This is a genomic window from Polyangiaceae bacterium, from assembly GCA_015075635.1.
Taxonomy (GTDB): domain Bacteria; phylum Myxococcota_A; class Polyangia; order Polyangiales; family Polyangiaceae; genus JADJKB01.
In genome coordinates this window covers 2,576,019-2,633,689 of the sequence record JABTUA010000002.1, presented here as the reverse complement: position 1 = coordinate 2,633,689, position 57,671 = coordinate 2,576,019, and the positions used below count along the sequence as shown (strand labels likewise).

45 protein-coding genes and 1 tRNA gene (2 of these 46 cut by a window edge) are annotated in these 57,671 nt (G+C 70.5%); 20 read left to right on the top strand and 26 right to left on the bottom strand.

Translation table 11 applies throughout. The annotated features are described in order from the left end of the window. Positions 1-88, bottom strand: partial view of an MBL fold metallo-hydrolase gene (locus HS104_28015; GenBank protein MBE7483797.1) — the 5' portion only. It extends 761 nt beyond the left edge of the window; 88 of the gene's 849 nt are visible here — the first part of the coding sequence; the start codon lies at positions 86-88; its stop codon lies off the left edge, out of view. Positions 89-195: 107 nt separating this feature from the next. Between HS104_28015 and amrB the strand changes: the two genes are divergently transcribed. Next, positions 196-1,020 carry an AmmeMemoRadiSam system protein B gene (gene amrB / locus HS104_28010; protein MBE7483796.1) on the top strand — a complete coding sequence of 275 codons (825 nt, stop codon included), beginning with the start codon at positions 196-198 and terminating at the stop codon, positions 1,018-1,020. Positions 1,021-1,035: 15 nt separating this feature from the next. Further along, entirely contained in the window at positions 1,036-1,599 is a 564-nt protein-coding gene (locus HS104_28005) for a YqgE/AlgH family protein (GenBank protein MBE7483795.1), read from the top strand. 3 nt (positions 1,600-1,602) lie between these two features. On the opposite strand, the gene HS104_28000 is transcribed toward HS104_28005, so the two are convergent. Beyond that, a complete protein-coding gene (locus HS104_28000) occupies positions 1,603-2,205 on the bottom strand; it encodes a protein-L-isoaspartate(D-aspartate) O-methyltransferase (GenBank protein MBE7483794.1) in 603 nt (200 codons plus the stop codon). Between the two features lie 117 nt (positions 2,206-2,322). Between HS104_28000 and HS104_27995 the strand changes: the two genes are divergently transcribed. Further along, entirely contained in the window at positions 2,323-3,180 is an 858-nt protein-coding gene (locus tag HS104_27995) for an SUMF1/EgtB/PvdO family nonheme iron enzyme (protein MBE7483793.1), read from the top strand. A 7-nt stretch (positions 3,181-3,187) separates the two neighbouring features. Here the strand turns inward: HS104_27995 and HS104_27990 are convergent, their stop codons facing one another. Next, entirely contained in the window at positions 3,188-3,964 is a 777-nt protein-coding gene (locus tag HS104_27990) for an SRPBCC domain-containing protein (protein ID MBE7483792.1), read from the bottom strand. Between the two features lie 213 nt (positions 3,965-4,177). Between HS104_27990 and HS104_27985 the strand changes: the two genes are divergently transcribed. Further along, positions 4,178-5,356 (top strand): S1 family peptidase, encoded by a 1,179-nt coding sequence (locus HS104_27985; protein ID MBE7483791.1) that lies wholly within the window; start codon positions 4,178-4,180, stop codon positions 5,354-5,356. Positions 5,357-5,403: 47 nt separating this feature from the next. On the opposite strand, the gene HS104_27980 is transcribed toward HS104_27985, so the two are convergent. Further along, positions 5,404-5,476 (bottom strand) — tRNA-Ala (locus HS104_27980). A gap of 221 nt (positions 5,477-5,697) precedes the next feature. Between HS104_27980 and dnaK the strand changes: the two genes are divergently transcribed. From dnaK to HS104_27960, 4 genes are all read left to right on the top strand, one after another. After that, positions 5,698-7,620: a molecular chaperone DnaK gene (gene dnaK, locus HS104_27975; GenBank protein ID MBE7483790.1), complete on the top strand. Its 1,923-nt coding sequence runs from the start codon at positions 5,698-5,700 to the stop codon at positions 7,618-7,620. Positions 7,621-7,998: 378 nt separating this feature from the next. Next, entirely contained in the window at positions 7,999-9,228 is a 1,230-nt protein-coding gene (locus tag HS104_27970; GenBank protein ID MBE7483789.1) for an NAD(P)/FAD-dependent oxidoreductase, read from the top strand. Positions 9,229-9,387: 159 nt separating this feature from the next. Continuing rightward, entirely contained in the window at positions 9,388-11,376 is a 1,989-nt protein-coding gene (locus HS104_27965) for a hypothetical protein (protein ID MBE7483788.1), read from the top strand. Positions 11,377-11,464: 88 nt separating this feature from the next. Further along, a complete protein-coding gene (locus tag HS104_27960) occupies positions 11,465-13,261 on the top strand; it encodes a hypothetical protein (GenBank protein ID MBE7483787.1) in 1,797 nt (598 codons plus the stop codon). Here the strand turns inward: HS104_27960 and HS104_27955 are convergent. From HS104_27955 to HS104_27905, 11 genes are all read right to left on the bottom strand, one after another. Next, positions 13,171-14,091, bottom strand: coding sequence for an RluA family pseudouridine synthase (locus HS104_27955; GenBank protein MBE7483786.1), 921 nt, complete (start codon positions 14,089-14,091; stop codon positions 13,171-13,173). The genes HS104_27960 and HS104_27955 overlap by 91 nt on opposite strands. Beyond that, positions 14,088-15,488: a hypothetical protein gene (locus HS104_27950; protein ID MBE7483785.1), complete on the bottom strand. Its 1,401-nt coding sequence runs from the start codon at positions 15,486-15,488 to the stop codon at positions 14,088-14,090. Before HS104_27950 ends, HS104_27955 begins: the two co-directional genes overlap by 4 nt. A gap of 8 nt (positions 15,489-15,496) precedes the next feature. Beyond that, complete coding sequence (locus tag HS104_27945) at positions 15,497-17,035, bottom strand: hypothetical protein (protein MBE7483784.1); 1,539 nt, start codon at positions 17,033-17,035, stop codon at positions 15,497-15,499. An 85-nt stretch (positions 17,036-17,120) separates the two neighbouring features. Next, positions 17,121-18,062: a hypothetical protein gene (locus HS104_27940; GenBank protein ID MBE7483783.1), complete on the bottom strand. Its 942-nt coding sequence runs from the start codon at positions 18,060-18,062 to the stop codon at positions 17,121-17,123. Continuing rightward, positions 18,059-19,432 (bottom strand): cyclic nucleotide-binding domain-containing protein, encoded by a 1,374-nt coding sequence (locus tag HS104_27935; protein MBE7483782.1) that lies wholly within the window; start codon positions 19,430-19,432, stop codon positions 18,059-18,061. Before HS104_27935 ends, HS104_27940 begins: the two co-directional genes overlap by 4 nt. A gap of 48 nt (positions 19,433-19,480) precedes the next feature. Then, the gene (locus HS104_27930) at positions 19,481-20,152 is read right to left on the bottom strand and encodes a DNA repair protein (protein MBE7483781.1); all 672 of its coding nucleotides are present in this window, start codon (positions 20,150-20,152) and stop codon (positions 19,481-19,483) included. Between the two features lie 160 nt (positions 20,153-20,312). Continuing rightward, positions 20,313-21,044, bottom strand: coding sequence for a competence/damage-inducible protein A (locus HS104_27925; GenBank protein ID MBE7483780.1), 732 nt, complete (start codon positions 21,042-21,044; stop codon positions 20,313-20,315). Positions 21,045-21,064: 20 nt separating this feature from the next. Beyond that, on the bottom strand, positions 21,065-21,289 hold the full coding sequence (gene xseB, locus HS104_27920; protein MBE7483779.1) for an exodeoxyribonuclease VII small subunit: 225 nt from the start codon (positions 21,287-21,289) through the stop codon (positions 21,065-21,067). A 178-nt stretch (positions 21,290-21,467) separates the two neighbouring features. After that, on the bottom strand, positions 21,468-23,558 hold the full coding sequence (locus HS104_27915) for a HEAT repeat domain-containing protein (GenBank protein ID MBE7483778.1): 2,091 nt from the start codon (positions 23,556-23,558) through the stop codon (positions 21,468-21,470). Further along, positions 23,555-25,618: a hypothetical protein gene (locus HS104_27910; GenBank protein ID MBE7483777.1), complete on the bottom strand. Its 2,064-nt coding sequence runs from the start codon at positions 25,616-25,618 to the stop codon at positions 23,555-23,557. Before HS104_27910 ends, HS104_27915 begins: the two co-directional genes overlap by 4 nt. 47 nt (positions 25,619-25,665) lie before the next feature. Then, positions 25,666-28,023, bottom strand: coding sequence for a protein kinase (locus tag HS104_27905; GenBank protein MBE7483776.1), 2,358 nt, complete (start codon positions 28,021-28,023; stop codon positions 25,666-25,668). A 108-nt stretch (positions 28,024-28,131) separates the two neighbouring features. Between HS104_27905 and murA the strand changes: the two genes are divergently transcribed. Beyond that, positions 28,132-29,400 (top strand): UDP-N-acetylglucosamine 1-carboxyvinyltransferase, encoded by a 1,269-nt coding sequence (murA, locus tag HS104_27900; GenBank protein ID MBE7483775.1) that lies wholly within the window; start codon positions 28,132-28,134, stop codon positions 29,398-29,400. 35 nt (positions 29,401-29,435) lie between these two features. Next, positions 29,436-30,017: an ATP phosphoribosyltransferase gene (locus HS104_27895; GenBank protein MBE7483774.1), complete on the top strand. Its 582-nt coding sequence runs from the start codon at positions 29,436-29,438 to the stop codon at positions 30,015-30,017. A gap of 15 nt (positions 30,018-30,032) precedes the next feature. Here HS104_27895 and HS104_27890 read toward each other — a convergent pair whose 3' ends face one another. From HS104_27890 to HS104_27880, 3 genes are read right to left on the bottom strand one after another with little or no spacing between them, the layout of a single operon-like run. Then, the gene (locus tag HS104_27890; protein ID MBE7483773.1) at positions 30,033-31,160 is read right to left on the bottom strand and encodes a PAS domain-containing protein; all 1,128 of its coding nucleotides are present in this window, start codon (positions 31,158-31,160) and stop codon (positions 30,033-30,035) included. A gap of 28 nt (positions 31,161-31,188) precedes the next feature. Continuing rightward, a complete protein-coding gene (locus tag HS104_27885; protein ID MBE7483772.1) occupies positions 31,189-33,399 on the bottom strand; it encodes a hypothetical protein in 2,211 nt (736 codons plus the stop codon). Between the two features lie 43 nt (positions 33,400-33,442). Then, positions 33,443-34,486 (bottom strand): class I SAM-dependent methyltransferase, encoded by a 1,044-nt coding sequence (locus tag HS104_27880; GenBank protein MBE7483771.1) that lies wholly within the window; start codon positions 34,484-34,486, stop codon positions 33,443-33,445. A 157-nt stretch (positions 34,487-34,643) separates the two neighbouring features. Between HS104_27880 and HS104_27875 the strand changes: the two genes are divergently transcribed. Beyond that, positions 34,644-35,492 (top strand): hypothetical protein, encoded by an 849-nt coding sequence (locus HS104_27875; protein ID MBE7483770.1) that lies wholly within the window; start codon positions 34,644-34,646, stop codon positions 35,490-35,492. 9 nt (positions 35,493-35,501) lie between these two features. Here the strand turns inward: HS104_27875 and HS104_27870 are convergent, their stop codons facing one another. Then, positions 35,502-36,845, bottom strand: coding sequence for a phosphoenolpyruvate kinase (locus HS104_27870; GenBank protein ID MBE7483769.1), 1,344 nt, complete (start codon positions 36,843-36,845; stop codon positions 35,502-35,504). 412 nt (positions 36,846-37,257) lie between these two features. Between HS104_27870 and HS104_27865 the strand changes: the two genes are divergently transcribed. Both HS104_27865 and HS104_27860 read left to right on the top strand, forming a co-directional pair. Beyond that, positions 37,258-42,255, top strand: a complete 4,998-nt coding sequence (locus tag HS104_27865; protein MBE7483768.1) for a VWA domain-containing protein — start codon at positions 37,258-37,260, stop codon at positions 42,253-42,255. Between the two features lie 116 nt (positions 42,256-42,371). Further along, positions 42,372-43,565, top strand: coding sequence for a hypothetical protein (locus tag HS104_27860; protein MBE7483767.1), 1,194 nt, complete (start codon positions 42,372-42,374; stop codon positions 43,563-43,565). 77 nt (positions 43,566-43,642) lie between these two features. Here HS104_27860 and HS104_27855 read toward each other — a convergent pair whose 3' ends face one another. The 3 genes from HS104_27855 to HS104_27845 are packed head-to-tail and all read right to left on the bottom strand — an operon-like array spanning position 43,643 to position 45,313. Further along, positions 43,643-44,521, bottom strand: a complete 879-nt coding sequence (locus HS104_27855; GenBank protein MBE7483766.1) for an SUMF1/EgtB/PvdO family nonheme iron enzyme — start codon at positions 44,519-44,521, stop codon at positions 43,643-43,645. 10 nt (positions 44,522-44,531) lie between these two features. Beyond that, positions 44,532-45,068 (bottom strand): helix-hairpin-helix domain-containing protein, encoded by a 537-nt coding sequence (locus HS104_27850; GenBank protein ID MBE7483765.1) that lies wholly within the window; start codon positions 45,066-45,068, stop codon positions 44,532-44,534. Between the two features lie 5 nt (positions 45,069-45,073). Further along, positions 45,074-45,313: a hypothetical protein gene (locus HS104_27845; protein ID MBE7483764.1), complete on the bottom strand. Its 240-nt coding sequence runs from the start codon at positions 45,311-45,313 to the stop codon at positions 45,074-45,076. A gap of 168 nt (positions 45,314-45,481) precedes the next feature. Between HS104_27845 and HS104_27840 the strand changes: the two genes are divergently transcribed. The 4 genes from HS104_27840 to HS104_27825 are packed head-to-tail and all read left to right on the top strand — an operon-like array spanning position 45,482 to position 49,285. Then, the gene (locus tag HS104_27840; protein MBE7483763.1) at positions 45,482-46,981 is read left to right on the top strand and encodes a hypothetical protein; all 1,500 of its coding nucleotides are present in this window, start codon (positions 45,482-45,484) and stop codon (positions 46,979-46,981) included. Positions 46,982-47,018: 37 nt separating this feature from the next. After that, complete coding sequence (locus HS104_27835; GenBank protein MBE7483762.1) at positions 47,019-48,083, top strand: DUF362 domain-containing protein; 1,065 nt, start codon at positions 47,019-47,021, stop codon at positions 48,081-48,083. A 43-nt stretch (positions 48,084-48,126) separates the two neighbouring features. Continuing rightward, the gene (locus HS104_27830) at positions 48,127-48,537 is read left to right on the top strand and encodes a hypothetical protein (protein ID MBE7483761.1); all 411 of its coding nucleotides are present in this window, start codon (positions 48,127-48,129) and stop codon (positions 48,535-48,537) included. Between the two features lie 55 nt (positions 48,538-48,592). After that, positions 48,593-49,285, top strand: a complete 693-nt coding sequence (locus HS104_27825) for a hypothetical protein (GenBank protein ID MBE7483760.1) — start codon at positions 48,593-48,595, stop codon at positions 49,283-49,285. Positions 49,286-49,504: 219 nt separating this feature from the next. On the opposite strand, the gene HS104_27820 is transcribed toward HS104_27825, so the two are convergent. The 4 genes from HS104_27820 to HS104_27805 form a co-directional block, all read right to left on the bottom strand. Beyond that, positions 49,505-49,744 carry a hypothetical protein gene (locus HS104_27820; protein ID MBE7483759.1) on the bottom strand — a complete coding sequence of 80 codons (240 nt, stop codon included), beginning with the start codon at positions 49,742-49,744 and terminating at the stop codon, positions 49,505-49,507. 115 nt (positions 49,745-49,859) lie between these two features. Continuing rightward, positions 49,860-52,364 carry an SUMF1/EgtB/PvdO family nonheme iron enzyme gene (locus tag HS104_27815; GenBank protein MBE7483758.1) on the bottom strand — a complete coding sequence of 835 codons (2,505 nt, stop codon included), beginning with the start codon at positions 52,362-52,364 and terminating at the stop codon, positions 49,860-49,862. A gap of 58 nt (positions 52,365-52,422) precedes the next feature. Then, the gene (locus HS104_27810) at positions 52,423-53,010 is read right to left on the bottom strand and encodes a PilZ domain-containing protein (GenBank protein MBE7483757.1); all 588 of its coding nucleotides are present in this window, start codon (positions 53,008-53,010) and stop codon (positions 52,423-52,425) included. Then, entirely contained in the window at positions 53,010-53,246 is a 237-nt protein-coding gene (locus HS104_27805) for a hypothetical protein (protein MBE7483756.1), read from the bottom strand. The genes HS104_27810 and HS104_27805 overlap by 1 nt, the downstream gene beginning before the upstream one ends. 108 nt (positions 53,247-53,354) lie before the next feature. Between HS104_27805 and HS104_27800 the strand changes: the two genes are divergently transcribed. The 3 genes from HS104_27800 to HS104_27790 form a co-directional block, all read left to right on the top strand. Then, the gene (locus HS104_27800; GenBank protein ID MBE7483755.1) at positions 53,355-55,229 is read left to right on the top strand and encodes a hypothetical protein; all 1,875 of its coding nucleotides are present in this window, start codon (positions 53,355-53,357) and stop codon (positions 55,227-55,229) included. A 51-nt stretch (positions 55,230-55,280) separates the two neighbouring features. Next, positions 55,281-57,350: a fibronectin type III domain-containing protein gene (locus tag HS104_27795; protein ID MBE7483754.1), complete on the top strand. Its 2,070-nt coding sequence runs from the start codon at positions 55,281-55,283 to the stop codon at positions 57,348-57,350. A 130-nt stretch (positions 57,351-57,480) separates the two neighbouring features. After that, positions 57,481-57,671 carry the 5' portion of a hypothetical protein gene (locus HS104_27790; protein ID MBE7483753.1) on the top strand. 748 nt of this gene lie beyond the right edge of the window, so the window shows 191 of its 939 coding nt (coding positions 1-191); its start codon is at positions 57,481-57,483; its stop codon lies beyond the right edge, outside the window.

Genomic DNA, 57,671 nt, shown 5'->3' with positions numbered 1-57,671 from the left:
CGACACACGAGGTGTTGCCACCGTAGCGTGCCGTGGTCGGTCCTGGCGCAGGGACCGAGCCCCGAACCCCGTAGAAGGTCACCCGCATCGCTCGGGACTCTAGCCGCAGATTTCGCGCGCCGCCATCGCTACTTGGTAACGTCCGCGCGGCCTTCGCGGCGCTCGCGCGCGGCTGGGTGCTATCCTGAACCGGACATGCTGACGAGGGCGCGAGAGCCAGCTGTCGCTGGCAGATTCTACCCCGGGGACCCGCGTCGTCTCGACGCCGAGGTCCGCGGCTTCCTCGCCGACCGACCGGGGGAGCCGCGCGTCGCCCGGATGCTCATGGCACCGCACGCTGGCTACGTGTACAGCGGTGCCATCGCGGGCGAGACGTACGCTCGGGTCACGGTCCCTGCCGCCGCCGTCGTGCTCTGCCCGAATCACACCGGCTTCGGCGACCGGCGTTCGCTGTGGAACGGCGGCAGCTGGTCGTTCCCCGGCTTCACGCTCGACATCGACGCCGAGCTCCGGCGCCGCCTGCTCTGCTCGGGCTCGCTGCACCCGGACGAGCTCGCTCACGTGCGCGAGCACGCGGCCGAGGTGCAGATGCCGTTCTTGCACGCGCTTCGGAGCGACGTGCGCGTCGTGCCCATCTGTCTCGGGGGCCTCGGCCTGTCCGAGTGCCGCGAGATCGGGCTCGACATCGCGAGCGCCATCCGCGAGCACGAGCGCGAGCAGGACGAGCGCGTGCTCTTGGTCGCGAGCACGGACATGTCCCACTACGTTCCCGCCGACACGGCCCGCCACTTCGACCAGCACGCCATCGACCGCGTGCTCGCGTTGGACCCCGAGGGCCTGTTCGAGGTGTGCGAGCGCGAGGACATCTCCATGTGCGGGTACCTCCCCACGACCGTGAGCCTGTTCGCCGCCCGCGAGCTCGGCGCCACGCGAGCCGAGCTCGTCCGCTACGGCAGCTCCGGCGAGGTCTCCGGGGACTTCTCCCAAGTCGTGGGGTACGCAGGCGTGATCGTGTACTGAAGGGAGAGCATCGAGATGTCCGTACTCGCGCCTGGGTTGTTGGTGGCGGCGCCGCCCTTGGGGGATCCCAACTTCGATCGTTCGGTGGTGCTCCTGGCGGCTCACGGCCCGGACGGCGCCTTCGGATGGGTCGTGAACGGGCGCGAGGTGATGAGCATCCCGGAGCTCTTGGTGCGCGCCGACGTCACCGAGCGGGCGATCTCCGTACCGGGATTGGTGCGGGTGGGCGGGCCGGTGGCGCAGGAGCAGGTCTGGCTCATCTACCGGAGCGAGGAGCGCTTCGCCGACGTGGAGGGCCAGTTCGACGTCGGCACGGGCATCACCGCTTGCGCCTCGCGCAAGGCGCTGGAGGAGGTCGCGAAGGGACACGCACCGGAGAGCCTGCTGGGGCTCGTGGGCTACGCCGGCTGGGCGCCGGATCAGCTCGAGAACGAGATCCGCGCCGGCGCCTGGCTGCCGGTGGATCTCGATCCGACGGTGGTCTTCGACGTGGCGAACGCCGAGGTGTGGACTCAGGCCTACCACCGAGCGGGGACCACCCCCATCGCGTTCACCACGCGCACCGTGGGCAGCGCCTGAGGGTCAGGTCTCCACCAAAGGCACGAACACGCAGGGGACGTCCCGCCGGAACGACACGCTGCCGTCCGGCGCGCGATCACCGACCAACAGCACCTGGTGGTAGGCCTCGCCCACCGGAATGGCTATGCGGCCGCCTGGGGCGAGCTGCTCGAGGAGCGCGCGGGGCACGGAGTGCGGTGCCGCCGAGACCAGGATGCGATCGAAGGGAGCGAGCTCTGCCCAGCCCTTGCTGCCGTCGCCGACGTGGACGAACACGTTGTCGATGCCGAGGCTCGCCAATGTGGCCCGAGCGCGCAGCGCCAGGCTCGGCCGGATTTCGACGGCGTCCACTCGCGCGACCAGGCACGAGAGCAACGCGGCGGCGTAGCCGGAGCCCGCGCCGACCTCCAGGACGCGAGAGCTCGGCTCGCACTCCAGGGCGTCGAGCATCATCGCGATCATCGACGGCTGGCTGATGGTCTGCTCCTCGCCGATGGGCAGCGCCCGGTCGTCGTAGGCCGCCAGCCGACTCGCCTCCGGCACGAACAGGTGGCGCGGAATGCGGCGGAAGGCGTCGAGCACGCGCGGGTCGCGGGGCGCAGCCTCCCGCTCGACCGACCGCACCATCCGCTCCCGGAGCGCGCTCCACTCGTCGTCGCGACTCACCCCCGGACCCTGCCCTGGGGCGACCGCGCCGGCAAACGGTTGCCGCGCTCCGCTCGCTCGTGTCAGGGTGCCGGCGGCATGCGCAGAGCTTGCGCCTCCCTGATCGCGATGCTGGGCCTAGGAGCCCTGGTGCCCGCCGCCAGCGCCAAGCCAGCGCCAGTCGGCGCCACGACGCGGCGTGCCTGCCCCGCGGAGATGGCGGCAGTCCGCGGCTTCTGCATCGATCGCTGGGAAGCGTCGCTGATCGATCGCAAGTCTCGACGCCCGCTGTCGCCGTATTACCCGCCGCAGCCGAAGGCGCTCGGGCGGGTGCGCGAGGTCTGGCTCGTCGAGCGCGAGCGCGCCGGGGACCCCGGGGCTCGTCGCATGCCGTTGCCGGAGCCGCCTTCGGTCCAGCTCGAGGGCAGCTACGAGCCCGTGGCGGTCTCGCGCCCCGGCGCCGTGCCCCACGGCTACCTCACCTACCACGCAGCTCGCAACGCTTGCCAAGCCGCCGGCAAGCGTCTGTGCAGCGAAGCGGAGTGGGTCACCGCGTGTCGCGGGCGCGCCGACACCAAGTTCCCGTACGGCGCACACTACGTGGCAGGTCGCTGCAACGTGTTCCGGGCGCTGCACCCCGCCGCCGTGCTCCACGGTAACGCCTCCATGGGGCTCACCGATCCCCGGCTGAACTTGGTGGTCGAGGCCGGCAAAGACCCGCTGCTGCGTGCGACCGGCGCGAGCACGGGTTGTACCAGCGCGTGGGACGACGGCGTCGTGTACGACATGGTCGGCAACCTCGACGAGTGGATCGACGATCCGAGCGGGGTGTTCGTCGGCGGTTTCTACGCGCGCATGACCACCAAAGGCTGCGAGGCCAAGGTGAGCGGGCACGCGCCGAGCTACTACGACTACTCCACGGGTACGCGCTGCTGCGCCGACCCCACACCGCGCTGAGCCTCGCTCAGGCGCTGGTCTTCGAGTCCAGCAGGCGGACCAAGCGGTGGTGCGCTGCTTCGAGCAGGTCGAGGCGACTCTGCGGGGGCGGGCGCCGGGCCCAGCGGGAGTAGGAGAGCACGATCAGCCGCACGCCCGGCTCGAGCGGGCGTGGCAGCGTCCGGAGCACCAGCGCGGAGTCGTCGTCCTCCTCCCAGCTCAGAGCCAGATCCCGCCCCGGCGTGTTGGCGAGGACGCGTCCGCTCATGCGCTCACCGCCGCCCAAGTCGAGCGCGTAGCGCGTGCCGGTTGGGCCGATCCTGCTTCCCGAGCCGAGCCAGGTGCCGAGCGCAGCTCGGTCGCTGAAGAAGACGTGGGCGGCGTCGGTGGTCGTGCGGGCGGGCCGGATCAACCATCGCACGGTGCGCGACGAGTCGGGGTGAGCTTCGCAATAGTGAGCGAGCAAGCCCAGGCTCAGCTGCCACGAAGACTCGACTCCGTCGCGCTCGTCACCGTCCCCCACGCCCGTGTGCGTGAGCTCGACGCCACCGTTCCGGAGCTCGAGCGCGACGCGCGTCGCGCCTTTCGCCAGCACGATGCGCGCGCCGGCCACGAGCTCGACCACGTCGAGCTCGAGCGCGACCCCGAGCGCGGGCCAGGCGAGCGAGAGCGTCGAGCCGAGCACGACGTCGCCCTCCACCTGGTCGGCCTGCCAGCCCATCAATCCTCGGGGCGTGCTGCAGGCCCGCCACACGCGCTCCTCCGGCGCCGAGATGGTCTGCGTCAAGTGGATTTCAGGGGTCACGGGAGCTCCAGCTTTTCTAGCTACGCTGTTCCATTCCACCTTGGGCGTAGGGAGCCCGTCTGTAAAGGCAGAATCTGCATGCCTTTTCTGTGGCGGAGGCCGGGGCTCCACCGTAAGAGAACTGCGCCTCCCGTCGCGGCGCTCGGCACGCGCGTGTCCCACGCGAACGCCGAGGGTGACGCTCGCGTGCGCGGACCTCCAGGAAGGATCGACATGAAACGCCCCCTCATCGTGTCCTGCCTCGCCCTCGCCCTCGCCGGTTGCTCGAGCGCACCGGAGCCGGATCCCGTCGCGCAGCGCACCAACGCCATCAAGGGGGGTGAGCAGGACTTCGCCGACGTGAACGTCGTCGGGATGTTCGCGATGTCGGGCGGCATGTGCAGCGGCACGCTGATCGCCCCGAACCTGGTGCTGACCGCCCGGCACTGCGTCGCGCCGCTGATCAACGACTACAACGGCGCGGTGGCCTGCGGCGTCACGCAGTTCGGAGAGGCCTACTCCGGGACCAAGCTCTACGTCTCGACCGACCAGCAGCTCTCCCAGAACGGGACGTGGTTCAAGGGTGCCGAGGTTCGCGTTCCCGCGGACGGGCAGGGGGCGTGCGGCTACGACGTGGCGCTCTTGATCCTGGCGCAGCCCGTCACTGGAGTGGAGCCGCGCATCCCGCGCATCGACGTCCCGGCGACTGCGGGCGAGCCATACACCGCCGTCGGCTACGGGCAGCAAGGCGACAGCGGCTGGAGCGCCGGCGAGCGCATGGTGCTGAGCGGGCTCACCGTGCAGTGCACGGCGGGTGAGTGCCCGCAGCAGGGCATCGAATTCACCGAGTTCCTGGGCGACACCGGCATCTGCCAGGGGGACTCGGGCGGACCGGCCATCGACGCCGCGGGGAAGGTCATCGGGGTGGTCTCCCGGGGAGGCCAGGGTTGCACGACGCCGATCTACGGCTCGGTCTACTCGTGGAGCGAGTTCATCGTCGCCACCGCCAAGGACGCGGCCGAAAAGGGCGGGTACGCGCCGCCGTTCTGGGTCACCAGCGGAAAGAGCGATCCGGAAGAGCAGCCGCCGACGGGGACGGGGGGCTCGAGCGGTGGCAGCGCGCAAGGCGCGCCCTGCAGCCCCACCCAGGCCTGCCCCGGCGGGTACGAGTGCTTCGGCACGACGGAGTCGGCGTCCTGCCTGGCCCAGTGCGACGCGGCCACGCCCTGCGGCGCCGGCCTCGAGTGCACCGACCAAGGAGTGTGCGTGGGCGCGGCGCCACCCGCCGGCAACGCCGAGTCGGACAGCTCCGGCGGCTGCTCTCTGGGCGGCGACCGAGGCCCCGTGAAGCCGGTACCGTGGGTGTTCGCGACCCTCGGCCTCGTCGTGGGCCTGCGGCGGCGGAAGCGCTGACTCCACTTCGCAGGCACGACCGTCCAGCGGACGAGGAATCGTCTCGGTGGAGCTGAGGGGGATCGAACCCCTGACCTCCGCATTGCGAACGCGGCGCTCTCCCAGCTGAGCTACAGCCCCGGGAAGGGACCGCGAGGGTATCCGCGGCGCCCGACCTGTCAACCAAATCCTTCGCCCTCCGGCATCTCTGCACCGTTGACCCCCGGAGCCCGGTGGTTATCTTCCGCGGCATCCCACGGCAGAAATCTCGGTCCGCCGCGGGACCGCGAGGGCTCGCTGTTCGCGGTCGTACCTCCGACCGCCCTCCGGCCTTCGCTGCAGCATGAGGAGAATAGAGCGTCATGGGCAAGATCATCGGCATCGATCTCGGTACGACGAACAGCGTCGTCGCGGTGATGGAGGGCAAGGAGCCCAAGGTCATCGTCAACGAAGAGGGGTCGCGCCTCACCCCGTCGGTAGTGGCTTGGGACGAGAAGGGCGAGATCCTCGTCGGCACCATCGCCAAGCGGCAGGCCGTGACGAATCCGGAGCACACGGTCTATTCGTCCAAGCGCTTCATCGGTCGGCGCTTCGACGAGGTCGAGCAGGAGCGCAAGCGCGTCCCGTTCAAGGTCGTGAGCGGCAACAACGGCGCCGTCGGCATCGAGGTGCGCGGCAAGGTCCTGGCCCCGCCGGAGGTCGCCGCCAAGGTCCTGATGAAGCTGAAGAAGGCCGCCGAGGACTACCTGGGCGAGAAGGTCACCGAAGCGGTGATCACCGTGCCTGCCTACTTCAACGACTCGCAGCGCCAGGCCACCAAGGACGCCGGCAAGATCGCCGGTCTCGAGGTGCGCCGCATCATCAACGAGCCCACGGCGGCCGCCCTGGCCTACGGCCTCGACCGCAAGACCAACGAGGTCATCGCGGTCTACGACTTCGGCGGAGGCACCTTCGACATCTCGATCCTCGAGGTCGGTGACAACGTCGTGCAGGTCATCGCCACCAACGGCGACACCCACCTCGGTGGCGACGACATCGACCACCTGATCATGGAGTGGCTGATGGCCGAGTTCCGCAAGGACACGGGCATCGACATCTCCAGCGACAAGATGGTGATCCAGCGGCTGAAGGACGCGGCGGAGCAGGCCAAGATCGAGCTGTCCAGCAAGGTCGAGACCACCATCAACCTGCCGTTCCTCACCGCCGACGCGAGCGGCCCGAAGCACCTGCAGAAGCAGCTGACCCGCGCGCGCCTGGAGCAGATGATCGCGCCGCTCGTGGATCGCTCGATGGAGCCGGTGAAGAAGGCGCTCGACGACGCCAAGAAGAAGGCCGGCGACATCGACGAGGTGGTGCTGGTCGGTGGCTCGACGCGCATCCCGTTGGTGCAGGAGACCGTCAAGAAGTTCTTCGGCAAGGAGCCGCACAAGGGCGTGAACCCGGACGAGGTCGTCGCCGTCGGCGCCGCCGTTCAGGGCGGCGTGCTGGGCGGCGAGGTCCAGGACGTGGTGCTCCTCGACGTCACGCCGCTCAGCCTGGGCGTCGAGACGCTCGGCGGTGTGATGACGGTGATGATCCCGCGCAACACCACCATCCCCACGCAGAAGAAGGAGATCTACTCGACGGCCAGCGACGGCCAGACCAGCGTGGAGATCCACGTGCTCCAGGGTGAGCGCGCCGAAGCCCGCTACAACAGGACGTTGGGCAAGTTCCACCTCGAGGGTCTGCCGCCCGCGCCGCGCGGCATCCCCAAGGTCGAGGTCACCTTCGACATCGACGCGAACGGCATCCTGGCGGTCACCGCCAAGGACATGGCCACTGGCAAGGATCAGCGCATCACCATCACCGCCAACAGCGGCATCAGCGACGACGACATCAACCGCATGGTGAAGGAAGCGGGCGAGCACGAGGCCGAGGACAAGCGGCGCCGAGAGGAGATCGAGCGGCGCAACAAGCTCGACAACCTGTGCTACACGCTGGAAAAGCAGATCAGCGAGAACCGCGAGAAGCTCCAGGGCGCCGACGTCTCGAGCCTGGAGTCCTTGATCAAGGAAGGGCGCGCGGCCATCGAGAAGCAGGACGACGAGAAGGTGCAGGACGTGCTCGGGCGCCTCGAGAAGGAGGCGTACGCCATGGCCAGCAAGCTCTACGAGTCTGCCGGAGGTGCGCCGGGCGCTGCTCCGGGCGCTGCTCCGGGCGCCGGAGCCTCGGAGCCGGGACCCGCGCCGGGCGGCGAGAAGAAGAAGGGCGACGTCATCGACGCCGAGTTCGAAGAGACCAATTGACGGTCCCGCCCACCCAGCTCCGCCGAAGTCCCCGGGGGTGAACCCCCGGACCCCCTGCACGCCTCGCTTCGTTCGCCGTGGGCTCGCCTCCGGCTGGCGCAGCATTGTAGGAGGTGAGCTGACGAGGGATCTGGTATCTAGGGGATGTCCCCAATATCGAGCTCCGCTGGCGGCAGCACACGCCACGCGACGCTTCCGCTCGGTCGAAACGGCCGGCGCCGGTCCCGGCCGGTTTTCACACACAGGCATCAGTGGCGGATCGAGATCTGATCATGACCAGACGGCACAGGGCATTCCAGGGCTCGGCTGACCGCCGAGCGGCGCGAATCGAGCCGCTTGGTCGCCACCCAAACTAGGGACACCCCCTAGGACCCTTCCGTGACCCTCCCGCGCAGCGTCGAAGTCCTGATCATCGGCGGTGGCCCCGCCGGCTCGGCGACGGCGCTGTTTCTGGCCCATCACGCGCCGGCGCTCACCGACCGCGTCTTGGTGGTCGAGAAGGAGCGCTTCCCGCGCGAGAAGTTCTGCGCGGGTGGAGTCGGGGCGCGGGCCGACAAGCTGCTCGGGAGCATCGGCGTCACGGTGGACGTCCCGAGCGTGTGGCTGAACGGCATCGCGTTCCGGGCCATGGGGCGCACCACCACGGTGCGCGAGCAGGGGATCGGGCGTGTCGTGCGTCGCGTGGAGTTCGATCACGAGCTCGCGCGCATCGCCCAGAGTCGCGGCGTGCCGTTCGCCGAAGGCGTCCGGGTGCTCGGCCTCACCCGCTGCGCCGACGGCTACGAGGTAGAGACCAGCGCGGGGCCCGTTCGCGCGCGCGTCGTCGTCGGGGCCGACGGAGTGCAGAGCGTGGTGAGGCGGGCTCTGGGCTTCGAGTCGGCCAAGTACCGTGCTCAGGCCATCGAGGTGGACACGGAGCCGGTCGAGAGCGACCTGCCGCGCGACGTGATCCTGTTCGACGCGAGCCACCGCGAGTTGCCCGGGTACTACTGGGATTTCCCGACCCTGGTGAACGGGCGCGAGATGGTCGTGCGGGGCGTGTACCTGCTCAGGCCGACGGACTCGCCGGCGGTCGTCGAAATCCAAGACCTGCTCGCGGCGGAGCTCGAGCAACGCGGGCTCGATCTCGGGAAGCTCAAGAAGAAGCGCTACGCGGAGCTGGCCTTCGATCCCCACGTTCCCGTGTCGAGGCCCCACGTGCTCTTGGTGGGAGAGTCAGCCGGCATCGACCCGGTGACCGGCGAAGGCATCGCTCAGGCCATCTACTACGGCTCGTCCGCGGCCAAGTACCTGGCGCGGAAGTTGGCAGCGCGCGATCTCGGTTTCGAGGACTGGCCGTCGGAGATCCGCCGCAGCTCCATCGGCCGCGACCTGATGGTGCGAACGCTCGGTGTGCCGCTGTTCTACGGTGCGCCCCGCGCCAATGTGGAGGCGTTCTTGCACGCTGCCCCGGAGTTCATCCGGCTCGGCTGCCAGCACTTCGGCGGTAAGCCCTGGTCCAAGGCGGCGCTGGCAAGGGCAGGCGCCAGAGTCCTCGCGCACACGGCGCGCTACCTCGTCGGGAGCGCGCCGAAGCTGCCGGACGAGCCGCCGACATCGGCAGGCTGAAGGCGTTCGGAGTGACCGGTGAACGCCGGCGAAGCCGGCCCACCTCGCCGGGTGTCACGAAGCGCGTCGCGTGGGTTGGCGAGCCGACCGCCCGAATATCCTCGGCATCTTCGCCGAGTGTTCCCGCGCACGGAAGAGCGTGTATAGATCGCGCCCGTCATGACTCGACATCGAAGCGCGCTGCTCGTCCTCTGCTCCCTCGGCCTGTTCGCCTGCGGGGGCCCGCAGGCGCCAGCCAAACAGCCCGGAGCCAGGCCGACCGAACCCGGACCCGCGGTGGCGACGGGGCCCGCGCCGGACTTGAGCCCGGTCGCCGCGCCACAGAGCCTGGTGGCGGTGGGGCGCATCGGCAATCCCATCAACGTGATCGACACGCTCGCGGGCTGGGCGAAGTTCCCCATCGACGTGCGGGCGCTGGTCGCCAAGAACGAGCCGGAAATGGCGCAGCTCTTGGTGTTCGACGCGCCGCTGGAGTTCGCCGTGGCGCTCGACGACAAGGGCCTCGGCAACTTCCCGCAGCCGTTCGCGGTGGTCTCCGTCGGCGTGAGCTCCGTGGACGGGACGGTCGCCTTCGCAAAGCGCCAGGGCCAGTCGGTGCGGATGCTGCGACCGGGTGTGTACCAGATCGTGAAGGGCGAGAGCCCCGTGTGTGCGGTCGCAGCGGCTGCCGGCAAGGCGCCGGCGCGGCTGGTGTGTGGCGACCGACAAGAAGACGTCGACGCGCTCCTGCCCTACGCGACCCGCGGGTTGCCCACGGAGAGCCTGAGCCGTGCGGATCTGCACATCGAGCTCGTCGCGGAGCCACTACGCCGGCGCTATTCCCGGGAGCTCCGGCAGCTCAAGACCATGGCGACGCCGTTCGTCTTGAGCGAGCTGTCCCTCGACAGCCCGCGCTTCGATCGGGCCTTGGCCGATGCCGTGCATGGTCTCGCGGACGAGGTCTTGGCGGTCTCGGAGGACGTCGAGAAGATCCGCATCGAGGCCACCGTGGATCGCGGCGCCGGCATGCTAGACGCGGTCACCAGCCTCAAGTTCAAGGGTCAGAGCTCCTGGATCGTGCAGACCATGCTGGACGCCGGAAAGCGCGGGCGCGGCGTGCCGGAGATGTTCTGGAAGCTGCCGAAGGACAGCGAGATGGCCACCTTCGGCGTCGGCGCCAACGCCAAGCGCTACGAGACCATCCGGAAGACGCTGGCGGAGCTGATCGACGGCGCTCTGGAGAAGGAGAAGGTCCCGCGCAAGGTTCGGGACCAGATCACCGAGCTCCTGCTCGAGAGCTGGACCACCGAGGGCGACGTCGTCTACGCGCACAGCGAGGTGGCGGCGCCGGCGACCCCGCCGACCCCGGGCACCGCCGCGGCGACGCGCGAGCGCGTGCGTGCGCAGCTCGGCTGGTACGTGGTCGGCTTCGAGGAGAAGCCAGCCAAGTACAAGGGCTACCTCGACAAGATCGTCAAGCTCTACAACGACGCGCAGCTCCGACAGGTGATGGACAGGCGTCTGAAGGTCAAGCCCGCGGATCTGCCCAAGCTCTCGTCGCGCGCGTCCCGCGCCGCCGGCATGCCGCCGGGCACCACCGTGTACGAGCTGCTCCTGCCTGGCGCGTTCTGGGAGAAGATGGACCCGCCCGAGCCCGGCGCGAAGAAGACGCCGGTGGCGGCGCTCTCGATCGTGATGGTGCTGGTTCCCGATGGCGACCGCAGCTGGGTGGGCCTGTCCGCCGACGAGAAGGCGCTCAGCGCCAAGCTCGTGGAGGTGAAGAAGGGCGAGAGCACGCTCGCCTCGCGCGAGGGCATCGCGCCGCTCAAGACCTCGAAGGGCGTGTCGGGCGGCTACTTCACCATCGGTAACCTGGTCAGAGGCGTGATGACCGGCATGGGCCAGGCCGGGCTCGGGGACGTCAGCCGTGCGCTGACCCGGATGCCCAACCACGGAGAGACCCCGATGCTGATGTGGACCACGGTCAGCTCCGACGGCCCGAACTTGGTCTGGACGCTGCGAGTGCCGAAGGCGGTGGTCGAGGACATCGCCGCGGTGGCTCCGGCGCTCGCCGCCGGCAAGAAGGAGATGGCCGTTGGCGGCCCTGCCGCCGTGGCTCCTGCTCCCTTGCCCCCCAAGCCGCTGACCAAGCCGGCCAAGAAGAAGTAGCGATTTCAGCTGGTTGAGCTCTGGCGTCCGAAACGACGCCCGCGAAACTTGGCCGATCCCCGGCCGCCATGTGAGCTGAGGTCGTACCATGTACGCCTTTCGCCGACATGTAAGTGCCGCTGTTTGCTTTCTGGCAGCGACGCTCCTCCCCGCCTGGGCGGCGGCTTGGGTCGAGACCGCGACCCAGTCCCACGCGGTGACCCTGGATGTGGCGCGCGACGGCAGCGCGACCGTCTCCCACGAGATCGTGATCCGGGTGAAAGGAGGTCCGCTTTTGGCCATCGAGCTCGATGGCATCGACGCCGACGCCACGCCGCTCTCCGACGCGACGGTGACCGTGGCGGAGGGTGGCCCGTCGGGGGCGGCGCCGCTGCCGCTGTTGCTCGAGAAGCGCGACGACGGGACGCTGCGCGCGGAGGTGGACCACCCGAAGGGGGTGAGCCGCGGGAAGTTCGTCTTCAAGCTCGGCTATCGCACGCGACTCACGGAGCGCGGACTGATCCGCCAGCAGGGCTCGATGGTGCTGGTGCGCTGGGTCGCGCCGCGCGCCTCGGACGGAGTGGACTCCGCGCGGGTGACCTTCCGCTTGCCACCGGGCGCAGCTCCGCCGCGCCTGCCCGAGAGCGACGACGAGTCGGGTGGGACTTTCCTGTCGAACCTACGCCGCACGGAGGACAAGGACGAGCTCGAGCTGGTGCGGCCACACGTCGCGAAAGGCGAGCCGGTGGTGTGGCGCGTGCTCGCGAGCCCGAAGGCCTTCGACGCCTTCGGCCACGACGAGCCCGCGACTGCGACGCCCGTCGCGCTCCGCTCCGAGCTGCCCGAGCTTCCCGAGCAACGCTTGTTCGGATTGCTCGCGCTGTGCGGGATCGCCCTCGTCCACGCGCTGGTCGTGTTCGCCAAGTGGCGGCTGGTCAGTCGCGCCTGCCGGGCCAAGAACGCCGAGCCGCAGGCGCTCGTGCCGCTGCCGGCGGCGCCGCGCGCCGTGGCCGCGGGCGCTTGCTTGGCGGGCGCCACGGCGCTCGTGGTCCGGACCGATCTGGCGACGCTGGCGGGGGTGCTGCTGCTCGGCGCGATCTTGCTCTCCGCGCACGTGAGCCCGCGCTCGCTGCCCGTGCCGCGCCGCCCGGGTCGCTGGCTTCCGCTGAGCGACGAAGACGCGTTCCAAGCGAGCGAAGAGGTGCTCCCCGGGCGCTGGTTGGACGCGGGGACCCTGCCGGGTTTCGCCACCTTCTCGGCGGCGCTCTTGGCGTTCGGCGCCGGCAGCGTGTTCTTGTTCCTGCGCTCGCCTTACCAGGGGATTTCGCTCGCGCTCGCCTCGGCGGTCCTGCTCCCGATCTTCTGCACGGGGCGGGCGGGTGAGCTCCCGCCGCACCCTGCCCGGCGGCCGGCGCCGCTGTTCGCTTGGCTGGCCGAGCGCCTGCGTCAGGACGCCCAGCTGAAGGTCGTGGCCTGGGCGCGCATTCCCGAGGGAGAGAGCGACCCCGACGAGCTTCGCTTGCTGGTGATGCCGCGGCGCGCGCAGGCTGGGCTCGGGGCCATCGAGCTCGGCATCGAATACCAGACCGCGCTCGGGGGCAGCGTAGCGCTGCCCTGGGTGATGGTGCGGGCCAGCGAAGGCTCGCCGGCGCACCGCGCGCTGCCCCGCAGCGTCACTTGGTCCCGCGGTCGCAAGGCGGAGGAGCGCAGCGCGGTCCTGCGGCCGAAGCTGCCGACCCGCGCGATGTGCCTGTCGCTGGTGCGCTCGGTCGCACACGCGCTGAGCGATCGCGGGGGCACGGCGCAGAAGCCGGGTCAGTCGGCCATCAAGCTGGCCATGTCCCCGGGCAGGGGCTCTTCGAGGGCAAAACCCTCGATGGTGTCGTCGCCCGCCCAGGCGATGTAGCTCGCGTGCAGCGCGTGCCGCTCGCCGAGCGCCGGGGCGACTGGACCGCCGTACACCGCGTCGCCGGCGATGGGGTGTCCGATCGACGCCAGGTGCGCGCGGATCTGGTGGCGCAGCGCCCGGGAGACGGTCACCTCGACCAGCGCGAAGGGGCCGGCGCGACGGAGCAGCTTCCAGCGCGTGACCGCCGGACGCGCGCGGTTCTTGCCGGTGCGCTGCGCGGTGGTGTCCGCGACCAAGACGCGTTTGGGGTTCTTGCGGTCCGGCGCGATGGGAGCGTCGATGGTGCCGGAATCATCCAGACCCTCCGCCCCGACGACGGCCAGGTAGCGCTTGGTCATCGCGCCGTCGCGAAGCGCCGCGTGCAAGCGATTGAAGGCGTCCGCGCTCCGCGCGGCGACGAGCAGGCCGGACGTCTGCGTATCCAGGCGGTGCAAGAGGCCAGGCTCTCGCGGCGAGTGACCCACGCTGGCCATCTCCGGATAGCGGCCGAGCAGCGCCCCGGCGAGCGTCCCGCTCTCGCCTCGGAGCGGCGCGCTGGGCTGCCCGGCGGGCTTGGCGACGACGACCAAGTGGGGAGTCTCGAGGCGCACGCTGAGTCGCGCTTCCGGCTCCGGCGACGGACGGTCGTCGAAGTCCAGGCTCACCACGACCTCGTCTCCTTCCCGCGCCGGCTCGCCCTTCGGCACGCGCCGGCCCCCCACCACCACCTGACCCTGCTGAAAGAGCTCCGCCACCCGGCGGCGGCCGAGCTCCGAACGCGCCACGACGAGCTTGTCGAGTCGTTGCCCCGCCTCGCTCGGGGACACAGTGAACGTGAGGGTTCTCACCAGATGCCCTGAACGCCGCCACCGTAGACCGGTTCGCGGCGGCCGTCACGGCCGAGGCTCTCGGCGACCACGCCGAGGTACGGTGCGACCCGCGGTCCGTGGCTCCGAGTGGGCTCGCGTTCGGACGGTTCAGTCATGAAATAGGCGACGAGGCCGCCGGCGACGAACCCCGCGGTGACGCTGCTCAGCCACGCGCGGTCTTTGCCTTCCGTCTGCTCTTCGCCGAAGACCAGCGGGCTCGCAGCGGCGGCGCCAGTCAGCCCGCCGAGCACGACTCCGAGGTCGATGAGCAGCACGCGGTTCGAGGAAACGGAGACTTGCGTCGCGAGCGCGCCGGCGACCAAGACGCCTGCGCCCGCGCCGTAACCCATGCCGCGGGTGGGGGTCTTGTCGGTGCGACCTTCGAAGGCCAGCTGGGCCATCCCGCCCAAGGTCATCCCGAACGCGCCGCCGGAGTGCGCCAGCGTCGCGCCCCCTTCGCTCATGCCCCGGAAGGTGAGCGCCGTGGTCGCCAGGGTCATGCCGGCGGCGGCACCCACCAGCCCGTACACGAAGCGGTCGTCTTCGGGCGAAACGTCGTAGCCGTCTGCGATCAAGAAGCCGGAGGCGAGCGGCCACCACGCCCCCGCAGAGAGGAACCAAGCGTCGCCGAGCCCCACGTCCCACTCGTCCGCGACGATCATGGAGGCACCGAGGCCGATGCCCGTGCCCAGGGCGATGAGCGGATAGGTGAGGCGCTCGTCGTCGGAGCCGCTCGCGCGCTGCAGAGACAGGCCCACGTAACCGCCGAAGGCGGCGGAGTTCAGCGCCAGCACCGCGCGCCCGGCCGAGCGCGCCGGCATGATCAGCTTGCCGGGCCGTCCCGCGTCCGGATCTTGCTCCTTCGGGGAGTCGTCCGCGACGCCCCGTCCCGCCTGGACGACGTCCCGGGTCATCACCAGCGCGCGCACCGCGACCTCCCGGGGAGCGACCTCCTGGGTCCTGACCAGCAGCACCTTCGAGCCGGGCGCGACCGCGACGATGTGCAGCCGCAGCTTGTCGCCGTCCAGCGCCAGGCGCGGGGAGATGACCCAGCTCGACTCGGCTCGCGCCACCAAGGCGTCTTCCGTCAGCGTTCGGGGTGTGGGTGTGCTGCGGTCGGACACGTCGAGCCGGAGGCCGAGATCCTGGATGGCCTCGGTCACGATGGCGTCGAGCTGCCTGGCCCAACGCGCCAGCGCGGAGGCGTCCTCGGCGTCCGGCCGGCGCAGCTCGGGCAGCTCCGTCGGCGACGACGCCACCGGGATGACCGTGGGCAAGAGGACGACGTCGTCGTTCTCCGCGCGGGCCGTCCCCACCCAGCTCGCCAGCGAGAGGCAGAGGGCCAGGGTCCGAAGGGCCGGTCGCGCGCGGGCCATGGCGGCCCTCAGAACATGACGGTCGCGTTGAGCCAGGCGTCGAAGGCGTGGGAGTCGTCGACCTTGAAGCGGCGCCCGGGCGTGTTGATGACGGGCCGGTAGTTCGGGTTCGGGATGCCGGTGGCGGAGTAACCGGTCGCGGTCGTGCTCTTGCAGGGCCCGGACTTGCGGATGTCGTCCGAGAAGTCGGGGTTGCAGGCTTGGTCGAAGGTCAAGAGGTGGCTCTGCACCAAGGTGTAGCCGCCGCCGAGGCTGAACTTCACGTACTCCCCGGCCTGCCACGTCAGCTCGGTGCTGAAGGTGTAGATGCCGTGCTGCTGCACGTCGGTCAGGCCGGTGGTGTAGACCTTCTGGGAGTTCGGATCGACGACGGAGCGCGGGTTACCCGGGCCGTCGGGGGCGGTGGGATCGAAGGCCGGGTTCTCGCGGTACGAAGCGTAGGTGGGCCTGCGCAGGCTGGGGGCGTCGCTCGAGCCGAGGGCGTCGTAGAGCTCCGAGTAGTCGCGCCCCTCCGACTTGTAGGTGCCGGTGAAGCGGAAGTCGATGGTGACCCGCTGGTACTGATCGCGGATCTCCCAAGGGATCACGTTCAGGCCCATGATGATCGAGCCTGCCAGCGGCGGGTGGTTGACCAGCGAGCCCTTGAGGTCCGTGGAGCCGTAGTCGCTGTCCTCGTTCTGGAACTCGAACAGCGCTTTGAAGCCGCCGTAGGGCTCGATGTACTTGATGCGCTTCGACAGGTAGGTGTGGAGCTCGAGCCCAGTGGTCCCGCGGCTGACGCCGGGTTTGCGCTCCGACAGGTCCTCGCCCTCGAGCTGGTCTCCCGTCACCGGATCCGCGTTGTCGCGGATACCGTTGCGGTTGATGTCCGACGGCGCCGCGCACTTCTTCTGCGGCCCGGGCTGGTTCAGTCCGGCGGTGGAGCTGCTGCACGCGTGCATCGGCTCCGACACGCTGAAGCGACCCTCGAAGCCGATGACCCAGGTGGGCTTGGTGAGGTCGCGGAACTGGTTCATCAGCGCGAAGTCGAGCCCGACCGCCAGGTACTCGATGCCGCTGCGGGTCGGTGACTCGAAGGGCAGGGAGAAGAGCTGCTCGCCCGGCGCACCGGCGAGCACCACACGCTGCTGGGCCTCGCTGCCTTCGAGCCCCTCGAGCTTGCGCTTGTTGCTCAGGATGATGGGCAGACGGAAGACGAGCTGGATGTCCTTGTAGACCCCGATGGCGGCGCGCGTGTTCAGGCGGCTGGTCGTCTCGGAGTACTCCGCGACGTTCATGTCGTCGGAGGCGTACCCGCCCGTGGTCAGCCCGGCCTGGATGACCGAGCTCTCGCGGCGAATCTTCGCGCTCTTCCAGGTGTGCTGGTAGCCGAGAGACAGGTGCAGGTCGAACGGGTCGTCGTCGTCGAAGGCGTCGACCACCTGCGTGACCTCGGCCGGCTCGCGCAGGACCGAGGGTTCCGTGACCTTGCGCGGCTCGTCCGCCCGGGCCGGATCGGCTGCACCCACCAGGTAGACCGCGATGGCGAGCCCCGTTCCCAGCCGCATCGCGTCGAGACTATCCCTACGAAGACTCATCGACGTCGCCCGTAGCGGACGCTAGCGGTGTGGGGCCGAAACTGTCAACGACGCATCATTCTGCGGAGCTTTTTGCTGCCGGCTCGCCCGGGACCCCGAGCGACCGCCAGCGGCGGCTGGCCTCCTGCACCCTCCGCTCGAATCCGCTCCGTTTGTCGGTGTCCGGCTCGGTTCGCGCTCCGGCGCGCGCCGCGCCGCAGGCCCGTCGCGCCGCCTTCCGGGCCCCGAGGTGCGCCGCCGCGCGCTCCCCCAGCGTACCCCCGTCGCCGGTGGCGGGGCCGAGCACGGCGCGAGCGAGGCCTTCGGCTTGCTCGGCGGCCCGCTCGCACTCCTTGACCAGGGGCTCGATCGTGCCCGGACCGGTCAGGACGGGCTTGTCGTTCGGCCCACCAGCCTTCTCCGGCCCCTTCCGGGTCGCGCCTTGGGCGGGCAACACCCACGCCTCGCCCTTCGTCGAACTGACGTCCACCTTGGTCTTGGACGCCCGAACGGTGATTTGGGCGTCTCCGTAGCTGACCGTCCCGAGCGGTGTGAACACGACGACCTCGGCGCCGGGTCTCGCTCCCGGGCCGGCGGTGCTCACGAAAGTGCCCGCCGCCAGCAGCACGTCCTCTTCACCGTCCAGGCAGGGCAGCGCCGCTCCGGGCCCCTTCAACGTCACCTCGCGGGTGCTGACCGTGTGACGCAGCGTGAGCGAGGCGTCCTTGCCCAGCTCGAGCCAGGCCGTCCCGTAGACCACCGCGCCGTTCGCCAGCGGCTCGCCGCCCTGCTTCACCTCGCCGCTGAGCCCCAGGATGCGGCAGCCCGAGCTCGTCGCTGCCGGCACGCGCGGGCGGACCGGTGGAGCGCTCGCCGAGGGCAGAACGCTCGCGGTGCTGCTCGCGGTGCTGCTCGCGGTGCTCGAGCCGAGCTGGGGCCCGGGCGTGGGCGGTGGGTCGCAGGCGGCGACGGCCAGGGCCAGGCCCAGCCAGTGGCAGCCTCCGCCGCCGGCTCTCACGAAGCGCCGCCCGGGTTTCTGAGCGAGCGCGGGGGCGGCGGGATGACCAGCGTCTTCCGGTTGTCGTCTTCGTCGTCGTCGAAGATCTCGGAGGTGATGTCCTCGGCCATCTCTTCGCGCGCTTGATCGAGCTCCCGGCTCGTGTCGGCGAGGCGATCGGCGAGCACGCCCAGGAACTGCCAGAGCAGCTTGACCGCGAGCTGGTGCTCCTTGCGCAGGATGTCGAAGAAGTCCACGCGCCGGATCATCATCAGCTCGCTGTCGCCCTCGCTCACCACGGTTGCCGAGCGCGGCTGGGCGCGGATCAGCGCCATCTCGCCGAAGTGCTCGCCCTGCTTGAGCGTCGCGAGCTGGGTCCCGCCGCGCAAGACCTTGACCTGGCCGTTCAGTACGATGAACAGCTCCTCGCCGCGATCGCCCTCCTTGATCACGCGGTCGCCGTTCTTGTAGGCGACCACGTCGGTCACCTCCTGCACGCGCAGGAGCTCGCGTTCACCGAGCATGCGGAACAGCGGCATGCGCGCCAAAATGTCGCGCTTGAGCTGCAGCTTCTGGGCGCGCGCGTCGTCGCGCGCCTCGACGTCGCCCACCGTGACGATGATGGCGGTGATGTTGTCGCCGCCGCCTCGGGTGTTGGCCGCGTCGATCAGCGACTTGACCGCGGCCTCGGCGTCGCGGTTGCTGAGCAGCTTGCCCAGCTCGGCGACCTCGTCGCCCTCGAAATACATGCTGAGGCCGTCGCTGCACAAGAGGAAGCGATCGCCGGCGACCACGTCGATCACGATGGTGTCGGGCTCGCAGTGCTCGTAGACGCCCACCGCGCGCGTCACGGCGTTCTTCTGCGACAGGAGCTTGTCCGCCTTCTCCTTCGGCAGCTTCTTCTTCTTGATCAGCTCGTTGTAGACGTTGTGGTCTTCGGTGATCTGCTGGATGGAGCCGTTGCGCAACAGGTAGCAGCGGCTGTCGCCGACGTAGGTGACGAAGGCTTGGTTGCCCGCCATCAAGATGGAGACCAGCGTGGTCCCCATGCCGCGCTTGCTGGGGTCCTTCACCGCTTCGGCGTGGACCCGGCCCGAGGCGCGGTTGACGGCGAACTCGAGCATGTTGATCACGTCGCGCTTGCTGACGCGGTCGGCGCCCGTCTTGCCGGCGATGTAGTCGGTGACCAGTTCCAGCTCGCGCTTCACCTCTTCGTGCACGGTGCGGACCGCCACCGCGCTGGCCACCTCGCCCGCGGCGTGGCCGCCCATACCGTCGCAGACCACGTACAGCGCGAGCTTCTTGTCGACGAGGAAGTTGTCCTCGTTGTGGTCGCGCTGACGTCCGACGTCGGTCAACGCGGCGAATTGGGCAACGCCGCTCTCGGTCACGGCGGCGACTCTAAATCAAAGCGAACGATTCGTCAGCGGCATAGCGGGTCACGGCTCCAGGGCTTCGAAAACGCTGGATGCGCCGCCCTTGGCCACCACGACGTGGTCCAGCAGTGGCACCCCGACGACCTCGCAAGCGCCGGCCACGGCACGGGTCATGTGTACGTCCTCGGGGCTGGGCGTCGGGTCGCCGCTCGGGTGGTTGTGGACGAGCACGATGGCGCTCGCGGCCTCGCGCAGCGCCGGAGTCAAGACGTCACGCGGCGTCAGCGCACAGCCGTGTGCGCCGCCCTGCGCCACGCGACGCGCCGATTTGAGCGTGTTGCGACCGTCCAGGCACAAGAGCCAGACCTCCTCGTGCTCGAGGTGGACGAGTCGCGGAGCCGCCCAACGCTCGACCTCGCGGAAGGATCCGATGGTCTCTCCTCGCGGCTCGACGAGGGCGGCGTGGACGCGCCGGCCGAGCTCGATGGCGGCGCTGACCCGCAACGCCCGGTCGGTGCGGACTCGCGCCGAGACGGCGATGTCCCGCGCGCCCATGCGCGCGATGCCGGCGAGGCCGCCGGCGTGGTCGAGCAGGCGGGCTGCGGGGGTGCGGGCGCCTCGGCGCCTGGCGGGTCCGACCAGCAGCGACAAGAGCTCCACGTCGCCGAGCTCGTTCGGGCCGGCTGCGGCGTGCTCGGAGGACGGGTCGGCGGACGTCGAAGCGGGGTGTTGCATGGACGGTCCCGACAGCACGCCGCGTGCCAGCGGCGGAAGCCAGAAGAATTCCCCGCGTCGAGCGCGAGGCCGGCGGCGCTTCGCCACCGGCCTGCCCATGACTCGGCGTCATTCGGGCGCCTTCTCGGGTGGCGAGGCTTCGCCACCCTTGGCCGCTCCGTCACTCGACGGCGAAGACGTCGGCCTCGGCGAGCTCGGCCACGAACGCCGCGAGCGCCGCCTCCACAGCCGCCGCGTCCCGCGAGTCGAAGGTGATCTTGGTCTTGTAGCTCGCGTCGAACCACTTGGGGTACGAGCCGACGTCCACGCCGGGGTGGGCCTCGACGACTCGGTCCAAGAGCGGCTTCAGGCTGCCCTCGTCGAGGCGCGTGAGGACCGCCTTGGAATGGAACGGCACCGGTCCGCGCACCCACTCGCGCACGACGGAGAGCTTGCTGCGGAAGATCTGCGGCACCCCGGGCAAGACCCAGACGTTGCCCATGACCACGGTCGGCCAGCGTTCGGCGCTGGTGGTGGCGAGGAACGCCCCCTCCGGCACCCGGGCCATGCGCAGGTGATGTTCCGTGCAGCGTTCGCCATACGCCGCGCGGAGCATCTCTGCCATGGACTCGTCGACGCGAGCCTCGACCCCGAAGGCCCTCGCGACGGCGTCGAGGGTCAGGTCGTCGTGGGTCGGTCCCACGCCCCCGCTCGTGAACACCACGTCATGGGAGCGACTGTAAGCGGCGACCTCGCTCGCGATCAGATCCATCTCGTCGGGGATCATCACCACGCGGCGGAGCGCGATGCCCAGCGCGCGCAAGGTCCGGGCCAGCTCGACCAGGTTCGCCTCGTGGACCTTGCCGCTCAGGAGCTCGTTTCCGATCAGGACGGCCGCGGCGCTCTCGGCGATCAGACTCTTCACGGGGCCCCTCACTCCGTCGGAAGCTCGCGCACCACCGGGTTGCCGGCCTCGTCGATGGACAAGAGCTCCTCGACGCGGCGTTCGGCCTGGTCGAGCTTGGCCTGGGACGCGCGCGACAAGCGCACGCCTTCTTCGAACAGCTCGAGGGAGCGCTCGAGCGGCAGCTCGCCGGACTCCAGCTGCTCGACGATCTCGCCCAGGCGCGCGAGGGAGACCTCGAAGCTCGGCTCGATCTCGGCGGATGCACGCGGCCGCTTCTTGTTGTCGGGGCTCTTCGGTTCCACGCGGCCATCCCGGGGCAGAAGGTCGCCGAGCTCCAGGCTCGACTTCGGCAGTCTTGCCACGACCGGATCACGATCACCAGGCGTGGCGAAAACCCGTGGAAACTGCCAGCGAACGCGCTTCGCGACGCTAGGGTTTGCCCCCACCCGCGTCGGCGGCGAGCCGCAGCGTCAGGGGTCCCTCCGGAAGCCCGGTCATCACGATCGCGCCGTCCGGATCCGCGACGACGGGCAGCGAGGCGCCGCTGGAGGTGCCGATTCGGGCCTCGGGTGGGGCTCCGCTCTTGGCGCCGCCGTCGACCAGCGACAGCCACAGCGTGGAGCGACCGCGCGGAAGCGCCGAGAGGCGAGTGCCCCGGAGGGCGAGGCGCGCTGCGCTTCGTGCGCGCTCGTCACCGTCGAGCTCGGCCGCGAGTCGCAACGTGGCCTGGCGCGTGCGATCCGTACGACGACTGAGCGCCACGACCACCGCGTGGCGAACGTCGGCGTCTTGCTCGAAGCGGTACATCTCTCCGAGCAAGCCCACCGCCGAGGGTTCCTTGCTCTCACCCAGGCCCAGGGCGACGTGCGCGCGGATCAGCGGATCGCCGCTCTGGGCCAGGCGCTCGATCTGGGGGCGCTCGCTCTCGCCATCGCGGGTCGCCAGCGCCTTGGCCGCGATGGCCGCGGCGCCTCCACCGCCTTCGACGAGCTCGATCACCACGCTCGTCGGAACCCGGCGCGCGCTCGACTCCCTGACCAAGCTGATCGCCAGCGCCACGCGGACCAGCGGATCAGTCTCGTTCGCCAGCCGCTCGGCGGCCACGTTCGCCGAGCGCTCGTCCAACGCCGCGCGGGCCGCCGCCCGCACCACCACTGGATCCGCACGCCCGAGCAGCGCGCGGGCGTCGTCGGCGTTGCGCGTGGCGATGCCCCAGGCGCCGGCGGCACGGTCAGCGGCGTCGCCCGCGACGATCAGCGCCCTGAGCGCCGCGTCGAGATCGGGCACGCGCTCGCCGAGCACGGCCTCGCGGACGACCGCGGCGCGCGCGGCGTTGCGGCGCGTCGTGGTCTTGCCGAGCGCGCGCGCCAACAGAGCCCGCGCGTCGCTGCCGGGGCAGGTGGCGAGCGCATAGGCGGCTGCGGCGCCGTGCCGAGGGCTCCCGAGCTCCTGGAACAAGCGCTCCGCCGCCCGCGGGGTGCCCACGCGGCCGATCGCACCGAGGAGCAGCGGCGCCCCGGTGTCGTCCGCCTTCGCCAGGCGTTCGGTCAGCAGCGGCAGGAGCTCGGCGTTGCGACTCTGTCGCGACAGCTCGAGGCCCGCATCCGACGTCTCTTCGTTCTTCAGGAGCGCGCTCAGGGCGCGACCGGCATCCGACGTGCCCGCCGACAGGAGGATGCTCGTCGCGGCGACCGCCAGCGGAGCCTCTTTCGCGTGCTTCGCCAGCCAGAGCCGCGCGAGCTCCACCGTCTCGTAGTCGCCCAGGCGGGTCAACGCGACCGCCGCCCGGCCCTTGAGCTCCGGTGAGCCGTGCTTGACCCAGCTCCGGAGCGTGGCGAACGCGCGCTGATCGCCCAAGGCGTCGAGCACCTCCACGAGCGTTCTCGTGGGAGCGCCGCGCGCCGTCAGGACCGGGCCCAGGTTCTTCGGCGGGTGAGCCAGGATCGCCCGCGCGGCGGCGGCGGCGATCGGACCCTCCTGCCGCAGCGCCTTGCCAAGGATCTCCAGCGCTCGCTCGTCCCCGGTGCGCGCCAGCGCGAGCGCCGCCGTGTCGCGGACCAGCACCTCACCGGGGTCGTCGGCTCGCCCGGTGCTCGAGCTCGCCATCGCGCGTGCGAGCGCCTGGCGCGGGCCGTCCTGGCTGGCCCGCATCGCCAGGGCTCGCACGACCGTCAGCCGTTCCTCGAAGCGCTTCGCGGCGCCGCCCGGCTCGAGGCTCTTGCCGAGCAGCTCCATCGCCGCCGGCGTCCCCACGTCGCCCAGGCGCTCGAAGCCACGCACGCGCTCCGCCGGTGCGATCGAGCGAATCAGTCGGGCCGCCGTGGTGTAGCCCTGCCGCGCCTTGAGGCTGCTCGGCGCGACGTTCGGCGAGCCCGGGGGGCGCGCCGGCTTGACCGATCTCTTCGGGACGACGCGGGGCGGAGGGGGCGGGCGGCGCGGGCTGATCTGTGCCTCGGCGACCGACGGTGCGCTCAGGCAGAGCGCCAGCAAGAGCCAAACGCCGCGGCGCTGGATCGTCACGGTGCTTTCTTGGGAGCAGGTGGCGGCGGAGCCTTCGGCGGCGCCGCCGGCGTGGTGGGTTTGGGCGCGGTCGGCTTCGCCGCGGGCGCGACGGCCTTCGCCGGGATGGCCAGCCTCGGCGCGGGGGCCGTTGCGGGCTTGGCCGCGCCGGGTGCGCCCGAGCCCAGGATCAAGATGCCGTAGCCCTGCGCCGCTGCGCCCGGCTGAGCCTTCACGGCGCTCCAGCCGATGCTCTCGGCGGCGTCGTCCCGGTGAGTCAGCGCGCGCAGCGTGTTGACCAGGGCGAAGGACTTGTTCAGCGCCTCCTGCTCGGCCTCCTGAGTGCCGCCGGCGGGCTTCACGCCGACCAGCGCGACCCACGCGCGGTTCTTGTTCAGCTCGGTTGCCAGCGCTCGAACGCTAGGCAAGGTCTTCGGGTCGATCTGAACCGCGTCCGCCTTTCCGGTGAGCTTCGGCGCCACGCGCCAGCGCAGCGTGCGCTGGTCGCCCTTCTCCTCGACGACCAGGAGGGGCTTGGCGCGCTGAGCCGCCGGCTTGTCGGCGTCGTCGTCGGGGCAGCCGTCGTCGTCGTCCACGCCGTCGAAGTCCTCCGCGGCGTCCGGGCACTTGTCCGACGCGTCGTCGAAGGTGTCGCCGTCGCGGTCGGGGCTCGGGCAGCCGTTCAGCTTGGGATCGGAGCGGGCCTCGCCCTTCAGCAGCGGGCAGGCGTCCTCCTCGTCGAGCACCCCATCGCCGTCGTTGTCGGGGTCGGGGCAGCCGTCGTCGTCCTGGAAGCCGTCCTTGTCTTCGGGTTGATCGGGGCACTTGTCTGCGGCGTCGTCCACGCCGTCGTCGTCGGCGTCCTTGGCGGGGCAGCCCGGACCGCGCTTGGAACCTTCGGGCGGGCCGGCTTCGTTCGGGCAGGCGTCCTGGGCGTCCGGCGTGCCGTCGGCGTCGTTGTCGGGATCGGGGCAGCCGTCGTCGTCCTGGAACTCGTCCTCGTCTTCCTTCTCGAGGGGACACTTGTCCTCTTCGTCCGGGACGCCGTCGTCGTCGTTGTCGAAGTCGGGGCAGCCGTCGCGGTCCTCGAAGCCGTCCTTGTCTTCCGCCAGCTCCGGGCACTCGTCCAGGTCGTCCGCGATGCCGTCGCCGTCTTGGTCGTAGAAGCGCGGTGCCCAGGAGATGCCGAGCACGCCGCGGACCTGGGGGCTGCCGACCGCGCCGTTGAGCGGCAGCTCCGCGCCAGCGATCAGCGAGACGTCACCCAGGCCGTACCGAGCCGAGACTCCCGCGAGGACGGGGGACCCGGCTCCGCTGCCGAATTTGGGCGAGAGCGCGACCTGACCGCGCGCCTCGGCCGTCCAGGTCCAGCGCCCGTGCTTGTCGAGGCCGAGCGCCTGCGGGCGCAGCCCGATGGCGACGCCCCACGGCAGCTCGTGTCCGAAGTCTTCTCCGACGTAGGTCCGCTGCTCGCCGCGGATCTTGGCGCCCGCGGTGCCCTGCACCGTCAGCGCGATCAGCCGGAGCTCACCGAGCAGGCGGAGCTCACCGGTCACCTCGCCGTCCGACACGTAGCTGCGGCTGTCGCCGGTCGGCGCCGTCACGCGGGCGAGCGCCGCCAGCCCGAAGCCGCCCATGCTGCTGGTGGGCACGAGCGTGGCCTTGAGCCCGAAGGCCGCGTCGCCCACCGCCGTCTGCGGCAGGCGGCCATCGCCGAGCTCGGCGCTCACATCGTCCCCGTTCTGGTAGAGCACCGTCGGCAAGGTCAGGCTGACGGCCAGCCGGTCGAGGATGCCGAGCGCCGCGACGTAGTCGAGCGAGAGCTGGTTCTTCAGCGGGATGGCGACGCGCGTGCCGGAGGAGTCCTCCAAGGTCACGGGCCGATGCGTGTAGGAGAGCCACGCGCCCACGTTCCAGTCGCCCGCGCTCGGCGTGGACGAGGGTTCCAGGTAGAGTGAGCCCTGCGGATCGGCGGGCGGGTGGAAGTTGCGCAGATCGAGGGACGGCTGCGGATCGGCAGCCGCCACACTCGAGAGGACGAGAACGCCCGCGGAGAGGGCGAGCCTCTGGCTCGGTCGCATGGCCGCCAAGAGTAGTCTCGGCACTCGCCGAAGACCGAAGGAAAAAATCACGCCTTGCGGACGTGTTCCGCGCGCTCGCGAACCACGGCCGAAAGCCGCTCGAATTCGCCAAGCTGCCTGAGCGGGCCGAGGACCGGGCAGCGCTCGATCCAGTTCTGGTCAGAGAGGCCGGCGGCCACCGCGGACTCGAGCTGCCGGACCGCGTGGGGCAGGTCGCCGGCGAAGCAGGTGATCTCGGTCGCCAGCATGTGCTTGAAAGCGGCGAAGCGCGGCGCCTGATCGCGCTGCATGAACTGCGAGCTCATGAACTCGAGCACCTGCTCGGAGAGCGTGCCCGACTCGATGACCGAGAGGCAGGCGCGCGTGTAGAGCACCGGCAGCAGGTCCTCGGCGGACTCGGGGGCCACGAGCCCGCGTACGCGCTGTTTGGCGTCCGGGCTCCAGAGCGCGAGGCGCGCGCGCGACGCCGCCTTCAAGCTGTGCGTCTGCTCGTCCTCCGCCGGTACGCGCTCGAGGGCGTCGACCTCGTCCCAGCTTCCCGCGTAGGCGTGGATGCGCGCCATGTGGAAGCGGCACCTGAGCTCCGGGTCGAGGGCCAGCGCGGCGCGGTAACGCTCGAGCGCGAGCTCCAGATCGTGCACCTCGAGGGAGATCTCCGCGCCGAGCTCGTGGGCCTCGGCGAGCTGGGGCGCACGCGCGAGCGCTTGGGCGAGCAGGCGGGAGGCGGCCGCCAAGTCCTGCTCCACGAACCGGACCGAGGCCAGGGCGAGCCAGCTCTCGCCGCGCTCCGGAGCCACACCGAGCGCGCGCTCCGCCAGCTCCCGCGCGCCGTGCGCCTCGGCGGCGCCGCCGTCGTAGTACCAGAGCCGGGCCCGGGCCCGCGCGTAGGCGGCCAGCAGCGTGGCGTCTCCCGGCGCGCGCTGGTGAGCCTCGGCGAACAGCTCGACCGCACGCCGCACCGGCTCGCGCCAGATCTTGCGCAGCTCGCCCTTGCCCCGCAGATACAGGTCGATGGCGCTCGGGTCGCTGGGCGCGGCCCGGAGCGGAGCCGCGGGATCGACGCTCAGCGCCTCGGCGATGGCGTGGGCGGCTTCGTCGCTCACCACCAGGGCGTCCGCTTGCGGCCGATCGAAGCGCTTGGCCCAGAGCTGAAAGCCGTCCGAGACGCCGATCAGGCGCGTGCTCACGCGCAGCGCGGCGCCGGCGCGCCGCACCGACCCGTCCACCACGACCTGGACGCCCAAGCGCTGGCCCACCTCGCGCGGGTCGGTCTCGGCGTTCCTGTAGGGCAGCACGCTGGCGCGGGGCCGAACCTTGAGGCCGGGAGTCATGCTCAGCGTGTCGATCAGATCCTCGGTCAGGCCGTCGGCCAGGTAGTCGTCCTCCGTCGGGCCCGCGTTGCGGAACGGCAGCACCGCCAGGGTCTTCTCCCCCGGCCTGGTCTGCGTGCTCGGGTTCGGTGGCTGCCACGCGCCGGAGGAACGCGAGACGCTGAGCTCGTCGATCTGCGTGGGCGCGGCGGAGCTCAGCTCCGCCGTCAGCTGAGCGACGTTCCCGTAACGGTCGTCCCGCTGCCGGGCCATGCAGCGCCGCACGACGCGGCACAGGGCCTCGGGCAGATCGGCGCGCTCGCGCCGCGGATCGGGACCGTCGCTCGTGAGCCGCGCGGAGGCCACGGCGTAGGCGGAGTTGCCGCTGAACGGCATCGCTCCCGTCAGCATCTCGAAGAGGAGCACGCCCAGGGCGTAGATGTCGGCCCGCGCGTCCACGTCCGGCAGCGCTTCGACCTGTTCGGGGGCCATGTACGCGGGAGTGCCGACCACGCCGCCCAAGGTCTTCTGCGTGTCGGTCTCGTCCTCGCGGGCGCACGCGATGCCGAAGTCGGTGAGCACGACCCGCCCCTTCTTGTCGAGGAGCACGTTCTCCGGCTTGAGATCACGGTGCACCACCCCGACGGCGTGGGCCGCCGCGAGCCCGGCACACACCTCGAGCGCGATGCTGGTGACCCGCGCCGGCGCCAGGCGTCCCTCCCGACCGAGCAACGCCGAGAGGGACTCGCCCTCGACGTACTCCATGGTCAGAAACCTCTCGCTGCCGTGCTCGCCGATGTCGAAGGTCCGCGCCACGTTGGGGTGAGTGACCCGGCGAGCGAGCTTCACCTCGCGACGGAAGCGCTCGAGCAGGCGCGGCGAGGCGACCACGTCCGAGCGCAGCGTCTTCAGCGCCACCGTCTCCTCGAGCTCCCGGTCGAACGCGCGGTACACGCTGCCCATCCCGCCCGCGCCGAGCAACCCCAGGATCTCGTAGCGTCCACCGAGCACCACGCGCTCGCCCGACTCGGACGCGGCCGACCAGGGCGTCATGCCGACGGTGGCATCGGGGTCGCGCGGCTCGTCTTGGCTCATGGCGAGAGGCAGCGGAGCGTAGCGCGGATCGGGGCCGCTGACCCGTCGATCGGACGCGGGATTTTCTTCCTTGCCCCGTAGCGCGGCCGAGCGTAGGCGAGCCGCTCGATGGACGCGATTCGAGTTCGAGGCAACGGGCCGCTCTCCGGCCGCATCGTCGTGGGCGGCGCCAAGAACGCCGCGCTGCCGATCCTGTGCGCGACGCTGCTCTCGGACGGCCCGTCGCTCTTGCGCAACGTACCCGGGCTCCGCGACATCGAGACCACTTCGGCGCTGCTCCGATTCCTGGGCCGGGACGTGACCGTGGCGACGCCGGAGGTGCGAGTTGCGGCGGCCTCGGGATCGGTGCGGCCGGAGGCGCCCTACGAGCTCGTGCGGCAGATGCGCGCCAGCGTGCTGGTGCTCGGGCCGCTCGTGGCGCGCTACGGCCGCGCCAAGGTGTCGCTGCCGGGCGGCTGCGCCATCGGCGCCCGCCCCATCGATCAGCACCTGAAGGGGCTCGAAGCGCTGGGCGCGACCATCCACACCGAGCACGGCTACGTGGTGGCGGAGGCGCCCCGGCTGCGCGGCGCCGAGATCGTCTTCGACCTGCCCACGGTGACCGGGACGGAGAACCTGATGATGGCCGCGGCCCTCGCCAAGGGCCAGACCACCCTGGTCAACTGCGCGCGCGAGCCGGAGGTCGAGGAGCTCGGGCGCGTGCTGAACAAGATGGGCGCGCGGGTGGAGGGCGCCGGCACCGACATCATCCACATCCACGGCGCCGACGCGCTCGACCCCTTCGACCACGCCATCATCAGCGACCGCATCGAGGCGGGCACCTTCATGGCCGCGGTGGGTGCCGCCGGCGGCGACGTGCTCTTGGAGCACGCCCCCATCGATCAGCTGGAGCCCGTCATCGTCAAGATGCGCCAGGCCGGGCTCGAGATCGAGCGCGAGGGAGAGCACATGCGAGTGCGGCGCCAGCGGCCGCTCCGCGCCGTGGACGTCACGACCGCGCCGCACCCCGGCTTCCCCACCGACATGCAGGCGCAGTTCATGGCGATGATGTGCGTCGCCGAGGGGCAGAGCGTGCTCACGGAGACGATCTTCGAGAACCGCTTCATGCACGTGCCGGAGCTGTGTCGCATGGGCGCGGACATCGAGACCCGGGGGCACACCGCGTTCGTGACCGGAGTCAAAGGCCTGTCCGGCGCCAGCGTGATGGCCACGGATCTGCGCGCCAGCGCCTCCCTGGTCATCGCCGGGCTGGTCGCCGAGGGCGACACCATCGTGCGGCGCGTCTACCACCTGGATCGCGGCTACGAGCACATCGAGAAGAAGCTGGCCGGAGCCGGCGCCAACATCGAGCGCGTGCTCCTCGAAGGCACGCCGTGAGCCCGCTCACCCTGGCCATCCCCAAGGGTCGGGTCATGAAGCAGCTGGCGGGCCTGTTCGAGCGCGCCGGCGTCGATGCCAGCTGCCTGCTCGCCGACGACCGGCGCTTGGTTCGGGAGAGCGCCGACGGCTCCTTGCGCTTCCTCTTGCTCAAGCCCGACGACGTGCCGACCTACGTCGAGTACGGCGCGGCCGATCTGGGGGTGAGCGGGCGCGACGTGCTCGCCGAGCGTCGCTACGACCTCTACCAGCCGCTGGACCTCGGCATCGGGCGCTGCCGCATGGTCGTCGCCGCCAAGAAGGGCGCCAGCGTGCCGGCGCTGCCGCGCGTCGCCACCAAATACGCCCACATCGCCGCCGAGCACTTCGCCCGGAAGGGCGTGCAGGCGGAGATCATCTACGTGCAGGGGTCGGTGGAGCTGGCGCCGCTGGTGGGCCTGGCCCACCTGATCGTCGATCTGGTCGAGACCGGCACCACCCTCGCGGAGAACGAGCTCGAAGAGCGCGAGCTGGTGGCGGAGGTGTCCAGCGTGGTGGTGGCGAACCGCGCGCAGTTCAAGCTCCGGCGCCGGGAGATCGAGCCGCTCTTGGCGGCGCTCCGCGGTGCGCTTGGGTGAGGCACGAGCACCTGCTCAATCCCTTGCCGTCGGCAAGCGGATTTCGAAGCAGGCGCCGCCGAGCTGACTCCTTCGGTAGTGGAGCGAGCCCTGCTGGTTTTCGACCAGGCTTCGGGCGGTAGCCAAGCCCAGCCCGAGCCCGTTCGGCTTGGTCGTGACCAGCGGCTCGAACAAGCCGGGCAACGCCTGCTCGGGGACGCCGGCGCCGCTGTCCTCCACGCACACGACGACGGCATCGCCCTCGTCCGCTCCGTGGCAGAGCACGCGACCGCCGGGCTTGGGTGCGGCATCGAAAGCGTTCCCGAGCAGGTTGGACACGGCGTCGGCGACCTGTCCCGGATCCACCGAGACCTGCGGCAAAGCCTCGAGCGAGAGCTCGAGCTGCACCCCGTCTGGCGCCGGCGTACGCCGGAGCACGTCCCGAAACAGCGCCGACAGCGACACTTGCTCGGGCGTGGGCGGGCGCACCCGCGCGAACTCGACCAGATCGGTGACGATGCGGTTTGCCTGCGTGGCCTCCTCGAGCAGGATCTCGATGGCGCGCTGCGCGTCCGGGTTGGGCGCGTCCCTGAGCAGGCGCCGGAGCACGAACGCGGCGTTGCTGATCGCGCCCAGCGGGTTGCGGATCTGGTGCGCCAGCCCGCCGGCGAGCTGCCCGAGCGCCGCCAGGCGCTCCTGGCGCATCAGGCGTTGCTGCGCGCTGAGCAGCGCCGCCGTGCGCTCCGCCACGCGGCGCTCCAGGTCCTCGTTGGCGAGCCGGAGCTTCTCCTCGGCCTCCTTGAGGGAGGTGATGTCGTGGATGATCCCCACCACGTGCGTCACCGTGTGGGTCTCGTCGAAGAGCGGCACCTTGGTCGTGGCCAGGATGTGGCGCTTGCCCGCTGCGTCGGTGATCGGCTCCTCCTCGATCGACACCGGGACTCCTGCGGAGAAGAGCTCCTCGTCCTTTTGGCGAAAGAAGTCCGCCTCGGCCCGCGGAAAGAAATCGTAGTCCGTCTTGCCGAGCATCCGTTCGCGCGGGAAGCCGACCATGTCGCACAGCGCCTGGTTGAGCAGCACGAAGCGGAAGCTGCGATCCTTCACGAAGATGGGGTGCCCCACCGCGTCGAGGATGCGCCCGGCAGACAACGACTCCCCCGCCATCGGGCCGGAGCATAGCTCGCCTTCGCGCTCATGGTGAAGCTCCACAACTGACCTCGAGCCGCCGCACCGCGACGCCGAGCCGGCGCCCGTCCGCCGACTGCCCCGACAGCGCCGGCACGAATGTCGCCGAGCGCAGCGTGAGCGTGTGGCGTCCGGCTCGGAGCAGGCCGTCTCCGAGCGGATAGACGTCGCTCGTGGGCTCACGGCCGAGCAGCCGCTGGTCGAGGAGGAGCTCCACCCCGAGGGGTGCGTCGAGGTCGGCAGACAACCGGCACACGGCGCGGGAGGGCGAGGAGAAGTGCACGAGACCCTCGCCGCTGGTCCAGCGCCACGAGCCGCCGGCGTCGCGCTCGAGACCGTGGAAGCCTTCGAGCGCTTCGGCGTCGGCGAAGAGGTCGATGCCGCCCTCCCCGGTGCGCGACAGCTCGAGCGGTGGCGTCGCCTCGTCGAAGCGTTCCCTGCCCACCTCCTGCATCTGGAAGCTCGGGGCGCTGGCCGCTTGCCGGGCCGACAGCGACAGCTCGAAGGCATGCGTCTGGCCCGGAGGCACGGCCGCGGAGAGCTCGGCGAACGGCAGTCCTGCGCCATCGCGGGGCGCGAGGCGAAAACGTCCGGGAGACCAGGTCGAGGTGCCCGTGTTCCGCAGGCGCACCACGACGGGGCCGCGATCGTCCGGGCCACCGCGCTTGGAGACGAACACGGCGCGGTTCCTGACGATCTTCTCGCGACACAGCCCGAGCACGTCCGCGGGCAGGGACGTGCTCGCGACGACGCTGCCCCGCGCAGGCTCCAGGTAGAAGAGACCCCGTCGGGCGGCGTGCGCGCGGACGAGCTCCGCGAGCACGCCCGGCTGGACCGCGTGGCAATCCACCAGTCGCGGCAGGCTCGCGGCGTCGGTGAGCAGCTTGGTGACGACGCCGTCCCGATCCTCGAAGGTGATCGGGCACGACGGGCGCGGGTCGTTGGCCAGCGTCAGGCCGGCCCAGCCGAAGCCGAGCTGACGCTCCGCGAAGATTTCGGGATCCGGGTCGTACAGGCGGGGAGCACGGGCGAGCACGAACGCGGCGAGCGGCGCTTGCTCGACCCAGGACTCTCGCCGGGCCACGCGCCGCCAGTCGAGCACGACGATGGCCGCGTGCAGCGCGACCCCGGCCCAGGTCAGCTGCGCCAGCCGGCGCACGGGCGGCGCGTGGAACACGGCCAGGTACGCCCAGAGCGGCAGCGTCCACACGGCGTAGCGGAGCAGCCCCGCGCAGCCGGCGTTCCAGTTCGCCGTCGCCGTCGCGGCGGCCATCATGGCGAGCAGCGTGGCGGCGAGGCCGAGCGCCTCGATGTCCCGACGCCGGAGCGCGTGGGCGACGCTCACGAGCGCCGGGAGCAGGAGCAGCGGGACGTACGGCAGGAGCCCCTGGTTCAGGTCGGTGACGAAGCTCCAGAGACGCGCCAACGACACCTGGGACAGACCGGCGGTCCCCGTCGCGACGATGGGATTCGCGTGACCGGTGCTGAACAGGTAGTAGGCGGGGGGCAGGAGCGCCAGCGCCCCGGCGCCTAGCGTCTTCGCTGTCTCTTCGAGCGACCGTTCGCGCAGCGCGCGGCCGCACGCCCAGAGCGCGAGGAACGCGAGCGGGGGATTCTGAAGCGCCGCCACGGCCGCGGCTGCCGCTGCGGCCGGGTAGAGGCGTCCGTGCAACGCGACCAGGGCCAGCAGCGTGAACGCCCACGAGTACACCTCGGGGTGCGGCCAGGGCAGGTACCAAAGGACCGGCGTGGCGGTCGCGAGGGCGGCGAACAGCAGGCGCGAGCGGGGCGGCGCGCGCATCTTGAAGGCCACCACGAAGACGGCGCCCAGCAGCAAGAGCGCGTTCAGCACCTGGAAGCTGGCGCTCTGTCGCTGGCCGAGCAGGCCCAGGACGAGCCGGACCGGCGCTGCCGCCAGCGAGTAGGCCCAGAAGTGAATGCTGTGACTCTCGCCGGGGCTCTTGCCGGGCACGTAACCGGCGGGCACGCCCTGTCCGGACACCGGGTGTTCCCAGCCGAACGCGTCGGCCGTCCAGCGCGCTTGCCCCACTCGGTACTCGGGCGTCCCGTGCTCGACGATCGACTCGAGCATCAGAAAGTACTCGCCGCCGTCGCCGTAGACGCGTGCCGGGCTCTTCAGCGCCCAGAGCAGCAGGGCGGCCGCGGCCAACGCGAACAGCACTCCCGGGAGTGTCCGCTTCGGCTCGAGCTGCCCCACGCCCCTGGCAGGCTAGTGCGCGCCTGGGGCGGTCACAACCGAGCTACTCCTTCTTGCCGAACCTGAGCGTCATGCGGTCGCTCTCACCGATCGCGACGAACTTCTCCCGGTCCTTGTCCCCGCCGCGCAGCGTGGGCGGCAGTGACCACACCCCGTCGGGGTGGTCTCGGGTGTCCTTGGGGTTGGCGTTGATCTCGCTCTTCTTCTGCAACTTGAAGCCCGCGGCCTCGATGCGCTCGATCAGCCACTTCTCCGGCAGGTAGCCCTGCTTGGAGCTGACCGCCGGATCGGCGTCGGGGGCCGCGCGGTGCTGCACCACCCCGAGCACGCCCTTGGGCTTGAGCGCGCGGCGGAGCTCCGCGAGCCAAGCGTCCAGCGTGCCGTTGTTCTGCATGCCGTGCATGCCGCGGATCACCAGCGCCAGGTCCAGCGTGCCCTCTTGCGGGAGCTTCGGGTTCTTCCCGTCCACCGTCACGCGCTCGACCTTGCCGAAGAGCTCCGGCGACTTGTCGAGGAACAGCTGCACGCGCTCGGCATAAAACGTGGCGCGCAGGTCCGGCGGCCCCTTCGGATCGCCGTTGGTGATGACGAGCTTGCCCCGCTTGGCCAGCGCGGGCGCCAGGAGCTCCGTGTACCAGCCCTCGCCCGGGCCGTATTCGAGCACCGTCATCGTGGGGGCGAAGCCCATGAATTCGAGCGTCTCGAGCGGATGCCGGTGGCGATCGCGCGCCGCGCTCTCGGGCCGACGGTGCTTGCCGGCGAGCGCCGCCAGGATCGCCGCCTTGCCGGTCGGGTAGCTCTTCTCGGCCAGCGCCCGGGCCTCGGCGGTGAGCTCCGGGGTCCAGCGCGCGAGCTCCGCCTTGTGGTCGGCCAGCATCTTCTCGCGGTCGGCCTCGAGCTTCTGCTTCTCCTCCGCCTTCTTCTTTTCCTCGGCGCTCGGCTCGGGCGCCGGCTTGTCGGCGGCGAGCTCCTCGTTCTGAGCGGTGGGCGCCACCACCGGCTCGATGGGCGCGACGCTGGGCTCTTTGGCCGGGCCGCACGCGGCAAACAGGACGCAGCCCGCGGAAACCAGGATGGACTTCGACATGCGCCCGGACTTAGTGCGTGTCGGCTTCCCCGTCGAGTGCCCGTGGCACACCCGCGTGGCACAAAGCCGGCCGCGTTTGCCGCGGGCCGATGATGAGACGCCGCGGGAGATCCGCCGGGATCTTCGCTTGGCACGTCCCCTGCTCAATCGCCGGGCCATGCGCTGGCTGACTCCCTGTCTCGTGCTCTCGGGTCTCGCTCTCTTTGGCTGCGGCGGTTCCACCACGCAGGACGGCGGCAGCGGCGGCAGCGGCGGGAGCAACGCCGGCGCCGGGGGCAGCGGCGCCGGGGGCAGCGGCGGCTGGAGCGGAGGTGGCTCGTCCGGCTTCGGGGGGTCGGCGGGCAGCGCCGGCAGCGCCGGCTCGGCGGGGGCGCCCGGCTGCTGCGACCCCGGGGCGAAGTACGACTGCGAGACCTATGGCGACTCGCTGATGTGCGTGAAGGGCGTGTGCAAGGAGCCGCCGCCTCCCGGTCTCTGCTGGTCGGACCAGGACTGCGGCGGCTTCGGCTCGATCTGCCAGGGCGGCTTCGTCTGCCCGTGCAACGCGGACTGCGCCGCTGCCGATCAGCTGGGCAAGTGCTCGGTCGTGCCCGGCTGCTGCTCGACGGCCAGCGACTGCCCCCAGAAGCCCAACGCGCCGATGGTGTGCGTCGGCGGGAACTGCGAGATGAAGCCCCCGCCGGGGCAGTGCTGGAGCGACGCGGACTGCGGCAAGGGCACGAGCTGCGGCGGCGCCTGCGTCTGCCCTTGCGGAGCCGTCTGCGCGTGCGGCGGTCAGATGGGCTGGTGCGAAGGCCCACCGCCCCCGCCGCCGTCGTTGTGCTGCAGCTCGCAGTTCGAGTGCGGGCCCGGCGGCGTGTGCGCCGAAGGCGTGTGCAAGCTGTCAATCGCCGGCGCGTGCTGGTCCGACGTCGAGTGCCCCAAGGGGACGAAGTGCACCGGCGCGTCCATCTGCCCGTGCGGGGCGCTCTGCGGGGTGATGGACTCGCCGGGGAAGTGCCTTTGACTGAGCTTCCTAGCGTTTGCTCCGCCCCGCCAAGATCTTCACGAACGAGCGCGTGGCGATCTCGTCGTGCGTGAGGCCGGTGGAGCCGAGCTCGTCGAGGGAGACGGCGCCCGAGCTGAGGCCGCGAAGGAAGTAGTTGATCAGGCCCTGACCGGTGGCGGCGTCGTCGAACATGTCGCCGACCAGCGTGGCCTGCGCCGCCTTGTCGATGAAGTTCTTCAGGCGGTTGGCCGCCGCGTCGAAGCCCTCCAGGAAGAAGGCGTAGGTGGCGGCGTAGCGGACCGGGAGCTGAGCGGGGTGAAGATCCCAGCCCTGGTAGAAGCCGTTCTCGAGCGCGTGCCGGATGTTGTCGCCGGCGAGCTTCCAGGCGGCGTGGACGCTCCGCTCGTTGTCGCGGAGCTGGGCCTCGCTCAGGGTCTCACCCTTGGCCGCGCGGTGCGGCGCGATGGGCATGACCGTGGTCGCGCCGTCCGAGAGCCAGACCCCGGTGTTGGCGAAGGCGACCTTCATCAGGTGCAGCGCGAAGTCGCAGGCGGGGTGGGTGATGGCCTGGTAGGCCGCGGTGATGTTGCAGCTCGCGGTGTAGTCGTAGGTGCCGAAGTGCGCGCTGCGCAGCCGGCCTTCCGCCGCGTGGTGCAAGAGCGGCAGGGTCGAGCGCCCCTCGCGGTCGAGCAGCGACTGGGTGAGCTCGACCATCAGCTCGATCTGGAGCGACCCCGGCGCGAGCCCGGTGCGCTTCTCGATCCGCTCGAGCAGGCGCACCAGCGTCGTGACCTGCTCGGGGATCGGCACCTTCGGCAGCGTGACCACGAAGCCGTCGGGGAGTCCGCCCGCTTCCTTCACCAGGGTGGAGATGAACAGATCGAGGGTGCGGACCGAGCGGCGCTTGAGCTCGTCGTTGAGCGGCTTGACGCGCACGCCGATGAACGGGGGCAACGTGCCCGCCTTCATGCCCCGCGCCAGCTCCGTCGCGGCGCCGACCGCGGTCGCGTCCTCCTCGGCCTCGGGCCGGTTGCCGTAGCCGTCCTCGAAGTCGATGCGGAAGTCCTCGACGGCCTCGGTCTCGAGCTTCTTCCTCACGCGCCGGTGGATGGTGTTCGCGAAGTCGTCGCTGGCGGTGAGCCCCAGCGCGCGCGTCAGCGCTGGGCCGTCCTTGGCGTAGGTGTCGAGCGCGCGCACCGCGAGCTCGCCCAGCTTCTTGGTGGTGTCCGCCTTGAACAGATGAGCGCCGCCGTACACGGTGTGGATGGGCTGGCGGTCGGGGCGGTCCCCCGGGTAGTCGTGCGCGAAGCGCTGGTTCGCGGCGGCGAGGGCGTCGAGGGCGTCTTTGGCTTCGTCGTACAGCGTGCTCATGCGTCGGATCTCCGGGGCGCATCGATAGGACGAACGCGTTGCCCAGGCAACCCGGCTTCAGTCCTGTAGGCCGGAGTCGGCCGGAGTTGGCGAAGTGGATCTTCGTCATTTGCAGGGCGAAGTCACACCCGGGGTTGGCTCGACGGGCAGCGACTGGACCGATTGCCGACACTCAGTGGTGACCTGAAGCGGCGTCGTTGATGCCGAGAACACCTACATTGACCGAGGGCTAACTTCGTGGAGAATCGACAACGATGGGGGCGCGCTTGCGCTTCCGTTGGAGGGAGCCATGCATGAGCCGCAGAGCCGCAGAGCCGCAGAGCCGCAGAGCCGCAGAGCCGCAGAGCCGCAGAGCCGCAGAGCCGCAGAGCCGCAGCATGGACGATGGATCCTCGCCGCCGTCATCGTTCTGATGGTGGCGCTCGCGCCTTCTCGTGCTCTCGGCCAGATCAACGTCGCGCTGAGTTACTGCGCGCCTGATCTCGGCCACGGCTGCGACGGCCAGAGTCCCAGCAACTGCCCGCAGTTGCTCAAGGGCTACAAGGGCACCGGCACGGCGAACAGCCCGAGCGCGCGCAAGCTCAGGGTCGTCCTCGCGTACTACGTCGGCGCGACCGCGAACAAGGCCGCGGAAATCGCGGGGACCGATCGAATCGAGATCTGCCGCGTCAAGTCGATCAACGAGGTCGAGTGTCCGGGGGTGGTGCCTTGGCTCGTCTACGACAAGAACGTGCCGGGGACGAGCATCAATCCGAACACCGTAGCCCAGGGCTTCACGCTCGCGGGGCCTCAGCCGGCTCGTCTGATCCCCATCGACTGGGCGAGCCCGGCCGAGGCGGAGACTCACCTGATGGTGAGAGTGAATAGCGGTGGCACCGTCCTTGGCGACGTCGGGGCTCACGGAGTGTGCGCGAGCTGGAGGCAGCTCGCCGCCGACCCACCGGGCGGCAGGTTCCACGTATTCGGCGTGAGCCCGACGACTCTGCCCTTTCTCCACGCCTGCACGGAGGGGTCGAAGCTCGATTGGAGGGGAGGGCTCCTGGGACACGTTCCGCAGCGCAACGCGTGCTTGTCGCCGGAGGTAGCTGACTACGTGCGACTTGCATTCCGTGCCATTGATGACGCACAACGGACCCAGATCCAGCGTGGGCTACTCGTACCCGATCTGAGCTCGCCAGTGGCACCGCTCCCCACCGCCGCCAAGGCCGCCTGGTTCAACGGCCGCGACGCTGCTGGCGTGGCGTTGCCTACGCGATTGCTGCTCGGACCGAACCCGGCGGGTGGACAGTTCGATTGGGGCGCGCTCCGCATCAATGTCGATGCCATCCGCAACATCCAGCCGGGGCTCTTGCCGCACCAGTCCCTCACGGGAGCGGCGATTGACGCGCTGGACCTCAGCACCCACGAGTACTTCCACGCCCTGCAGGTCGCGTGGGGGCGAGAGGTCCCGACCAGCAACGTCCACATCAACGGCTTCATCAGCGAGGGGCTCACCTCGTCCGTCGAGCACAACCTCTGCCTCGCCGGCTTCCCCGGCGCGAGTGGCTACCCGGCGACGGACGTCCGCCGTACCTGTGTCTCGGCGGGGAAACTGGAGACGAAGCCGAAAACCCGGGGGCCTTACACCAGCGACGAGCTGTTCACGATCCCCGCGCTGGACGTGCTGAAACGCGAGTACGAGTCGGCGCTGTTCTGGCGGTACTTGCAGGAACAGTTCTCATACACGGTGGGGCAGCCTCCTCATCCGTCGGGACCCCCCTCTGGAATCGAGCGCAAGACCTCGACGCTCGACCAGCGCTCATCTGACGAAGGTATCGATCTGGTCGGCCAGATGTTCCTCGGGTTCGCGGAGTCGGTCTCCGCCAAGCTCTCGACCCCCACGGCCATCAACAAGGTGCTCACCAGTCTCCTGGGCCGGAGCCTGGGCGATGCCATGTTCGACTTCCACACCGCGCTGGTGCTCAAGGAGTACACGGACACCGACCCGCGCTGGCGCTTCGAGTGGACGCACGGCTACGGGTTCCACAGCGCCATCCCGCTCTCGGACGGCAAGCCGTTCGTGATCGGTCCGCAGCTCACCAACAACACCTGCGACGTTGCCCTCAACGACCCCTGCGACAATTTGCCGCGAGCGTTCCGAATCATCGACACCTGGCAGCCCGGGCCGACGAAGAAGGAGCTCCCGGCGGGTGCCGGCGTCTCGAGCGTTCAGCCGGCCGGCGTCGGAGCGCGCGGTGCCGCGTTCCTGTCGGTGCGACCTGCGCCGGGTTGGGTCGGCAAGAAGCTCTACTTCCGGGCGGAGGTGCTCCCGGAGTCCAACGGGCCTCGCATCCGGGTGTTTCGAATCGACCGCCAGTCGTCCACCCAGCTCGTCCCCAAGCCGGTTTGTCAGCTCGGATCGGACGGCGAGTGTCCAGGGGTGCAGCTCTCGACCGGCTCGCTCTTCTTCGGCGTCCCGGTGACGGTCGGGGCGAGCACGGAGGAAGTCGTCGTGGTGGTCAGCGGCGGCTGGGGTCCGTCGAACTTCACCTGGTCGTTCGGCCCGGTCTCGGAGCAGCTCGCCATCGTCGATCCCGTTCAGGCGACTCCGGCGTTCGCGGGCAACAAGTTCGCGCGCAAGAAGTTCCTGGTGAAGCTGAGCTACCGCGATGCGGAGAACCACCCCATCCCGCTGCAGAACGTGTCCCCCGAGGACTATGACGTCAGCGTGCCCAACTGCGCGGCGGCTGGCACGACGGGCTGCAAGCTGGAGCCGTGGGTGGACTTCTACCCGTTTCCGCTGACGGGCGGGAACGTGCTGATGGTCACGTCGCTGCCGGCGGCGTTCTACCCGGCAGTCGCGAGCGATCTGGACCTCCAGGTATCCATCAACGGCACCAAGGCGTCGGCGCCCGGAGCGATCAAGATCGGGCTCGGGTCGGAGGCCGTCGTGTTGGCCCTCGACCGGAGCGGCAGCATGCTGGGCGATCGACTCGAAGCGGCCAAGGTCGCTGCACAGGTTCTGGTCGACTCCTTCGCCCCTGCGAGCGGATTCCCGACCACTTCCGCGGGCGTCGTCACGTACGGGAACGACGCCACCACGCTGCCGATCGGGCCGAGTGGCATGGAGTTCGTCGGGGTCGGCAACGTGGCCGCGATCAAGTCGGAGATCGGGAAGGTCTCCGCATTTGGCGCGACCAGCATCGGCGACGGGCTGCTCGAGGCGCAGTCCCTGTTGGCGCTCCGCTACGACCCGCCCGCGACGCTGACCGCGGACCGCCATCTGATCGTCGTGCTGTCTGACGGCAAGAACTCCGCCGCCGCCGATCCAGCTGCATACTACCTCGCAGCCCAACCACCCGCGGGCGACGGCAACGGTCCGTGGCCGAGTCTCCCCCTGGGCAGGAAGCCGCGCGGCGGAGTGCCCGGCCTCCGGCTCCCCGTCGTTTCGAGCATCGCCTTCGGACAGGACGCCGACCTCTCGGAGCTCGATCACCTGGCGCGGCTCACCGACGGTACCCTGGTGTACGCGCCGAATCCGCCGACGTCGCTCGCGCTCGCGACCCTCGATGTCTCCGACGCGATGCTCTCGGCCTACGGAACCAGCTCCCGTTTCGAGCGGGTCGTGTCGCGGCGCGCGGTTGGCGGGGCGGCTCCCGTTGTCTTTCCCGTCGATGCTGGCGCGCACGAGCTGCGGGTGACCGTCGTCTCGACGGAGGCCGAGGTCGCAAAAGGCAAGCTCGTCTCGCCGTCAGGCAACGAGTACGTGCCACTGCTGGTGAACGCCGCCGAATCCACGGCGACCTACCGTGTCCCAGATCCGGAAGCAGGGTCGTGGATGGCCTTCACTCGACCGGGGGCGGAGACGTCGGAGCCGAACGTGCTGGTCGAAGCCAGCCTCGACTCCGAGGCGCAGATGTTCGCGACCGTGGACGTGGCAGACGTCTTGCCTCTTGGTGACGCGGGCGGCGCGGGTGAGCTCACCGCATGGGTGGGCTTGGACGTGGCGCTGCGCGCCGTGGTCATCGACCAAGCGCCCCTCACTCGCTGTGTCGTCGACGCGACGGTGACGCTCCCCGACGAGGTGACGCGTGTCGCGCTGCGTCTCCACGACGACGGCAAGCACGAAGATGGCCGCGCCGGAGACGGCATCTTCGGGGTGCCGTTCCACCAGACCAGCCTCCCGGGCATGTACGCGGTTCGGCTCTTCGCCACCTGCGCAGTGGAGCCGGGCGACGCTCGAGTCGTTCGAGAGCGGCAGCAGGCGTTCGTGCTGGCGCGGCTGCCGGATCTCGACGCCGACGGCCTCCCGGATCGCTGGCAGCTCCGCTACGGGCCAGCGGTGGAAGCGGACTCGGACGTGGACCGGGATGGCCTGACAGCGGCCGGCGAGTTCCAGGCCGCAACGAACCCGCTCCTCAGCGACACTGACGGCGGCGGTGAAGCGGATGGGTCCGAGGTCGCAGCGGGCAGGGATCCGCGCGATCCGTCCGACGACGCGATTGACTCGCCGGTCGTTGACCCACGAGCAGGGAACGGGGTGGTGTTCCTTCCCGCGGGCATGGGCGCGGCGGAGACCGCCCTGACCGTCGAGCGTGCCGGGGACGAGCGTGGCCCCTTCGTTCCGGTCCTTGGCGCTCGAGATGGAGAGTCGCCGTTCGTGGTGGTCCCCGCGCCGAACGGTCAGCGCGTCTGCTATCGCATGCGCGCCGAGCGTGGACCCGTGATCAGCGGCTGGTCGGACGTCGAGTGCGCGACGCCCAACGTCGATCCGGTCCCGCCGGTCGTGCGCGTCACGAGCGGCCGGGTAGTGTCTCGAACCCGCGACGTGAGCCTGGAGCTCGAGCTCGAGGATCCCAGCTCGGCTACCCACGTCCACCCGACCGTCGAGCTCGGAACCGTGGTCTCCGGCGTGGTCGAGCTGCGCTACTCGTTCGCCGGCACGCCCATCGACAGCGTGGCGTGGCAACCGGCGGTAGCCCACTTGGACCTCCGCCTACCAGACGTCCCGGCAGGAGAGATCCACGTGCAAGCGCGCGACCTCGCCGGAAACGTCAGCAAGGTAGTGAGGATCGGGTTCCGCCGCTTGCTCGACAGCCGCGTCGATCGGGCGATCGCCGACGAGGAACGCGCCGAAGACCAGCTCGATGCCGGCGATCTTGCTGCAGCCAAGGCAGAGATCGTGGCCTCGCTGCTGAAGCTCGACGAAGCCGTGTTGGCCTCCCTCGCGCGGCTGTCCCAGTCGAAAGGCGCGAACCTGGACGAGGTGCACGTGCTCACGAGACTGGTGAAGGTGAAGACGCTGAAGCTGACCTGTGTCGCGCTGCTGAAGGCAAAGACCCTTCACCTCGCCAACCAGCGACTCCAGGAGGCGCTCGCCCTCGAGCTCGAGCTCGCCGAGTTTGCCGAGGAGCGGGGGCTGCCGCTGTGAGACGTTGGGCGTGTCTCGGCACCGCAACCGCGCTCGCGTGCCTGAGCTGCGGCGAATCGGCCGACAGTAACGGCGATGGCGGAACCGGCGGCGCGCCGCCGAGTTGCTTCGATCTGGTGTTGACACCGGCGGTGCTGGGTGAGCCTGGCCGTTGGCACTGGGTTTCGGACGCGCTCCCTGCCGCGCTCTTCTCCAGCCCCGGCGGCCTGAGCGTCGCATGGGTCGCGTATCGCTTCCAGCCGGAAGGGAAGACAGGCAAGTATACCTCGGAAGCGACGGAGCAACTCGTACTCACGACCGTCGCTCCCGACGGTGCCGTATCGCATGAGACCTACGCGCTGCTGCCTGACAGCGCCCTGTTCCCCGAGGGCGAGATCAGCTCGGTCGCCGCGAGTCCCGACGGAACACTCGCGGTGGGATACGGGTTCCGAGAGGCAGGGATCTGGCGTCAAGAGGTAGCCTTGCTTCGAGCTGGTGAGGGCGAGCCCTTCGCGCGCGTGAAACTCCCGACCGCAAGCGCGGCAGACGACGTGGGCTTCCAAACGCACGCCGCCTGGGATGGCGAAGCGTTCGCGATGCACGCCTACGGCATCCCGCCGCAGTTCAGCCTGTTCGTGGCGAGGGTCAGCGCCGAAGGAGAGCTGCTCCTGCCGTTCACGCGCTACGGCGAGACCGTCAACGTCGGCTACGGCCCGCTGGGGCACAAGACGGCCACCAGCCCGGAGAGCGGGCGCACATTCGTCTTCGATGACTTCGCGCTCCTGAGTGGACACCTGCGAGACGGGGCACGGATCCCCGGGACCGACGGCGGCCCGAAGGCCATCGTTGCCGCGAACGTCACATGGCCGCCTTCAGAAGCGCTGGCCGTCGCTGCGCACGCTGCCGGGGGGTGGGCGTCGTGGTTCGTGTCACCTGGGGCTCTGTCTCCATTCGTACCGGTGCAGCCCCTCGATTTGGATGGGAACCCGGCGGGCCCCGCCCTCGTGATTCCTGCGAAACCGAACCCCACCGAGAGCGTCATGGGCATGGCCCTCCTGCCTCTCGGCGATGCGCTGACGGTTTTCATGGCGACACAGGTCGACATCCATCGCTTCGACTTCGACGGATCGGGCGTCGGCAAACCCGTTGGACTACTCGGAGGCGCCGACCAGGGTGACATCGACATCCGCCAGATGGCCGCCGTCCGCTGGAACGGCGAGATCTGGCTCGCCTACCACCAGGCCTCGTACGCGATCCACGTCCGTCTGGTGAAGGCCACGCCAGGATGCGTGTACGTCGCCAAGCCGCCCGGCTTGCCCGACGGGACCTGAGCCAGCGCGCGGCAGCCCCTCACGAACGAGCGGGCGGCGCATCGATAGGACGAACGCGTTGCCCCGGCAACCCGGCTTCAGCTCGGGTCCTTGCAGCAGCGAAAGCTGACGAAGTAATAAGTGAACTCCGGCTCGTGGCTGGTCGTCACCGGCCGGCAAGCGTTGCGTACGTGGCCCCAGGCGCCGCCCTTGAGCGCGGAGAAGCGGCCCTTCTCTTCGGGTCGGTCGCGGTCGGCGAGCACCCACTCGTCCACGTTGCCGGTCAGGTCGAAGACGCCGAAGTCGCTGACGCAGCCGGGCTTCGACCCGCTGGGCACGCTCTGGTCGAGGCGCGCGAGCTCGGCGTCACGCACGCCGGGATCGGCGGAGTAGATCTTCTTCAGGCTGGGGTTCACCCAGGGGTTGTCGATGTTGCATTTCTCCGCCGAGCGCTCCCAGCCGTAGGGGAAGGGCTTCTCGCCGGGGCCCTCGCAGGCCGCCGTCCACTCGCTCTCGTAACACAGGCGCTTGCCCTTCGCGGCGCACAGCCCGCTCGCGTCGTAGAAGCTGACCATCACCGGCGGGTGCGCGTCCTTCTCGTTCGGGTACTCGTAGCGGTCGATGCAGAAGTCGAGGGCGAGCCGGGGGCCTCGACACTCGGTGCTGCCGGGCTCGAAGCGATGGCAGAGCGTGATGTGGTTCGCTTTGTCGTATTCGCTCTTCAGGCAGCGCCGCTCGACCTTGGTGCAGAAGCTCTGCGCGACGTGTTGCATGTCGGCGGGGCAGCGCGTGGTCGCGGCAGTGGACGAATCGGGGACCGATGCGTCCGCCGTCGCGGTTGGCGCGGACGCGTCCGGTGGCGGCGGCGGAGCGCCGGGTCCGACCAGCGCCGGCTCGGGCTCGCTCGGCGGCGGGTGAGCCGTCGCGCAGGCCCAACAGGCGAGGCCGAGGAGCGCCAGGGAAGCCGTGCGGAGCACGCCGCGGAGCCTAGTCCAAAACCTTCGCGTCGCCCGCGCCGCCGTCTGTTGCGCCCTCCGCCTTCGGCGCGTCGAGCACCACCAGCGGGGTGATGCGCTTGAGGCCGCGCACGCCCAGACCGCGCACGCGCAAGAGATCGCTCACGCGCCGGAAGCGCTTCAGCCGCCCCCGCAGCTCGACGATGGCCCCGGCGCGCCGCTTGCCGACCCCCGGCAGGCGGCGCAGATCCTCGACCTCCGCCAGGTTCAGGATCACCTTGCCGTCGGCCGTGAGCGCCTGGCTCGGGCCGCGGCCGCCGTCTCGCGCCGCCGCGCCGCCGGTGCTCGCTCGCTCCGGCGGCGCTTGCTCCTCGCTGCCGAGCCAAGCGCCGCTGGGCTCCGGCGCGGCGCCGCGGGCGACGGCCACCCCGCCGTTGCCCAGCACCATCGACGCTGCACCGATGCCGGCGAGCCCGGTGAGCAAGGCCGCGATGCCGGCGACCTTGAGCACGACCGGCAACCAGGGGCTCCGCGCGCTCGGCTCTGCTCCTGTTTCCGGGGTCGTCATGGCGTTCACCCGATCTCGGCGACGGCGTCGGGCGCCGGCTGACCGTTCCGGCCGCTGAGCAGCGTCAGGTTGCCGTCGCGCGGGACCTGATCGCGGATCTGCAGCTCCCCGGTGACGGGCACCGCTTCCAGCTTGATGTTGATGGACCCGTCGCGGTTGACGAACCCGACGCCGATGCGCGTCCAGTGGTTCTTGCCGTTGCGCTGCGTGATGACATAGGCGACCTTCATCTTGGACTCGTTCATGGGGCTATCCTCCGGGGCCGCGGCGACGTGCCGTGCGCCCACGCGCGGGGGGATTGCGAGCGCCGTGCCAGCGTCGGACACCCGGAAAAACCGGGAGAAACGCGCAGCGCAGGCTGGCGAAGCGCCGCTTCGCCAGTGGCGATCGCCATGTGCCATGATGCCGGCCCGATGGTGACGCCGCGCGGACAGCGAGAGCTCGAGCGCACGGCGAGCTGGCGCTCCGTGCGCTCCGGGCTCGGCTGGCTCATCGGTCTGTGGCTGGTGCTGACCCTCGCCGGCGTCGGCGTGCAGCTCCAGTCGATGCGGCTCGCGCCGGCGGTCGCCGCGAAGGACCCCGGCGCCCTGGTCGTGATGACGATGGTCTCGATGGGCTACCAGGCCTTCTACTTCCTGGTCTCCCTCGGGTTGGTGGTGGCGCTCCTGCGCGTGACGCGCGTGCCGCCGGCGACGGGCGCCGTCACCCCGGCGCTGGTGGCCACGGCGTCGTTCGTGCTGGTCGGCCTGCTGAGCTTCGCGCTGCTGTTCGGCCTGGGCGGCGGCTCCTCCGAGGGGATCTCCGGCAAGCAGATGTGGGTGCTGGTCGCGGCAGCGCGCGCCGCCGGGCTCACGGCGTTGATCTTGGCGCTCACGCGCATGTCGAGCTTCCTCGGCGCGCGCGTCCCGCAGGCCGTGACCGGCGCCGCCTTCGCTTTCGTTGCCGTCGACACCGGCGTCCCGCTCTACCGGCTGCTCGCCTCCGCGGCGGACGCGCAGCCCTCGGGCCAGCGAGCCTTCCTCCTGGTCATCCAGATCGCGCTGGCCGCGCTGGTGATCGACTTCTCTCGCCGGGTCCGCCGCGCAGCCGCCAGCTTGGCGAGCGCCGAGCTCGAGGCGCCACCCGAGCCCGAGCCGGAGGACGAGGACGACGAGGAGGAAGCCGAAGACGAGCCCCCGCCCAGCGAGCGAAAGGCCGCGCCCCAGGCGGCGCCGCCGCCGTCGGGCGTCGCGCAGAACCTGGTGGCGCTCCTGGTCTTCTCGATGCTGGCGCTGTTTCCACTCTGGGACGCCGTGACGCAGGCCCAGTCCGTCGGCGCGCTCACCGACGCGGTGCGCGGCGCGCCGGGCACCGAGACCCCGAGCACGACGCTGCTGTTCGGCGCGGGCGCCGTGTTCGCCGCGCTGCTGGTGCGCAAGCTCGTCGCCACCTCACCCTACGGCGCCCGGGGCGTGTTCGCGCTCGCGCTGCTCGTCGCGTTTGCCTACGCGGCGCCGCGCGCGTACGACGCCGCGCTCTGGCGCTCGCACCAGGTGGACTCGTGGCCCGTGTGCGAGACCGGGCTCGACGTCGAGGGCAACCTGCCGAACGTGGAGAGCATCTATCGCGGCCCCTACGACGGACCGCGCTTGCCCACCGGCGAGCCTTGCACTCTCGCCGCCGAGCGCCGCGACCAGCACGGCATCAACGCACCGCGGGGCGAGTTCAGCGACGGCATCGTGCAGATCGGCACGCGCTTCCCCGACGACCGCCGGCGCGTGCTTTGGGGGGCGCTGGGCTGGCTGCTCGTGAGCGGCCTCGCGGCGACGCTGATCTGGCGTGCCGCCGCGGCGCCGCGGCCGGCGCTCGAGAAGGATCGCCGCGACGTCGATGAGCCCGTGTCCGAGACGAGCCCCGAAGACGACGGTCGCTAGTTTGCGGGACCTCGAACCGCGTGTTACCCGAGAAGGCATGACCTCGGTATCCCGCCGCTCTCTGCTCGCCGGCGCGGCCGCTGCCGCTGCCGCCACCACGACGCTGGGCAAGGTCGCCTTCGCCCAGGAGCCCTCGCCGCTGGTCGCCAAGACGCCGAAGAGCTTCGTGGCCCTCGACGTGCCCGGCAAGGTCGTGAAGGTCAGCGCCAAGGGCGACTTCAAGGCGACCATGCAGCCGAACCTGCTCTGGCCGAAGGCCGACGTCGCCAAGCGCCTGCTCGAGAAGGCGATGATGGAGCTCACCGGCGCCTCGAACCTGGTCGAGGCGATGAAGAAGTTCATCAGCAAGGACGACGTCGTCGCCATCAAGCCCAACGGCATCGCCGGTCAGAAGGGCGCGACCATGGCGGTGAACTTCGAGCTCATCTTGCCGGTGGTCGAGGCCGTCATCGCCCTGGGTGTGCCGCCGGACAAGGTGATGGTCTTCGAGCAGTACCCGTCTTACTTGTCGGGCTGTCGGGTCAACGTGCGGCAGTTCAAGCTCCCCGCAGGCGTGCGCACCGCGACGCACAACAACAACGACCACCCGATGCCGGAGATCAAGGTCTACCAGGGCGTCGGCACGAAATACTGCAAGCAGCTGCTCGAGGCCACGGCCGTCATCGACATGACTCAGATCAAAGATCACTCGATCTGCGGCTACACCGGCACGCTCAAGAACATCACCCACGGCACCATCAACAACCCCCACCATCACCACGCCCACCAGGCGAGCCCCCAGATCGCGATGCTCTACAACCATCCGATCGTGACCAGCCGCGTGCGGCTGCACATCACCGACGCCTTCAAGGTCACCTACGACAAGGGCCCGCTGGACAAGGATCCGAACACCCGGCTGCTCCAGGGCTCGGTCTACGTGGCGACCGATCCGGTGGCGATGGACACCGTGGGCTGGCAGCTCGTGGACGCGCTGCGCAAGGAAAAGAACCTGAAGAGCCTGAAGGACAGCAAGCGCGAGCCCCGCTACATCCGCACGGCGGGTGAGCTCGGGCTCGGCGTGGCCGATCCGAACGCAATCCGCCTCAAGACCTTCGAGGTCTGACCGGGCTGGACGGCTCGGGCCGGTTCGCGCGATCCTTCGTCCCATGCGGCTCTGGGTCGTGCTCCTCGCGGTCGCCTGTCAGGGCCCACCTGCTGCGAAGCCGGAGCCGGTCGAGGCGAGCGCCGCGCCCATCGTGTCGAGCGCGCCGGCCCTGACGAACGCGCCGCCCGTCGACGCCGCCCCGGCCGAGGAGGAGGCGGCGAGCCCCGAGGACGCGGCGCCGCCCGACGACGCGGGCGCGCGCGACGCGCGCCTGAAGACCTGCTGCTCGCGCTTCGGCCCCTACGCCACCGGTTACGTCGCCGATCGCGGGCCGAACCTGAACCACGTCGAGGCCAAGTGCATCGCGCTCTGGAAGAGCGGCAAGACCCTGGCGGAAGCCGAGCCGGAGCTCAGGAAGATGGCCCAGAAGGAGCGCTGGCCGCTGGACAAGCTGTGCCAGGCCGGGCCGTAGTTGGCGCCCGCCGGCGGCCGGTCCATCATTGTCTCTGGTGGCCCGTCCAACCCGCATGGCCCGCGCGCTCGTCTTCGTCGCTGCGCTCCTCGGCGTCGGCTGCGGGTCCACGGGCGCGCCCAGCCAGCCCCCGGGCGTCCCGCCGCGGCCGAACACGGTGACCGTCGCCGAGCCCGGCGGTGACGCCCACGACCCGCACTGGGCCGCCCTCGAGCGTCAGGTGACGGAGCCCTGGGGCGAGCGCGACGACAAGGACAACCAGCTCCTGGTGCCGCTGCCCGACACGCCCAAGTGGAAGCGCGTGCGCTACTGGGGCGTGGATCACTTCCTGGGCTTCCGCTACGGCGACGATCACCACGTGATCGCGCTGGCCTTCGTGCACGACGTCGAGCCGGGCGTGCCGACCGACAGCAAGACCTGCATCCGGCGCTTCGAGTCCTGGGCCCGCACCCAGTCGAAGTCCTTCGAGCCCAAGCTCGACGCCATCGGCGAGCGCAGCGCCAAGTGGCGCGACAAGCCTCTGAGCATCCATTTCGTGGACGGCTACGCCGACGTGGGCTTCTCGCGCCGGGAGTTCTCCGCCGCCTGGGCGGCCTATCCGGCCTACCCGGACGCCTGCCTGATCTACGCCGTCGCCGTGCCCTGGCGCGATCAGCCGGAGCAGGCCCGCAAGGTGCGCGATCGCTTCTTGACCGAGGCCTTCGAGCGGGTGAACCCGCTCACGCCCGCGAAGGCCGTGCGGAAGTAAGGCGCACCTCTGCCACGTGCGCGCTGAGCTGCGAAGCCCGGCGCGTCGAGCCAGAGCCCGTCAGTGTGCGACCCAATCCCCGCGCCTGCGCTCGCGGAAACGACGGTCCGCGGACATCGTAGCGGGTACAGTCGAGCTGTTCGGCGTGGGCTGACCGCCGAAAAGACTCGAGCCCGCGACGCTCGGCGCCGCGGGCTCGGAAGATGGGCGCGCTGACGTTCAGCCGTCGCGGGTCAGCATCGACTGCGCGATGCTGATCGACTTCTGCGCCTCGGTGATGATCGAATTGACCACCGTGGGCAGCTCCGGCGGGCCGGGGTTCGGGATGTTGGGCTTGATGCGCTCGAGCCGGGCGGTCACTTTCTGCTGGATGGCCAGCACCTTGTTCAGACGGCGGATGATCCCGGGGCCGTCGGTGGCGGTCTCGTCGCGGTCGTCGATGTCTACGTCGGTGGGCATGCTCGCTTCCTCTCGCACCGGCCACGCGCCGTCCTCGCGGGCGCCGGTGCTCCCTCGTTGAGCTGGACGGGCCGCAAGTCGAGCCGGAGGCGGAGCGAAACGCAAGTGAGAAGCGTCACGACCGCTCGGTCGCCATCCTCGAGCTCGACTCGGGCGCGAGAGTCAGCACCAGTCGCAGCCCGATCCAGGCGCCGTGTTGCCGAACGGCCTGGGTGTAGCGCATGGGTGAGGTTGCGGTCGCGGTGGACCAGCTTCCCCCCCGCCAGACCACCACGCGGTAGTCCACGTTGCCACTGTCTGCTTCGGTCAAACCCGGCGGCGGAAGCCCGTCCGCGGCCGTCTCGGTCCAGTCGCCGACGCCGCCGCACAGGTCGCGCACGCCGCACGGCGACTCGTCCCGCAAGAACGCGCCCACCGGCTCTGGGTGCGGCGGTCCGTTCCTCGACTCCCTCAATTTCGCGAACGCCGTGTCCAGCTTCATGCCCATCGAGAACGGCCGGCCGTCCGCACCCCGCATGGCCTTCTCCCACTCGCTGTCGGTTGGCAGCCGATACGGCCGGCCCGTGCGCCTCGCCAACCAGGTCGCGTACGCGCGCGCCGCGTTCCAGCGGATCCCCACCACCGGAAGGTCGAGCTCCCGGCCTGGCGGCAGGTACCTGCGCGCGTCTCCCGACACCCAGAGCTCCGTGTTCCAGCTCCGCGTCTCCGCCGACCACGCCTCGATGCCGTCGATGATCGGCACGCGCAGCTTCCGCTCCTCCGCGTCGAGCTCGTTCAAGTACTCCCCGTACTCCCGCAGCGTCACCGGGAAGCGCCCGATGGCGAAGTCCGGCAGCTCCAGCTGCTCGAGCTTCGCGCCGGTGCCACCCAGAAACGGCCCCCCCGGCACCAGCACCATCCCCTCCGGGATCTCTCCCGGCTCGGGCACGCGCAGGTCGAGCAGGTGGCGCTCTGCGCGCCGGATGAGCAGCGGGTACCGGACCTCTCGCCCGCCGAGGGTAGCCGTGACCAGGTACGACCCAGCGGGAAACAGGCCTGCGTTCACCGGTGCGCAGCCGAGCTCGCGCCCGTCGGTGAGCACCAGCAGCGGGCCGCGCCGCGTGTAGCGCGCGATGCTGAGCTCCGCCCCCGCGGGCCGCGACACGATCTCGAGCTCACCCTGGTTCGCGAGCTGGGCGGCCAGCTCGCCGTCGTCGTAGGCGCGCGCGAGATCCAGGTACTGCGCCATGCGTTGCTCGTCGCCGGCCTCCTCGGCCTCGAGGAACTGATGCCAGTAGAGCTGGGAGAGGCCGAGACGGGCCGGCCCGTGATCGCTCACTCGCCCGAGCGCGCTGGTGAACGCGGCGCTGGTGCGCGCGCGCTCCCGCGCCGCTTCGGCGCGCAGCTCGCGCGCCCGGGTGGCGAGATCCCACGCCGGCTGCTTCGTCTCGGCGTCGTGCCAGGGCTTGGCGTCTGCCAGGAGCGCCTCGGCCCGCTCCTCGAGCTCCCGCGCTTCCCGGCTCAGGGCCTCGAACCGCGCCCGGGCGGCGTTGCCCTCCTCGGCGTACGCCTGGGCCTCGCGCTCGCGCTCGACGCGGGTGCGCTCGGCGTCCAGGTAGTCGTCCACGGCGTTCGCCAGCACGCGCGCCCGCCCGGGCCGGCCGGTGCGCGTCGGCGCCAGGCAGGCCAGCGTGAGGTCATCGAAGAAGCTCGTCACGCCGGAGCCCGGCTCGACCTGGCTGGGCGGCTTTTCCAGCTGCTTCTGGCGGCGGCTCATCACGCCGCGGATGCTCTCGTCGTGGAAGGGCCGCTGGCCGCACAGGATCTCGTACAGGATCACCCCGAGCGCGAACACGTCGGTGCGCGCGTCGAGCTCCTCGCCCAGCAGCTGCTCCGGCGGCATGTACGCCGGCGTTCCGGCGATGTTGGGCCCGTAACCGCTGCGGCGCACGTCGCTGCCCTCGATCAGGTGGGCGATGCCCCAGTCCACCACGTAGACCTCGCCGAACTCGCCGACCGCGATGTTGTCGGGCTTCAGATCGCGGTGCACCACGCCGCGGCTGTGGGCGTAGTCCACCGCCAGGCACACCTGGCGAAAGATGCCGAGCAGCTGCGCCAGCGGGACGCGATCGCGGTTCGTGCCGTTGTTGTCTTCGAGAACCTCGCGCAGCGAGCGGCCGCGCACCACGCGCATGGTGTAGAAGGGGCGGCCGTCGTCCGCGGCGTCCAGGTCGTACACCGGCACGATCGACGGGTGCTCGAGCTGCGCGCAGGTCTGCGCCTCCGACACCAGCATCGTCGCGTGATCCGAGTCCGCCACGCGCAAGAGACGCTTCTGCGCCACCGGCCGCCCGAGCACGCGGTCGAAGACCTCGTCCACGCGGCCCATGCCGCCTTTGCCGAGCTCGCCGAGCAGCTCGTAGCGCACCGTTCCGGCAGACTTCGGCAGAGCCGCGGGCGGCGCCGACGAGGCGTCCACGGTCAGCACCTGGTGCACCGAAGGGCGCGGTCCGCTCTCGGCTCCGGCGTCGAGGGTGACCGCGTCGCCGGCCGGCAAGGTCGCCACCCGATCGCGGAGCAGCGTGCGCGCGACGTCCGCCGGGGCGAGCGCCCGGCGATTCCCCTCGGGACCCTCTGGCATGCGGCCGGAGGCTAGCTCGCGCCGAGACTGCACGGCAATGCGCGCCGCCGGCACCGGCTCAGTCGCCGCCCCGCGCCATGGCCAGGTAGCGGTCGATGCGGCTCTGGACCTGCGGCTCGACCTGCCGAAACGCCAGCCCCGCGCCCATCGGGTGCGCGTACACGACGCGGGCCGAGAGCGTGACCGGAGGGTCCTCGTGCTCCAGGCGAAACGACAGCTCGAGCTCGTCGCCGACGTTCAGGGTCGCCAGCGTCTCGATGAAGATGCCGCGGGAGCTCAGATCGGAGCTGCGGCAGGCGCCCAGGTCCGCGACCTGGACGTCGCGGATGAACGACACGCGCTCCTCGGTTCGCGTCGGCGGGCCAGCCGCCGGCGGCGGCTGGAGCGACGGCCGCGCTCGGTTCTTCATGTACCAGACCAGGGCCTCGGTGGCGGTGCGGGCGTTCTTGAGCTGCTGCTCGCTGGCGCCGGTCTGCTCGGCGCGGCGCAAGAAAGCGTCCACCTCTTCGACGCCGAAGTGCTCGGGCGGAACCCCTGGGAAGGCGGCCAAGAACTGCCGTGCGATCTGCTGGTAGGCCGCCACGAAGGGCTCCGGCATGGCGCGCGAGCGGACGAAGGCGACGAACTCCGCGACCAGCGCTTCCATCACAGCTCCGCGACGATGCGCGCCAGCGCGTAGATCACCAGCGCGGTGACCCAGATCGCGGCCCGGCGCTTCATCCCGGCCTCCATTCCCCAGTAGGGCGCCAGCGGCGGGACCAGGAACGCGACCGGGCCCCGCCAGCGCGGCCGGGCGAGCGCCAGCCCGAACGCCAGGGCGACGTGCGCCGTCACCAGGGCGGCGAAGGAGACCACGAGCGCGATCAGGACCACGGCGTCCACGACCCTTTCGAGCCTAGCCGAAATCCCCCGCGGCCCCATGTTTCCCGAGATTTTCCGGGGCGCGTCTTTTCGGAACCCCCGCTCGGTCCCCTGCTAGACTGCCCCACCGTGCGTTTCACCACCTTGCTAGCTTGTTCGGCGCTGTTCGGGCTCCTGGCACCGCTCCCGGTCCTCAGGAGCGCCCAGGCCGAGGGCACCGCGACCCGTGCCGACGTGATGCCGGTGAAGGACATCAAGCCCGGCATGAAGGGCTACGGCCTCACCGTGTTCGAGGGCACCAAGCCCGAGAAGTTCGACGTCGAGGTGATCGACGTGCTGAAGAACTTCCGGCCCCGGCAGGAGCTGATCCTGGTCAAGACCAAGCACCCCCGCCTCGAGGTGGTCAAGGTCGTCGCCGGCATGAGCGGCAGCCCCATCTACGTCAACGGCAAAATGATCGGCGCCTACGCCTACGGCTGGACCTTCGGCAAGGAGCCGGTCGCCGGCGTGACGCCGATCCGCAACATGCTCGACGAGATGGAGCGACCGCTGCCGAAGACCATCGACGGCTGGCCGATCCACGCGCTGCCGCGCGCCGACAAAGCCAAGCAGAAGCACGCCTCCCGCGGGTCGAGCCAGAACCGCTTTGCCGGCAGCCTCGCCGACTACGACGTGGGCGCGCACGCCAAGCAGATGGCGAAGCGCCAGCAGAAGGCCCACGGTGGCTCGGGCTCGGCCACGCCGGTCTCGACGCCGATCATGATCGGCGGCATGACCAGCGGAGCCGTCGAGCTCGCCAAGGAGCTGCTCTCGCCGCTGGGGCTCGAGCCGCTGCAAGCCGGCGGCGGGGGTGAGATCGAGAAGGACGCGCCGACCAAATACGTGGACGGCGGTGCCATCGGCGTCGAGCTGATCCGCGGCGACATGAGCGCGCAGGGGCTCGGCACGGTGACGCGCGTCGAGGGCGACAAGCTCGTGGCGTTCGGGCACCCGATGATGGAGTCCGGGGTTACCGCGCTGCCCACCGCCATCGGCCGCGTGCTGTGGTTCCTCGCCAGCGACATGCGCTCGTTCAAGATCGGCATGCCGGTGCGGCCAGTGGGGGCGCTGGTCGCCGACCGCCAGGCCAGCATCGTGGTCTCGCACTCGGCCAAGGCCCCGGTCATCCCGGTCAAGATGAAGATCAAGGGCGTCCCCGGCGCGCCCGACCAGGAGTGGAATTTCGAGGTCGCGCACGAGAAGTTCATGACCCCGGCGTTCCTGGCCATCTCGCTCGGCAGCGCGCTGCAAGCGACGGCGAACGAGAAGCAGGACGTGAGCTGGACCGCGAAGAGCAAGCTCCGCGTGAAGGGTCACGGGACCATCGCCCTCGAAGACTTCGGCGTGAGCATCGGCGGCACGCCCGACCCCGGCGAGTTCATCCGCTCGAACCTGTCCCGCGCGGTGGGCAGCTTGCTCAACAACACCTGGGAGCCGGTGATCATCGAAGGCGCGGAGATGGAGATCGAGCTCAAGTACGCGCGCGAGATCCTGCGCTTGCGCGGCGCCGAGCTCCTCGATCCCGAGGTGGACGCCGGCGAGAGCGCGCGCATCAAGCTGACCCTCGTCCCCTACACGGGCAAGCCGATCACGAAGGTCGTCAGCGTGCCGCTCGGCAAGCACCTGGCCGGTCGGACCGTCTCGCTGGAGATCGGGCCCGGCTACCTCCAGCGCAAGGAGCTCGCGGATCCGGAGAACGTCCCGGAGCTGGTGAGCAACCTCCAGAACCCGCTCTTCCCGGTGAAGAGCATCGTGGTCTCGTACCAGGATCAGGACGGCGCGGTCGCTTACAGGGGTCGCGTCGCCAAGCACCTGCCCCCCGGCGCGCTGGACGCCATCCGGCCCACGACCACCTCGGTCGCTCCCGACTCGTTCCGCTCCGAGACCCGGACGGTGATTCCGCTGGGCGAGTTCATGGTCGGGCAGGACCGCGTGGACGTCGTCGTCAAACCGATCTTGCGCTGAGATTGCTGCTCCGAAGACCCGTGAAACACGATGGAAGGTAAGGACACGGCCGTGGCTTTTCAGATGAATCCTTGGGCAAAGAACACCGCTCGCCGACTCACGGCGTTTTGCATGTGCGCCGGCGCGCTGCTGTCGGCGTCAGGCGCCGCTGCCGTGGGAACGCGCACCTTCCAGCTCGACAAGGGCGAGGATTTCAAGGGCGGGGACCTGAAGGGAGTTGCCATCGACTCGAGCGGCAAGGTCCGCGCGGGTCTCTCCCTGGGCGCGAGCGCCGTGACGGAGGCCTCGGCGATCTGGGCGGTGCTGCCCGAGAAAGACGGCGGCTTCCTGCTCGGCACCGGCAACGAGGGCAAGCTGCTCCGCCTCAAGGCCGGCAAGGTCAGCACCGTGGCCGAGACCAAGGCCTTGGTCATCACCTCGCTGGTGGAGGCCTGGGGCGGCACGGTGGTCATGGGCACGATGCCCGACGGCAAGCTGATGAAGCTCGACCGCGGCAAGGTCACCGACCTGGTCAGCATCAAGGGCGTGGAGCACATCTGGAGCGTGGCCTTCGACAAGAAGTCGAACAGCGTCTTCGCCGCCACCGGCCCCGAGGGCAAGCTCTACCGCGTCGATCAGACCGGCACGGCGCAGGTCTACTTCGACGCGGCCGAGCAGCACTTGATGAGCGTTGCGGTGGCCCCGGACGGCACGGTCTACGCCGGCGCCAGCGACAAGGCGAAGCTCTACAAGATCACCGGGCCCGGCCGCGGCAGCGTCATGCACGACTTCGGACGCACGGAGGTCAGGGCGATCAGCGTGAGCGCGAAGGGCGAGGTCTACGCCATCGCGAACGAGATCCAGTCGGGCGCTTACGCGCCTCCGCGGCGCTCACAGCCGACCCCCGAGGCGGCCGGGCCCACCGCCAAGCCGCCGAAGACTCGCGGCAAGGGCGTGCTGGTGAGCTTCGAGGCCGACGGCACCCCGGACATCCTGCTCGACGAGAAGGAAGAGCACTTCACCAGCCTGGCGCTGGGCGACGACGGCAAGCCCTACGTCGGCACGGGCGCCGAGGGGCGCGTCTACACCGTGGACGACGCCCACAACTCGGTGCTGGTCGCCGACACCGAGGAGCGGATGATCGGCGCGCTGGCGCTCTCCGGTAAGAACAAGTTCGTGGCTGCGAGCGATCCGGCCGTGTTTCACCCGGTGCGCGGCGTCGGCGGCACCGACAGCGTCTGGACCAGCAAGGTGCTCGACGCCGGGATCCGCGCCAAGTGGGGCAGGATGAGCTGGGTCACCACCGGGGCGATCGAGGTCTCCACCCGCAGCGGGAACACCAAGGAGCCGGACGACACCTGGAGCGCCTGGGGCAAGGGCCTCGGAGCGCCCGGGCCGGTGGACGCGCCCACCGCGCGCTACCTCCAGGTGCGCGCCCGCTGGAACAAGGACGCCGGTGCGGTGCTGTCGGAGCTGAGCATCCCGTTCGTCACCGACAACCTGCGTGCCGTCATCACCAGCGTGGACGCCGGCACCAAGTCGTCGGACAAAGGCGGCGAGAGCGTGCCGCAGTCCGGCGGTCCGGTGGACGGCAGCGCCAGCAGCAAGGTTTCGCTGTCCTGGAAGGTGGACAACCCGGACAAGGACAAGCTGCGCTACAAGGTCGAGTACCGGCTCGTCGGGACCACGACCTGGTACGACCTGCTCAAACCCAAGGAGAAGCTCACCAGCGAGAGCTACTCGTGGGAAACGTCGGATCTGCCGGAAGGCGAGTATCGCGTGCGGGTCACCGCCAGCGACGAGCTGTCGAACCCGCCCGGGCGCGTGCGCAAGCACACGCTGGAGAGCGGCGTCGTCTTGGTGGACAACACTCCGCCGCGCATCGAAGGTCTGGCCGTCACCGGACGGCGGGTCAAGGGTCGCGCCATCGACGGCGTCGGTCCCATCAAGCGCATCGAGATCAGCGTGGCCGGGTCCGACGAGTGGTACCCCTTCGAGCCGAAGGACGGCATCTTCGACGAGCAGAGCGAGGACTTCGAGGCGGACATCTCGAGCTTCGCGCCGCAGGGGGCAGCGTTGGTCAGCGTCCGCGTCTACGATCAGGCCAGCAACTTCGTCGTCCGCAGCGTCTCGCTCAAGTAGGCCGCCGCCGGCGGTCCCGTGACACCGCTGTCATGGGGTAGGGAAAGAGGCGCAGCTGCCGCCGCAGCTTTTTCCGTGCGGCACGCGGCATGCTCCACGCGGTCCTGCTACATTCCCAGGGCGTCCCTCGATGGGTCACCTCCTTCGCTCCTTGCTGGTCATCGCCGCGCTCGGCTCGCTCGCCGCCCTTTCGGTCGTGAGCTGCACGGCCGTGGACGAGCAGGCCGCCGGGGGAGCTGGGGGCAGCTGCGTGGGGCCGTCCTGCAACCCCGAGGACGCGGGCCGCGACCAGATCGTCGCCGACGTGCCGGTGCCGGACAG

What these genes read in the sequence shown, in the direction of transcription:
- amrB (MBE7483796.1), top strand. Translation starts at nt 196, where the DNA reads ATGCTGACGAGGGCGCGAGAGCCAGCTGTCGCTGGCAGATTCTACCCC.
- HS104_28005 (MBE7483795.1), top strand. Translation starts at nt 1,036, where the DNA reads ATGTCCGTACTCGCGCCTGGGTTGTTGGTGGCGGCGCCGCCCTTGGGG.
- HS104_28000 (MBE7483794.1), bottom strand. Translation starts at nt 2,205, where the DNA reads ATGGTGCGGTCGGTCGAGCGGGAGGCTGCGCCCCGCGACCCGCGCGTG.
- HS104_27995 (MBE7483793.1), top strand. Translation starts at nt 2,323, where the DNA reads ATGCGCAGAGCTTGCGCCTCCCTGATCGCGATGCTGGGCCTAGGAGCC.
- HS104_27985 (MBE7483791.1), top strand. Translation starts at nt 4,178, where the DNA reads ATGAAACGCCCCCTCATCGTGTCCTGCCTCGCCCTCGCCCTCGCCGGT.
- dnaK (MBE7483790.1), top strand. Translation starts at nt 5,698, where the DNA reads ATGGGCAAGATCATCGGCATCGATCTCGGTACGACGAACAGCGTCGTC.
- HS104_27965 (MBE7483788.1), top strand. Translation starts at nt 9,388, where the DNA reads ATGACTCGACATCGAAGCGCGCTGCTCGTCCTCTGCTCCCTCGGCCTG.
- HS104_27960 (MBE7483787.1), top strand. Translation starts at nt 11,465, where the DNA reads ATGTACGCCTTTCGCCGACATGTAAGTGCCGCTGTTTGCTTTCTGGCA.
- HS104_27950 (MBE7483785.1), bottom strand. Translation starts at nt 15,488, where the DNA reads ATGGCCCGCGCGCGACCGGCCCTTCGGACCCTGGCCCTCTGCCTCTCG.
- HS104_27945 (MBE7483784.1), bottom strand. Translation starts at nt 17,035, where the DNA reads ATGCGGCTGGGAACGGGGCTCGCCATCGCGGTCTACCTGGTGGGTGCA.
- HS104_27930 (MBE7483781.1), bottom strand. Translation starts at nt 20,152, where the DNA reads ATGCAACACCCCGCTTCGACGTCCGCCGACCCGTCCTCCGAGCACGCC.
- HS104_27910 (MBE7483777.1), bottom strand. Translation starts at nt 25,618, where the DNA reads ATGCGACCGAGCCAGAGGCTCGCCCTCTCCGCGGGCGTTCTCGTCCTC.
- HS104_27905 (MBE7483776.1), bottom strand. Translation starts at nt 28,023, where the DNA reads ATGAGCCAAGACGAGCCGCGCGACCCCGATGCCACCGTCGGCATGACG.
- murA (MBE7483775.1), top strand. Translation starts at nt 28,132, where the DNA reads ATGGACGCGATTCGAGTTCGAGGCAACGGGCCGCTCTCCGGCCGCATC.
- HS104_27895 (MBE7483774.1), top strand. Translation starts at nt 29,436, where the DNA reads ATGAAGCAGCTGGCGGGCCTGTTCGAGCGCGCCGGCGTCGATGCCAGC.
- HS104_27890 (MBE7483773.1), bottom strand. Translation starts at nt 31,160, where the DNA reads ATGGCGGGGGAGTCGTTGTCTGCCGGGCGCATCCTCGACGCGGTGGGG.
- HS104_27880 (MBE7483771.1), bottom strand. Translation starts at nt 34,486, where the DNA reads ATGTCGAAGTCCATCCTGGTTTCCGCGGGCTGCGTCCTGTTTGCCGCG.
- HS104_27875 (MBE7483770.1), top strand. Translation starts at nt 34,644, where the DNA reads ATGCGCTGGCTGACTCCCTGTCTCGTGCTCTCGGGTCTCGCTCTCTTT.
- HS104_27870 (MBE7483769.1), bottom strand. Translation starts at nt 36,845, where the DNA reads ATGAGCACGCTGTACGACGAAGCCAAAGACGCCCTCGACGCCCTCGCC.
- HS104_27865 (MBE7483768.1), top strand. Translation starts at nt 37,258, where the DNA reads ATGGTGGCGCTCGCGCCTTCTCGTGCTCTCGGCCAGATCAACGTCGCG.
- HS104_27850 (MBE7483765.1), bottom strand. Translation starts at nt 45,068, where the DNA reads ATGACGACCCCGGAAACAGGAGCAGAGCCGAGCGCGCGGAGCCCCTGG.
- HS104_27845 (MBE7483764.1), bottom strand. Translation starts at nt 45,313, where the DNA reads ATGAACGAGTCCAAGATGAAGGTCGCCTATGTCATCACGCAGCGCAAC.
- HS104_27840 (MBE7483763.1), top strand. Translation starts at nt 45,482, where the DNA reads ATGGTGACGCCGCGCGGACAGCGAGAGCTCGAGCGCACGGCGAGCTGG.
- HS104_27835 (MBE7483762.1), top strand. Translation starts at nt 47,019, where the DNA reads ATGACCTCGGTATCCCGCCGCTCTCTGCTCGCCGGCGCGGCCGCTGCC.
- HS104_27830 (MBE7483761.1), top strand. Translation starts at nt 48,127, where the DNA reads ATGCGGCTCTGGGTCGTGCTCCTCGCGGTCGCCTGTCAGGGCCCACCT.
- HS104_27825 (MBE7483760.1), top strand. Translation starts at nt 48,593, where the DNA reads ATGGCCCGCGCGCTCGTCTTCGTCGCTGCGCTCCTCGGCGTCGGCTGC.
- HS104_27820 (MBE7483759.1), bottom strand. Translation starts at nt 49,744, where the DNA reads ATGCCCACCGACGTAGACATCGACGACCGCGACGAGACCGCCACCGAC.
- HS104_27815 (MBE7483758.1), bottom strand. Translation starts at nt 52,364, where the DNA reads ATGCCAGAGGGTCCCGAGGGGAATCGCCGGGCGCTCGCCCCGGCGGAC.
- HS104_27810 (MBE7483757.1), bottom strand. Translation starts at nt 53,010, where the DNA reads ATGGAAGCGCTGGTCGCGGAGTTCGTCGCCTTCGTCCGCTCGCGCGCC.